General features: G+C 58.0%; 61 protein-coding genes (1 of these 61 cut by a window edge). 36 read left to right on the plus strand and 25 right to left on the minus strand.

Annotated elements, in window-relative coordinates:
* Positions 1 to 99: 99 nt before the first annotated feature.
* Positions 100 to 1,299: a cytochrome-c peroxidase gene (locus tag AC2FIM_RS12525; protein WP_334223310.1), complete on the minus strand. Its 1,200-nt coding sequence runs from the start codon at positions 1,297 to 1,299 to the stop codon at positions 100 to 102.
* 84 nt (positions 1,300 to 1,383) lie between these two features.
* Between AC2FIM_RS12525 and AC2FIM_RS12530 the strand changes: the two genes are divergently transcribed.
* Positions 1,384 to 1,854, plus strand: coding sequence for a tetratricopeptide repeat protein (locus AC2FIM_RS12530; RefSeq protein WP_496677873.1), 471 nt, complete (start codon positions 1,384 to 1,386; stop codon positions 1,852 to 1,854).
* A 31-nt stretch (positions 1,855 to 1,885) separates the two neighbouring features.
* Here the strand turns inward: AC2FIM_RS12530 and AC2FIM_RS12535 are convergent, their stop codons facing one another.
* From AC2FIM_RS12535 to AC2FIM_RS12560, 6 genes are read right to left on the minus strand one after another with little or no spacing between them, the layout of a single operon-like run.
* Positions 1,886 to 2,947, minus strand: coding sequence for a TRAP transporter substrate-binding protein (locus AC2FIM_RS12535; RefSeq protein WP_142637250.1), 1,062 nt, complete (start codon positions 2,945 to 2,947; stop codon positions 1,886 to 1,888).
* 24 nt (positions 2,948 to 2,971) lie between these two features.
* The gene (locus tag AC2FIM_RS12540; RefSeq protein WP_142637247.1) at positions 2,972 to 4,261 is read right to left on the minus strand and encodes a TRAP transporter large permease; all 1,290 of its coding nucleotides are present in this window, start codon (positions 4,259 to 4,261) and stop codon (positions 2,972 to 2,974) included.
* On the minus strand, positions 4,262 to 4,849 hold the full coding sequence (locus tag AC2FIM_RS12545) for a TRAP transporter small permease (RefSeq protein WP_142637246.1): 588 nt from the start codon (positions 4,847 to 4,849) through the stop codon (positions 4,262 to 4,264).
* 53 nt (positions 4,850 to 4,902) lie between these two features.
* Positions 4,903 to 5,418 carry a flavin reductase family protein gene (locus AC2FIM_RS12550; protein ID WP_185956692.1) on the minus strand — a complete coding sequence of 172 codons (516 nt, stop codon included), beginning with the start codon at positions 5,416 to 5,418 and terminating at the stop codon, positions 4,903 to 4,905.
* The gene (locus AC2FIM_RS12555) at positions 5,418 to 6,308 is read right to left on the minus strand and encodes an aldo/keto reductase (protein WP_496677867.1); all 891 of its coding nucleotides are present in this window, start codon (positions 6,306 to 6,308) and stop codon (positions 5,418 to 5,420) included. Before AC2FIM_RS12555 ends, AC2FIM_RS12550 begins: the two co-directional genes overlap by 1 nt.
* On the minus strand, positions 6,308 to 7,462 hold the full coding sequence (locus AC2FIM_RS12560; protein ID WP_271949539.1) for an LLM class flavin-dependent oxidoreductase: 1,155 nt from the start codon (positions 7,460 to 7,462) through the stop codon (positions 6,308 to 6,310). Before AC2FIM_RS12560 ends, AC2FIM_RS12555 begins: the two co-directional genes overlap by 1 nt.
* Positions 7,463 to 7,569: 107 nt before the next feature.
* Between AC2FIM_RS12560 and AC2FIM_RS12565 the strand changes: the two genes are divergently transcribed.
* From AC2FIM_RS12565 to AC2FIM_RS12585, 5 genes are all read left to right on the plus strand, one after another.
* Positions 7,570 to 8,280 (plus strand): GntR family transcriptional regulator, encoded by a 711-nt coding sequence (locus tag AC2FIM_RS12565; protein ID WP_142637238.1) that lies wholly within the window; start codon positions 7,570 to 7,572, stop codon positions 8,278 to 8,280.
* A gap of 12 nt (positions 8,281 to 8,292) precedes the next feature.
* Positions 8,293 to 9,387 carry a Gfo/Idh/MocA family protein gene (locus AC2FIM_RS12570; RefSeq protein WP_281973027.1) on the plus strand — a complete coding sequence of 365 codons (1,095 nt, stop codon included), beginning with the start codon at positions 8,293 to 8,295 and terminating at the stop codon, positions 9,385 to 9,387.
* 199 nt (positions 9,388 to 9,586) lie between these two features.
* The gene (locus tag AC2FIM_RS12575) at positions 9,587 to 10,768 is read left to right on the plus strand and encodes a phosphoserine transaminase (protein WP_496677865.1); all 1,182 of its coding nucleotides are present in this window, start codon (positions 9,587 to 9,589) and stop codon (positions 10,766 to 10,768) included.
* A 65-nt stretch (positions 10,769 to 10,833) separates the two neighbouring features.
* On the plus strand, positions 10,834 to 12,429 hold the full coding sequence (gene serA / locus AC2FIM_RS12580; RefSeq protein WP_271949545.1) for a phosphoglycerate dehydrogenase: 1,596 nt from the start codon (positions 10,834 to 10,836) through the stop codon (positions 12,427 to 12,429).
* A gap of 118 nt (positions 12,430 to 12,547) precedes the next feature.
* Positions 12,548 to 13,285 (plus strand): metallophosphoesterase family protein, encoded by a 738-nt coding sequence (locus AC2FIM_RS12585; RefSeq protein WP_142637230.1) that lies wholly within the window; start codon positions 12,548 to 12,550, stop codon positions 13,283 to 13,285.
* Here the strand turns inward: AC2FIM_RS12585 and AC2FIM_RS12590 are convergent.
* Positions 13,272 to 14,789 (minus strand): malonate--CoA ligase, encoded by a 1,518-nt coding sequence (locus tag AC2FIM_RS12590; RefSeq protein WP_496677863.1) that lies wholly within the window; start codon positions 14,787 to 14,789, stop codon positions 13,272 to 13,274. The genes AC2FIM_RS12585 and AC2FIM_RS12590 overlap by 14 nt on opposite strands.
* Positions 14,790 to 14,976: 187 nt before the next feature.
* Here AC2FIM_RS12590 and serB point away from each other — a divergent pair, with 187 nt between their 5' ends.
* From serB to AC2FIM_RS12610, 4 genes are read left to right on the plus strand one after another with little or no spacing between them, the layout of a single operon-like run.
* A complete protein-coding gene (gene serB, locus AC2FIM_RS12595) occupies positions 14,977 to 15,855 on the plus strand; it encodes a phosphoserine phosphatase SerB (protein ID WP_496677861.1) in 879 nt (292 codons plus the stop codon).
* Between the two features lie 45 nt (positions 15,856 to 15,900).
* Positions 15,901 to 16,230, plus strand: a complete 330-nt coding sequence (locus AC2FIM_RS12600; protein WP_282021995.1) for an ArsR/SmtB family transcription factor — start codon at positions 15,901 to 15,903, stop codon at positions 16,228 to 16,230.
* Complete coding sequence (locus tag AC2FIM_RS12605; RefSeq protein WP_496677860.1) at positions 16,218 to 16,646, plus strand: SRPBCC family protein; 429 nt, start codon at positions 16,218 to 16,220, stop codon at positions 16,644 to 16,646. Before AC2FIM_RS12600 ends, AC2FIM_RS12605 begins: the two co-directional genes overlap by 13 nt.
* A gap of 22 nt (positions 16,647 to 16,668) precedes the next feature.
* Positions 16,669 to 16,989, plus strand: coding sequence for a YciI family protein (locus AC2FIM_RS12610; RefSeq protein WP_496677859.1), 321 nt, complete (start codon positions 16,669 to 16,671; stop codon positions 16,987 to 16,989).
* Between the two features lie 5 nt (positions 16,990 to 16,994).
* Here the strand turns inward: AC2FIM_RS12610 and AC2FIM_RS12615 are convergent, their stop codons facing one another.
* A complete protein-coding gene (locus tag AC2FIM_RS12615) occupies positions 16,995 to 17,993 on the minus strand; it encodes an asparaginase (protein WP_496677858.1) in 999 nt (332 codons plus the stop codon).
* Positions 17,994 to 18,171: 178 nt separating this feature from the next.
* Here AC2FIM_RS12615 and AC2FIM_RS12620 point away from each other — a divergent pair, with 178 nt between their 5' ends.
* From AC2FIM_RS12620 to AC2FIM_RS12640, 5 genes are all read left to right on the plus strand, one after another.
* On the plus strand, positions 18,172 to 18,705 hold the full coding sequence (locus tag AC2FIM_RS12620) for an invasion associated locus B family protein (protein WP_142637215.1): 534 nt from the start codon (positions 18,172 to 18,174) through the stop codon (positions 18,703 to 18,705).
* A 175-nt stretch (positions 18,706 to 18,880) separates the two neighbouring features.
* Complete coding sequence (locus tag AC2FIM_RS12625; protein WP_185956689.1) at positions 18,881 to 19,048, plus strand: hypothetical protein; 168 nt, start codon at positions 18,881 to 18,883, stop codon at positions 19,046 to 19,048.
* A 143-nt stretch (positions 19,049 to 19,191) separates the two neighbouring features.
* Positions 19,192 to 19,569: a lysozyme inhibitor LprI family protein gene (locus AC2FIM_RS12630; RefSeq protein WP_271949559.1), complete on the plus strand. Its 378-nt coding sequence runs from the start codon at positions 19,192 to 19,194 to the stop codon at positions 19,567 to 19,569.
* Positions 19,570 to 19,647: 78 nt separating this feature from the next.
* Positions 19,648 to 20,838 carry a dual-specificity RNA methyltransferase RlmN gene (gene rlmN / locus AC2FIM_RS12635; protein WP_271949561.1) on the plus strand — a complete coding sequence of 397 codons (1,191 nt, stop codon included), beginning with the start codon at positions 19,648 to 19,650 and terminating at the stop codon, positions 20,836 to 20,838.
* Between the two features lie 269 nt (positions 20,839 to 21,107).
* Entirely contained in the window at positions 21,108 to 21,689 is a 582-nt protein-coding gene (locus AC2FIM_RS12640) for a cytochrome P460 family protein (protein WP_271949563.1), read from the plus strand.
* A gap of 7 nt (positions 21,690 to 21,696) precedes the next feature.
* Here AC2FIM_RS12640 and AC2FIM_RS12645 read toward each other — a convergent pair whose 3' ends face one another.
* Together AC2FIM_RS12645 and AC2FIM_RS12650 are read right to left on the minus strand one after the other, a co-directional pair.
* Positions 21,697 to 22,035 carry a hypothetical protein gene (locus AC2FIM_RS12645; protein ID WP_496677857.1) on the minus strand — a complete coding sequence of 113 codons (339 nt, stop codon included), beginning with the start codon at positions 22,033 to 22,035 and terminating at the stop codon, positions 21,697 to 21,699.
* Positions 22,032 to 22,952: a DnaJ C-terminal domain-containing protein gene (locus AC2FIM_RS12650; RefSeq protein WP_271949567.1), complete on the minus strand. Its 921-nt coding sequence runs from the start codon at positions 22,950 to 22,952 to the stop codon at positions 22,032 to 22,034. The genes AC2FIM_RS12645 and AC2FIM_RS12650 overlap by 4 nt, the downstream gene beginning before the upstream one ends.
* A gap of 160 nt (positions 22,953 to 23,112) precedes the next feature.
* Between AC2FIM_RS12650 and AC2FIM_RS12655 the strand changes: the two genes are divergently transcribed.
* Positions 23,113 to 23,496 (plus strand): hypothetical protein, encoded by a 384-nt coding sequence (locus tag AC2FIM_RS12655; RefSeq protein ID WP_271949569.1) that lies wholly within the window; start codon positions 23,113 to 23,115, stop codon positions 23,494 to 23,496.
* On the opposite strand, the gene AC2FIM_RS12660 is transcribed toward AC2FIM_RS12655, so the two are convergent.
* Together AC2FIM_RS12660 and AC2FIM_RS12665 are read right to left on the minus strand one after the other, a co-directional pair.
* Positions 23,497 to 24,594 (minus strand): cystathionine gamma-lyase, encoded by a 1,098-nt coding sequence (locus tag AC2FIM_RS12660; RefSeq protein ID WP_271949571.1) that lies wholly within the window; start codon positions 24,592 to 24,594, stop codon positions 23,497 to 23,499.
* A 3-nt stretch (positions 24,595 to 24,597) separates the two neighbouring features.
* Positions 24,598 to 25,440, minus strand: coding sequence for an LOG family protein (locus AC2FIM_RS12665; RefSeq protein ID WP_271949574.1), 843 nt, complete (start codon positions 25,438 to 25,440; stop codon positions 24,598 to 24,600).
* A gap of 79 nt (positions 25,441 to 25,519) precedes the next feature.
* On the opposite strand from AC2FIM_RS12665, the gene AC2FIM_RS12670 reads away from it, so the two are divergent.
* A complete protein-coding gene (locus AC2FIM_RS12670) occupies positions 25,520 to 26,437 on the plus strand; it encodes a serine/threonine dehydratase (protein ID WP_271949577.1) in 918 nt (305 codons plus the stop codon).
* Between the two features lie 108 nt (positions 26,438 to 26,545).
* Positions 26,546 to 27,373: a 2,3,4,5-tetrahydropyridine-2,6-dicarboxylate N-succinyltransferase gene (gene dapD, locus AC2FIM_RS12675; protein WP_271949578.1), complete on the plus strand. Its 828-nt coding sequence runs from the start codon at positions 26,546 to 26,548 to the stop codon at positions 27,371 to 27,373.
* 64 nt (positions 27,374 to 27,437) lie between these two features.
* On the opposite strand, the gene AC2FIM_RS12680 is transcribed toward dapD, so the two are convergent.
* Positions 27,438 to 27,773 carry a cupin domain-containing protein gene (locus AC2FIM_RS12680; protein WP_271949580.1) on the minus strand — a complete coding sequence of 112 codons (336 nt, stop codon included), beginning with the start codon at positions 27,771 to 27,773 and terminating at the stop codon, positions 27,438 to 27,440.
* A gap of 117 nt (positions 27,774 to 27,890) precedes the next feature.
* Here AC2FIM_RS12680 and AC2FIM_RS12685 point away from each other — a divergent pair, with 117 nt between their 5' ends.
* On the plus strand, positions 27,891 to 28,235 hold the full coding sequence (locus AC2FIM_RS12685; RefSeq protein WP_271949582.1) for a DUF8846 family protein: 345 nt from the start codon (positions 27,891 to 27,893) through the stop codon (positions 28,233 to 28,235).
* Here AC2FIM_RS12685 and AC2FIM_RS12690 read toward each other — a convergent pair.
* On the minus strand, positions 28,232 to 29,290 hold the full coding sequence (locus AC2FIM_RS12690; protein ID WP_142637194.1) for a transporter substrate-binding domain-containing protein: 1,059 nt from the start codon (positions 29,288 to 29,290) through the stop codon (positions 28,232 to 28,234). The genes AC2FIM_RS12685 and AC2FIM_RS12690 overlap by 4 nt on opposite strands.
* 208 nt (positions 29,291 to 29,498) lie before the next feature.
* Here AC2FIM_RS12690 and dapE point away from each other — a divergent pair, with 208 nt between their 5' ends.
* Genes dapE through rnr form a run of 3 tightly spaced genes read left to right on the plus strand, consistent with a single transcriptional unit; the run spans position 29,499 to position 33,526 of the window.
* Positions 29,499 to 30,638, plus strand: coding sequence for a succinyl-diaminopimelate desuccinylase (gene dapE, locus AC2FIM_RS12695; RefSeq protein WP_496708158.1), 1,140 nt, complete (start codon positions 29,499 to 29,501; stop codon positions 30,636 to 30,638).
* A gap of 3 nt (positions 30,639 to 30,641) precedes the next feature.
* On the plus strand, positions 30,642 to 31,217 hold the full coding sequence (locus tag AC2FIM_RS12700; RefSeq protein WP_271949587.1) for a TIGR04282 family arsenosugar biosynthesis glycosyltransferase: 576 nt from the start codon (positions 30,642 to 30,644) through the stop codon (positions 31,215 to 31,217).
* A 47-nt stretch (positions 31,218 to 31,264) separates the two neighbouring features.
* Positions 31,265 to 33,526, plus strand: a complete 2,262-nt coding sequence (rnr, locus tag AC2FIM_RS12705; RefSeq protein WP_496677855.1) for a ribonuclease R — start codon at positions 31,265 to 31,267, stop codon at positions 33,524 to 33,526.
* Between the two features lie 31 nt (positions 33,527 to 33,557).
* Here the strand turns inward: rnr and AC2FIM_RS12710 are convergent, their stop codons facing one another.
* Both AC2FIM_RS12710 and AC2FIM_RS12715 read right to left on the minus strand, forming a co-directional pair.
* The gene (locus AC2FIM_RS12710) at positions 33,558 to 33,956 is read right to left on the minus strand and encodes a DUF1801 domain-containing protein (RefSeq protein WP_281995448.1); all 399 of its coding nucleotides are present in this window, start codon (positions 33,954 to 33,956) and stop codon (positions 33,558 to 33,560) included.
* Positions 33,953 to 34,666 (minus strand): glutathione S-transferase family protein, encoded by a 714-nt coding sequence (locus AC2FIM_RS12715; RefSeq protein ID WP_345741810.1) that lies wholly within the window; start codon positions 34,664 to 34,666, stop codon positions 33,953 to 33,955. The genes AC2FIM_RS12710 and AC2FIM_RS12715 overlap by 4 nt, the downstream gene beginning before the upstream one ends.
* A gap of 67 nt (positions 34,667 to 34,733) precedes the next feature.
* Here AC2FIM_RS12715 and AC2FIM_RS12720 point away from each other — a divergent pair, with 67 nt between their 5' ends.
* Positions 34,734 to 35,447, plus strand: coding sequence for a helix-turn-helix transcriptional regulator (locus AC2FIM_RS12720; RefSeq protein ID WP_142637184.1), 714 nt, complete (start codon positions 34,734 to 34,736; stop codon positions 35,445 to 35,447).
* Between the two features lie 62 nt (positions 35,448 to 35,509).
* Positions 35,510 to 36,808, plus strand: coding sequence for a lytic murein transglycosylase (locus AC2FIM_RS12725; RefSeq protein ID WP_496677853.1), 1,299 nt, complete (start codon positions 35,510 to 35,512; stop codon positions 36,806 to 36,808).
* A 73-nt stretch (positions 36,809 to 36,881) separates the two neighbouring features.
* Here the strand turns inward: AC2FIM_RS12725 and AC2FIM_RS12730 are convergent, their stop codons facing one another.
* Together AC2FIM_RS12730 and AC2FIM_RS12735 are read right to left on the minus strand one after the other, a co-directional pair.
* On the minus strand, positions 36,882 to 38,279 hold the full coding sequence (locus AC2FIM_RS12730) for an aspartate aminotransferase family protein (RefSeq protein WP_281995446.1): 1,398 nt from the start codon (positions 38,277 to 38,279) through the stop codon (positions 36,882 to 36,884).
* Between the two features lie 75 nt (positions 38,280 to 38,354).
* Entirely contained in the window at positions 38,355 to 39,038 is a 684-nt protein-coding gene (locus AC2FIM_RS12735) for a GntR family transcriptional regulator (protein WP_496677851.1), read from the minus strand.
* Positions 39,039 to 39,179: 141 nt separating this feature from the next.
* On the opposite strand from AC2FIM_RS12735, the gene AC2FIM_RS12740 reads away from it, so the two are divergent.
* From AC2FIM_RS12740 to AC2FIM_RS12760, 5 genes are all read left to right on the plus strand, one after another.
* A complete protein-coding gene (locus tag AC2FIM_RS12740) occupies positions 39,180 to 40,265 on the plus strand; it encodes a polyamine ABC transporter substrate-binding protein (RefSeq protein WP_142637176.1) in 1,086 nt (361 codons plus the stop codon).
* Between the two features lie 69 nt (positions 40,266 to 40,334).
* Positions 40,335 to 41,462: an ABC transporter ATP-binding protein gene (locus AC2FIM_RS12745; protein ID WP_142637173.1), complete on the plus strand. Its 1,128-nt coding sequence runs from the start codon at positions 40,335 to 40,337 to the stop codon at positions 41,460 to 41,462.
* A complete protein-coding gene (locus tag AC2FIM_RS12750) occupies positions 41,462 to 42,352 on the plus strand; it encodes an ABC transporter permease subunit (protein ID WP_142637171.1) in 891 nt (296 codons plus the stop codon). The genes AC2FIM_RS12745 and AC2FIM_RS12750 overlap by 1 nt, the downstream gene beginning before the upstream one ends.
* On the plus strand, positions 42,349 to 43,167 hold the full coding sequence (locus AC2FIM_RS12755; protein ID WP_142637169.1) for an ABC transporter permease: 819 nt from the start codon (positions 42,349 to 42,351) through the stop codon (positions 43,165 to 43,167). Before AC2FIM_RS12750 ends, AC2FIM_RS12755 begins: the two co-directional genes overlap by 4 nt.
* Positions 43,164 to 44,465 (plus strand): NAD(P)/FAD-dependent oxidoreductase, encoded by a 1,302-nt coding sequence (locus tag AC2FIM_RS12760; protein WP_496708156.1) that lies wholly within the window; start codon positions 43,164 to 43,166, stop codon positions 44,463 to 44,465. Before AC2FIM_RS12755 ends, AC2FIM_RS12760 begins: the two co-directional genes overlap by 4 nt.
* Before the next feature lie 3 nt (positions 44,466 to 44,468).
* Here the strand turns inward: AC2FIM_RS12760 and AC2FIM_RS12765 are convergent, their stop codons facing one another.
* Genes AC2FIM_RS12765 through AC2FIM_RS12775 form a run of 3 tightly spaced genes read right to left on the minus strand, consistent with a single transcriptional unit; the run spans position 44,469 to position 47,272 of the window.
* Complete coding sequence (locus AC2FIM_RS12765; RefSeq protein ID WP_496677850.1) at positions 44,469 to 45,338, minus strand: phosphotransferase family protein; 870 nt, start codon at positions 45,336 to 45,338, stop codon at positions 44,469 to 44,471.
* Positions 45,339 to 45,392: 54 nt separating this feature from the next.
* Complete coding sequence (locus AC2FIM_RS12770) at positions 45,393 to 46,058, minus strand: flagellar hook capping FlgD N-terminal domain-containing protein (RefSeq protein ID WP_496677849.1); 666 nt, start codon at positions 46,056 to 46,058, stop codon at positions 45,393 to 45,395.
* A gap of 2 nt (positions 46,059 to 46,060) precedes the next feature.
* On the minus strand, positions 46,061 to 47,272 hold the full coding sequence (locus tag AC2FIM_RS12775) for a flagellar hook-length control protein FliK (protein ID WP_271949603.1): 1,212 nt from the start codon (positions 47,270 to 47,272) through the stop codon (positions 46,061 to 46,063).
* Between the two features lie 112 nt (positions 47,273 to 47,384).
* On the opposite strand from AC2FIM_RS12775, the gene AC2FIM_RS12780 reads away from it, so the two are divergent.
* The 6 genes from AC2FIM_RS12780 to AC2FIM_RS12805 all read left to right on the plus strand — a co-directional run bounded on the left by AC2FIM_RS12780 (position 47,385) and on the right by AC2FIM_RS12805 (position 51,107).
* Positions 47,385 to 47,657 carry a rod-binding protein gene (locus AC2FIM_RS12780; protein WP_142637161.1) on the plus strand — a complete coding sequence of 91 codons (273 nt, stop codon included), beginning with the start codon at positions 47,385 to 47,387 and terminating at the stop codon, positions 47,655 to 47,657.
* Entirely contained in the window at positions 47,650 to 48,009 is a 360-nt protein-coding gene (locus tag AC2FIM_RS12785) for a flagellar biosynthesis protein FlgN (RefSeq protein WP_271949607.1), read from the plus strand. Before AC2FIM_RS12780 ends, AC2FIM_RS12785 begins: the two co-directional genes overlap by 8 nt.
* 209 nt (positions 48,010 to 48,218) lie before the next feature.
* Positions 48,219 to 49,466: a flagellin N-terminal helical domain-containing protein gene (locus tag AC2FIM_RS12790; protein ID WP_271949609.1), complete on the plus strand. Its 1,248-nt coding sequence runs from the start codon at positions 48,219 to 48,221 to the stop codon at positions 49,464 to 49,466.
* 77 nt (positions 49,467 to 49,543) lie between these two features.
* Entirely contained in the window at positions 49,544 to 49,918 is a 375-nt protein-coding gene (flaF, locus tag AC2FIM_RS12795; protein WP_271949611.1) for a flagellar biosynthesis regulator FlaF, read from the plus strand.
* Positions 49,918 to 50,319: a flagellar biosynthesis repressor FlbT gene (flbT, locus tag AC2FIM_RS12800; protein ID WP_271949613.1), complete on the plus strand. Its 402-nt coding sequence runs from the start codon at positions 49,918 to 49,920 to the stop codon at positions 50,317 to 50,319. The genes flaF and flbT overlap by 1 nt, the downstream gene beginning before the upstream one ends.
* A complete protein-coding gene (locus AC2FIM_RS12805; protein WP_496708155.1) occupies positions 50,316 to 51,107 on the plus strand; it encodes a DUF1217 domain-containing protein in 792 nt (263 codons plus the stop codon). Before flbT ends, AC2FIM_RS12805 begins: the two co-directional genes overlap by 4 nt.
* 49 nt (positions 51,108 to 51,156) lie before the next feature.
* On the opposite strand, the gene AC2FIM_RS12810 is transcribed toward AC2FIM_RS12805, so the two are convergent.
* From AC2FIM_RS12810 to AC2FIM_RS12820, 3 genes are all read right to left on the minus strand, one after another.
* A complete protein-coding gene (locus AC2FIM_RS12810; RefSeq protein WP_496708154.1) occupies positions 51,157 to 52,728 on the minus strand; it encodes a DUF427 domain-containing protein in 1,572 nt (523 codons plus the stop codon).
* An 82-nt stretch (positions 52,729 to 52,810) separates the two neighbouring features.
* Entirely contained in the window at positions 52,811 to 53,512 is a 702-nt protein-coding gene (locus AC2FIM_RS12815; protein WP_142637147.1) for a winged helix-turn-helix domain-containing protein, read from the minus strand.
* Positions 53,484 to 53,771: a hypothetical protein gene (locus AC2FIM_RS12820; RefSeq protein ID WP_271949620.1), complete on the minus strand. Its 288-nt coding sequence runs from the start codon at positions 53,769 to 53,771 to the stop codon at positions 53,484 to 53,486. Before AC2FIM_RS12820 ends, AC2FIM_RS12815 begins: the two co-directional genes overlap by 29 nt.
* Before the next feature lie 175 nt (positions 53,772 to 53,946).
* Between AC2FIM_RS12820 and AC2FIM_RS12825 the strand changes: the two genes are divergently transcribed.
* A protein-coding gene (locus AC2FIM_RS12825) for a hypothetical protein (RefSeq protein WP_271949623.1) crosses the window boundary here: on the plus strand, positions 53,947 to 54,391 show its 5' portion. It continues 44 nt past the right edge of the window; the window shows 445 of its 489 coding nt (coding positions 1-445); the start codon lies at positions 53,947 to 53,949; its stop codon lies off the right edge, out of view.

Below are 54,391 nucleotides of genomic sequence, written 5' to 3' on the forward strand. Positions count from 1 at the left end.
AACCTCATCTGCACATGCCCACCAATGGACGCTTACGAAGAAGCCGCAGAGTAAACAGACGACAACCAGATCAGCCCCCGCTCTGGCCAGGGGCTGATCTTATGGGATGAAATTGTCAGGAATCCCAAATGGCGGCGTCTTGATGCTGGTCCCGGTCAGACCATGCAGGAATTCCACAAGACTGGTGATTTCTGCATCTGTCAGGTCAATCTCTGGGATGTCGATCCGGCTGCGTAGGCGCGCCATTTCGAACTGATCGCCCCATACCGCGAAATCAATCTGTTCCAGCCACGGAATTTCGGGCAGGGCGGCCATGTCACGGGTCCAACGCGACAGGCTGCGTTCAGGGTTGAGGTGATGGCGGATCACGCTGTCGAGATCGGGAAAGGCTCCGTTATGGCCGTATGGTGCGGTTAGAGCAACATTGCGCAGCATCGGCGTTCGAAAGCGGTAGGCATCCTCAAGCCGATCACTTTCGCCCATGCGGCCAACATCGCGGACATTGGGATCCCATTGCCGGGTGCGGCCCGGGCCAAAGGGCGGCAAGGCCAGCGCGTGGAACTTCTGATCCGACATTAGGGGCCCGGCGTGGCAGGTGGAACATTGCGCCTTGCCATAGAAAAGGGTCATTCCAGCCTTCTGAACCGGTGACAGCGCATCGGTGTTCCCTGCCAGATAATGATCAAAGGGGCTGTCGATACTGCGCCATTCGATAGCCATGAAGGCGGCCAGAGCATTGGCGATCTGGGTGATGGTTATGTCTTCGGATGTCTTGACTTCAGGAAAGGCTGCGATCATGGCCGGACCGTAGGCGGGGTCGGTGCGCACACGCTTGGCAAGAATCGGCCAGCCCTTGTCGATCCGGTCATGCACAGCGCCAGTCACCTGGTTTTCGGCAACATTCCCGGCCATCTCAAACTGCGAGGTCAGCGGGAACAGCGCCTGCGCGGCCAGCAGAGAATTCAATCCCGCGGGCAACCATTCCTGCGCCGGAGAGTTGAAGCCGTTGCCATAGACATCCGAGATACTCAGTCGTCCGTCATGGAAAACAGTATGGATGTCCTTTGCCCCGAGGTTCCAAAGGCCGGGCGAATTTCGGGGAATACGCTTGCGGATTTTGTCGGACCCAGTGCCCGGCGTGCGATCGGGGCCTAACCCCTGACCGCCTTCGCCGATGCCCAGTGACAGCCCATCGGATGTGCCGAAATCCGGGTGGTGGCAATGGGCGCAGGCGATGTTTTGATTGCCCGACAGGATCGGATCGTAAAACAGTTGATGACCAATCGCGGCCTGTTCCATATCAAAGGACAGGAAATCATCATCGGTCAGCGGGCGTGGCAGCTCTTGCGCTGCGGCCGCGCCGGCAAAAAGGAAAGCAATCCCATGCGCCAGATTATATTTGCCCTGTGTATGCTTGCGACCCCTGCGCTGGCCGAGCTGGAACAGGCGCGTGACATGATGGAGGCCGGCGCGTTCGAGGCCGCGCGCGAGGAACTGCTGCCCGCCGCCCGATCCGGCAATGCCGAGGCCGAGGAATTGATCGGCGTGATGTACGGGTTGGGTCTTGGGGTCGAGCAGGATTATGAACGTGCCTTTGAATGGTATCTGCGCGCATCGATGAAGGGGCATCCGGGCGCACAATCGGGGATCGGCTGGTATTACGAACTGGGTCTGGGCTTGCCTGCGCCGGATCTTGTGCGGGCTTACATGTGGTACACGCTCAGCGCCATTGGCGGCGATCCCGACGCGGCAATCAGCCTTGAGGAAGTGGTCAAGAAAATGTCGCCGGAGCAGATTGAAAGAGCCCATGTTCTGGTCAACGACTATAAAGGGTGGATGTACCCGTTTCGGTGAGGGTCGGGCCAAACGCCCGACCCTAAATGGCTTAGTTCAGGTCCGCGTCACGCGATGCGTTGACGTCTGCCTCGGCCGCTGCAACGGCTTCGGTGAGCGCGGTGAAGACCTCATCACCACGACCGACGTTGGTTTGGAACCACTCGTAGACCGGGGTTGCCGCCTCTTTGAACGCGGCTTTCTGCTCGGGGGTCGGCACGTACAGATCACCGCCACCGGCGACGAAATCCTCATAGGCCTGGATCGACTTGCGCTTGGGTGAGGCAAAGGTGGCCTGCTGCAGCGCATAGAACCCATCGACCACGACACGGCGCATGTCTTCGGGCATCTCCTGGAACTTGGCGTTATTCATCCACCACAGAGCGCCCATATAGGCATGGCCGTCCAGGGTGACATATTGCAGGCCTGCATCGGGGAATTTCATGCCCATGATGTCGGTGATGCCGTTCTTGGACCCTTCAACCACACCGGTTTGAAAGCTGGTGAACAGTTCCGGCCACGGGATCGGGGTGGGCGATGCACCCAAGGCTTTAACCAGCTCTTGTGGCAGGTCAGCGACCACGGTGCGGATTTTCAACCCTTCCATATCAGCTGGTTCAGCCACGCGACGCTGGGTGTTGGCAAAGTTGCGCCAGCCACCAGTGTTGCCGATGGTCATCAGACGGATCGCGCCGCCGGAATCCTCAAGCGCCATGTCGCGCATGGTGCGGGTGAAATCGCCGGATAGAACATGCTCGGCAATCCGGTCATCCGCCATAAGGTAGGGTAGGTCGAGGACCTGAACATAGGGAAAGATGCCTGACGCCCCGCCCGAGGTCGAGATATAGATGTCGATGGTTCCATCGGCCACACCCTGCAGGCATTCCGCGCCGTTCGAACACAGCTGCGTACCGATGAACAGCTCGACCTCGATCGCGCCGTTCGAAGCGGCTTCGACATAGTTCTTGAAAACGATTAGACCGTCATAATCCTCGTCATTTTCGTTCGAGTTGGCCGTGGCGCGCAGCGTATAATCCGCTGCCGTGGCCGCGATGGCTGATGCGGCGACCAGCGACGTGGCCACCGCTGCGGTTTTGATAAAGGTTCTGAGCATGCGTTTCCTCCCTGTGGAACTCAGTTAGTTGGCAAATCCCGTTATCCTCGGGATCGTCATGGATAATGCGGGGATGTAGGTGATCAGAAAGATCACGATGATTTCAACGGCCAGAAACGGCAGGATCGCCTTGGCAATGGTTTCAACCTTTTCGCGCGACACGGCGGCGGCCACGAACAGCACTAGCCCCATGGGGGGTGTGGCCAGACCAACGGTCAAGTTGACGCTCATGATGATGGCAAAGTGGATCGGGTCGACGCCGAGGCTGGTAAAGATCGGTCCCAGGATCGGCCCAAGAATGATGATCGCAGGCCCGGCATCCAAAAACATGCCGACAACGAACAAGAGCAGGTTGATCAGAAACAGCAGGATCAGCGGGTTTTCCGACAGGCTGAGGATCAGCGAGGCCAGCTGTTCTGGCGCATGGCTGAGGCTGACCACGGTTTTGAACGCCATGGCCGCCCCCACCAGCAGCAGAACGACGGCGGAGGTTAGGCCGGCATTGCTGAGGATCTCGGGCACTTCTTTGAGCGTCAGGGTGCGCAGGATGAAAAAGCCGATCAGAAAGGCATAGCCGACGGCCACCGCTGCGGCTTCGGTAGGTGTAAAGATACCGCCCAGAATACCACCCAGAATGATCACCGGAGTCAGCAGTGGAAAGAACGCCTTGAGGCTGGCCTGACCCCGTTCACCCCATGTGTATTTGCGGCTGGCAACGGGAAAATCATACTTGTCGGCCATGAATTTGATCATCAGCATCAGGCCAACGCCAACCATGACGCCCGGCACGATCCCAGCCAGAAACAGCGCCGCAACGCTTTCGCCCATCACATACGCGTAGATGATCATGATGCCCGAAGGGGGAATGATCGGACCGATCACCGAACTGGCCGCAGTGATCGCCGCAGCGAATTTGCGGGTATAGCCCTGCTTCTCCATCGCTGGGATCAGCATTGAACCCAGCGCTGATGTATCCGCCACGGCAGAGCCTGAAAGTCCCGCAAACAGGATCGAGCTGAGCACGTTCACATGCGCCAACCCGCCGCGAAAATGGCCCATCAAGGCTTGGCTGAATTCCACCAGACGGATGGTTATCCCGCCGCGGTTCATTAGCTCTCCGGCCAGCATGAAGAAAGGGATTGCCATCAGGGGAAAGCTGTCCATGCCGTTATAAACATTGCGGTACAGCAGGGTGATGTCATTGGATTGGCCATTTAGCCACAGCAGGATACCCGGGGCGGCCAAAAGGGCGAAAAAGACCGGCAGGCCGATCATCAGAAAGACAAGGAAAGTGGGCAGGAACCAAATCAACATCTATTCAGCCCCCACCGGTGCGTCGGCAATTTCAGGCAGCAGGTCTGCGCCCCCCAATAGCGAGACAATCGCGCGCAGGATCAGCTCGACATTTACTACGATCAGAAGGGCCACCCCTACCAGCAGCGAGGCCATCATCCAGCTGCGCGGGACGCGGTACCATTCGTCAAAGCCAAATGAGGTGGGAATATACAAAGCGGCGGTTGCGAATTTGCCCCCGAACCCGGTCACTTCGGACCAGCCGATCTTTACCGCCACCAGCAGCACCGCCAGTGACACGAACAGCAGCGCGAGCATCAGTACCTGTCCCAATACGCGCGGAAGCATCAGGGGCACCATGTCGATGGCCACGAACCCGCCGCGGCGAAATGCGGTCGGGGCCATCAGACCCGTCATCCAGAGCATGCAGAACCGGGCGGCCTCATCCGGCCAGGGCAGTGCGTTGCCCAGCACATATCGGAAGAATACCTGAATCAGGATTGCGGTCACCATGAATGCAATCGCAACGACGCCAACCGCGCGGCCCAATCGCAGCACGGTTTCGTTCACGAATGCAATCGGCGCCAGCATCGTTGCCAGTCCGCCCATGCGTTTCCTCCCTATGTCAGCCGCGGGTTGGTCCCGCAGTCGTCAGAGCGCGCTTAGGACTGCGCGAATTGTCCGAGTTTTCCGGCATAAAAGGTCAGCGCGTCTCCATCGCTAATGCTGGCCTTCAGGACTTTGCCCACGACGATCACATGATCGCCTGCGTCGTGATAAGCGTGTTGTTCACATTCAAACCGTGCCAGACAATCCGGCAGCAGAGGGGTACCATTCGAGCAATGCCCATGGGCGATGTCTCGCAGCGCAAAGGCGTTTTTCGAGCAGCCGAAACACAGCTCGGCCTGTTCAGAGGACAATACATGAACGCTGAAATGGCGCGCCTTGTGGAAATAGGGGAAGCGGCGCGAGTTGCGGTCGCCGGCCCACATGATCAGGGGCGGGTCCAGCGATAGGGACGAAAAACTGTTGGCGGTGATGCAGACCGGGCCGTCCGTGCTGTTGCAGGTGACGATGGTAACTCCGGTGGCAAAGCGGCCAAACGCATCGCGCAGGGTTCGGGTGTCATCCTTGTGTGGGATGAAAGTATGGTTCATGTCCTGTGACATTGCATTCATCATGGTACCTCATGGCCCAGTGCCGCCTCATAAAGGCGGTACCAACTCTCGCGATCCAGATTGACTTTCAAGGCGTCCGAAATCTGTTTGATCCGGCCCAGATTGTTGGTGCCTAGCACCGGCAGGATGCCTGCAGGATGTGCCAGAAGGAAGGCCACGGCCACTGCGGCCCGGTCCACTCCGAATTCGGCGGCGATCTCATCCGCGACCACGCCGACCGGAGGGTTCCCGGCCATCAGCAGTCCGCCGCCCAGCGGCGACCACGCCATCACCGGCTGCCCATGCTGTTGATGAAACGCTAGGTCGCCATTGGTGAAGGGGCGGATTTCGCCCAGCGAGATCTCGACCTGGTTGGTGACCAGTTGGGTCTTCATCGCTGATTGCAGAAGCGTCCAGTCCCACGGGCGGAAATTCGATACGCCAACCGCGCCCACTTTGCCGCTGGCCACGACCTCGTCCAGCGCTGCGCCGGTCTCATGGTGGTCCATGAAGGGATCAGGGCGGTGGATCAGGAGCAGGTCGACATGGTCGATTGCCATCTCGGTCAGCGAGGTTTCAACCGATTTCAGGATATGCGCGCGCGATGTGTCATAATATTTGACCATGGCGTCTGCGTAACGGCCCATCGGCGCAACGATGTCGCATTTGGTGACGATCTCCATCCGCGCGCGCAGCGCCGGGTTGGCGCGCAGGGCATTGCCCAAAACCGCCTCGGCCGCGTAACCGCCATAGATATCGGCCTGATCGAATGTGGTGATGCCCTGATCCAGGCAGGCTTGTATCTTGGCTTCGACATGATCCGCCGAGGTGTCACTGTCATCACCCAAGCGCCACATGCCGTATACCAGGCGGCTCATTTCCAGCGTGTCTGAAAGCTTTACACGTTGCATTAGCGGCGAACTCCGTTGCCCAGCGGGGTGGCTGGGATGGTTTTGGGCACGCGTCCGTATTCCTCGGGAAGCGAGCAGGTTTTCAGGTTGGGCATCACGCGGGCACCGAAATGGCGGGCCTCGTCCAGATGTGGATAGCCCGAGAAGATGAAGGCGCGGATGCCCATCTTTTGATAGTTTTCAATCTTGGTCATGACCTGATCGGTGGAGCCCACAAGCGCTGCGCCGCAGCCAGACCGCGCCCGGCCCACGCCTGTCCAGAGACCAGGTTCGACATAGCCGTATTCATCCGCCAGATCGCGGTTTTTGGCCTGATGCGCCACACCCAGCGAGGTGGAATCCAGCGCCCGTTCGCGGATGGCGCGACCGTATTCGTCGTCCAGCTTGGATACGATGTAATCAGCGTATTCCTGCGCTTCGGTCTCGGTATCGCGAACGATCATGTGAACGCGCAAGCCGTAATCCAGAGTCCGGTTGTAATTCTCGGCTACCGCATGAACCGCCTGCATCCGCCCGGCCAGTTGATCCTCGGTTTCTGGCCACATCAGGTAGACATCGCAATGCTCTCCGCACAGTTCGAGCGCAGATGGGGAATAGCCGCCGAAATACAACAGTGGTCCGCCGGTCTGATAGGGTTTGGCTGGATCGGTGGTCAGGCCCGAGAAATTATAGACCTCGCCCGCATGGTTGATCTCATCCCGCGTCCAAGCCTGTTTCAGGATTTCGACGACTTCGCGCGAGCGTTGATAACGGAACGCGCTGTCTGCCTTTTCACCAGGGAAATCGGACGAGATGATGTTGACCGTCAAACGCCCCCGCAACATGTGATCCAGCGTCGCGATGGTGCGGGCCAGCATGATGGGCTGCATTTCACCGCAACGCACCGCGGCCAGCAGGTTGATCTTGTCGGTGATCGGTGCGCATCCAGCAACAAAGCTGAGCGTGTCCTGACCGACCTGATAGGATGACGGGCACAGGATGTTGCGAAACCCCTGTGCCTCGGCCTCTTTCACGATGGCGGAACAATGGTCCCAGCTGGACCGCAGATCGCCATCGGGCATCCCCAGAAACTGATAGTCATCCGAACACAGAGCCGAAAACCACGAGACCTCGGCCGCATTCAGATCGGGGGAGGTGATTGGGACGATCGTCATCTGAGTCGGTCTCCGCAATGGATTTGCTTTTTCTCTTGCGTAGCAATCACATTGATGTAGATCAATAGTGTATCAATTTTTCCTGTGACCAATCGAAGCGCCCCGACGTGCCCCCCACAAGCCGAAACCCCAATGCCCTTCCGATATATGTTCAGATTGCAGAACTGCTGATCCGCGATATTGCGGCCGGCCGTCTGATTGACGGTGAGCGTCTACCGCCGGAACGGGACATGGCGGCGGACCTGAATGTCTCGGTCGGAACCCTGCGAAAATCGCTGTCCGAGCTTGAGAAAAAAGGGATGTTGGAACGCATTCAGGGCTCGGGCAATTACATCCGTGAGACCGGAACGCAGAACAGCGTCTATGCGATGTTCCGGCTTGAGCTGCCCGAAGGGGGCGGTTTGCCAAGCGCGGATATCCTGTCGGTCGATCATCTGGAAAAGCCTGCCAATCTGCCCGGGTTCGGAGCCGCGGCCACGGGGTCGCGCGTGCGCCGGATGCGCTATTTGAATGACACAATCATCGCGGTCGAAGAGATATGGCTCGACGAATCAGTGGGTTTGATCGACGGCAACCTGCTGTCTGACTCGCTGTATCGCTATTATCAGCAGCAGTTGGGGTTCTGGATCACGCGGGCCGTAGACAGGGTTTCAATCGCCGCGCTGCCCGATTGGACACCGACGGGCTTTACCAAGCCCTTCGGGCAGACGGTCGGGTATATCGAGCGGTTCAGCTGGTCAGAACAGGTCGAACCCGTCGAATTCTCTAAAACTTGGTTCGATCCGGATCGGGCCACCTATGTTCAACGCTTGAAGTAAAAGGAAACGCGCATGACCCGGACCATCAATTACGGGCTGATCGGATGCGGCATGATGGGGCAGGAGCACCTGCATAATATCGCTCTGCTGGATGGCACGCGCGTGGCGGCAATCTATGAGCCCGACCCGCAGATGGCCCACGCCGCGCAAGAGATCGCGCCCGAGGCTGTGATGGTGGGGTCGGTGGCTGACCTTCTGGCGGTCGAGGATCTGGATTGCCTAGTCATCGCCAGCCCGAACCACCTGCATGTGGATCAGATCTGCGACATCGCGGCGATGCGCCCACTGCCCCTGTTGGTGGAAAAGCCGCTTTTTACCGATCCGCAGGATGCGGCGCGGCTGGAAACGGTGCAGCGTGACTATCCCCATCCAATCTGGGTGGCGATGGAATATCGCTATATGCCTCCGATTGCCGCTTTGATCAAAGGGCTCCAATCCACCGGCGGGGTGCAGATGCTGACGATCCGAGAACATCGATTTCCCTTTCTGGAAAAGGTCGGCAACTGGAACCGGTTCAACCGCAATACCGGCGGCACATTTGTCGAGAAATGCTGCCATTTCTTCGACCTGATGCGGCTGATCCTTGGGTCCGATCCGGTGCGGATCACCGCCAGCGGTGGGCAGGCGGTAAACCATCTGGACGAAAGCTATGATGGGGAAACGCCGGATATTCTGGATCACGGTTATGTTCTGGTTGATTTCGCCAACGGCACGCGGGCGATGCTGGAACTGTGCATGTTCGCCGAAGGATCGCGGTACCAAGAGGAAATCTCGGCCACAGGACAACTGGCCAAGATCGAGGCGCTGGTGCCGGGGCCGGGGCGCTTTTGGCCCGATCATCTGGGTGAGCCGCCGGTGCCGCAGGTGATTGTCAGCCCGCGTAATCCGAAGGGGCCGGTGTCACAGGACATCCCCGTTGACCCGCGCTTGCTGGCCGCCGGGGATCACAATGGCTCGACCTATTACCAGCATCAGGGGTTCCTTGCGCTTGTCCGCGGCGAAAGGGCCGCGCCGGATGTGACGCTGCAGGATGGTCTGTGGGCCGTTCGTATGGGGTTGGCGGCACAACAGGCGCTGGCAACGGGTGAAGCCGTTCGGTTGACCTGATAGGCAACAAGGACGATGCGCTGAGCCGGTGACGAAATTGCGCCTATCGGAAACGCGCTCCCCCAACTTGCGCATAAAAACCTGTCGTTTTTGATTTCTAATGGGTCTTTTTCGCTTGTTGATGCTGCATCTGCACCCTAGCTCTGTCCGTGGGACACCCCTCCCCAACGAGGGGCGTGTATCTGGAAGGGTAATACACATGACTATCGAACAACCGGCATCGAATGACGCCGTGCGCAAACCTGAAACGCGGCCGGCAAATCCGCGCTTTTCCTCGGGGCCCTGCGCCAAACCCCCCACATTTGACCTGACCAAACTGGCTGACGCAGCGCTTGGCCGTTCGCATCGCGCTGCTGTTGGCAAGGACAAGCTGAAGGCGGCCATCGAAGGTACGCGTGAAGTGTTGGGCATTCCAGCAGATTACAAGATCGGCATCGTTCCCGCGTCTGACACCGGCGCGGTTGAGATGGCGCTGTGGTCGCTGTTGGGTGAGCGCAAGGTCGAGATGCTGGCCTGGGAAAGTTTTGGCGCGGGATGGATCACGGATGTGGTCAAGCAGCTAAAAATCGACGCCGAAGTGAAAACAGCCGATTATGGGCAGATCATCGATCTGGCCTCGGTCGACTTCTCCCATGACGTGGTCTTTACATGGAACGGCACGACTTCGGGCGTGCGGGTGCCAAACGGTGACTGGATTGCGGATGACCGTCAGGGTTTGACGATCTGCGATGCGACTTCGGCGGCCTTCGCGATGGACCTGCCGTGGGACAAGTTGGATGTGACCACGTTTAGCTGGCAGAAAGTTCTGGGCGGAGAGGCGGCGCATGGGATGCTGATACTTTCCCCGCGCGCTGTGGAGCGGCTTGAAAGCTATACCCCCGCATGGCCATTGCCCAAGATTTTCCGCCTGACCAAGGGCGGTAAGCTGATCGATGGTATCTTTACTGGCGCCACGATCAACACCCCGTCGATGCTGGCGGTTGAGGACTATCTGTTTGCATTGGACTGGGCGCGCTCGGTTGGTGGTCTGCAGGGATTGATTGGCCGGGCCGATGCCAATGCCGGTGCGGTGCATGCGTTCTGCGAGCAGAATGACTGGATCGCCAACCTGGCTGACGACCCGGCGACGCAGTCGAATACGTCTGTCTGTCTGAAATTCACCGATGCGCGCATTCGGGACGGCGCAGCCTTCGCCAAGGCCGTTGCAAAGCGGTTGGAGGCCGAGAATATCGCGTTGGATATCGGGGCTTATCGCGACGCACCTGCGGGTCTGCGTATCTGGTGCGGCGGCACGGTCGAAACTTCGGATATCGAAGCGATGTTGCCCTGGCTAGCCTGGGCCTTCGAGGCTGAGCTCGCAGCACAAACTGAAGCCGCCTGATCTTTCCCAATCTTCACCGGGCCGCCTCAGGCCCGGACATCTCATTACATTCAAGGACCACAGACATGGCTCCCAAAGTACTCGTTTCTGACAAACTCAGTGAAACCGCTGTTCAGATTTTCCGCGACCGCGGCATCGACGTGGATTTCATGCCCGATCTGGGCAAGGACAAAGATAAACTGGCCGAAGTGATTGGCCAATATGACGGCCTTGCCATCCGCTCGGCCACCAAGGTCACGCCGACTTTGCTGGAACATGCGGACAAGCTGAAAGTCATAGGTCGCGCCGGCATCGGCACCGACAATGTCGACAAGGATGCCGCCAGCAAGAAGGGCGTCATCGTGATGAACACGCCCTTTGGCAACATGATCACCACAGCCGAGCACGCGATTGCGATGATGTTCGCCGTGGCGCGGCAGATCCCCGAGGCCAGTACTTCGACCCATGCGGGCAAATGGGAAAAGTCTAAGTTCATGGGGATCGAGCTGACCAACAAAACCTTGGGCGTCATTGGTGCGGGCAATATTGGCGGGATCGTCTGCGAACGCGCCCTGGGCCTGAAAATGAAGGTTGTCGCCTATGATCCCTATCTGGGCGAAGAGAAAGCCGCCAAGATGGGTGTTGAAAAGGTTGAACTGGATGAGCTGCTGTCGCGTGCCGATTTCATCACCTTGCATGTGCCGCTGACCGATCAGACTCGCAACATCCTCAGCCGCGAAAATCTGGCCAAGACCAAGCCTGGCGTGCGCATCGTCAACTGTGCCCGCGGCGGTCTGGTCGATGAAGAGGCGCTGGCCGAAGCATTGCAATCCGGTCACGTGGCGGGTGCCGCCTTTGACGTGTTCAGCGAAGAGCCCGCGAAGGACAATGCGCTGTTCAACCTGCCCAACGTCGTCTGCACGCCGCATCTGGGGGCCGCAACGACCGAGGCGCAGGAAAACGTGGCGCTGCAGGTGGCCGAGCAAATCTCGAACTACCTGCTGACCGGCGCGGTTGAGAACGCGCTGAACATGCCGTCCGTCACCGCCGAAGAAGCCAAGGTCATGGGGCCGTGGATCAAACTGGCCGGACATCTGGGCAGCTTCATCGGTCAAATGACGGATGAGCCGATCAAGGCGATCAACATTCTCTATGACGGTGTCGCGGCTGAGATGAACCTTGCGGCTCTGAACTGTTCGACCGTGGCCGGGATCATGAAAAAGTTCAACCCCGAGGTTAACATGGTCTCTGCCCCTGTGGTGGCCAAAGAGCGTGGCATCAAGATCTCGACCACCAATCAGGATAAATCGGGTGCCTTCGAGGGGTACATCAAGGTTACTGTCGTGACCGAAAAGCGCGAGCGTTCCATCGGTGGCACGGTGTTCAGCGACGGCAAACCCCGCTTCATCCAGATCAAAGGCATCAATATCGACGCCGAGGTCGGCGCGCATATGCTGTACACCACCAACGAGGATGTTCCGGGTATCATCGGTGCGTTGGGCCAGACCATGGGTGAAAGCGATGTGAACATCGCCAACTTTACCCTTGGCCGGTCCGAAGCGGGCGGCGAAGCGATTGCGCTGCTGTATGTCGACGAACCGGTGCCAGCCGAAGCGCGGGCAAAGCTGGCCGAAACCGGCCTGTTCACGCAAATCAAACCGCTGGAGTTCGACGTTGCCTGAGGCGGTGTTGAATATCTGAGACACTTCATACCCGCGTCTTCCAAGGCGTGGGTATTTTCTTTTCCCGGCCGCCAAGACGCGTCACAAGCAGGGTGTTCCTGTTGATTTAGGGTTTTCCATGTCCTCGCCAATTTATGCAATCGGTGACATCCACGGCCAGCTCGGCATGCTGCAGGTTGCGCTGTCGCGGATCGAGGCCGATGGCGGGCCAGATGCAAAGATTGTGTTTCTGGGTGACTATGTCGATCGAGGCCCGGACAGTCGTGGTGTTCTGAACCTGCTGATCGAAAGCCAACAGACGGGGCGGAACTGGGTCATGGTCAAGGGTAACCACGACCGCATGATGACTCGCTTCGTGCAAGAGCGCGAGATTGCAGATAAGCAACTGCCCGTCACGCTGAACTGGCTGAACCCACGGCTGGGTGGTCGGGATACGCTGGCCTCCTATGGGGTTGAAGTCACGGACAATGACCGCATCTATCAGGTCCATGAACGGGCCTGTGCCGCCGTACCGCCAGCACATCTGGATTTTATCAACGCTTTGCCAGTTTACCATCAGGAGGATGAACTGCTGTTCGTCCACGCTGGCATCAGGCCCGGTCTTCCACTGTCGCAGCAATCCGAAGATGACCTGGTTTGGATACGGCAGGAATTTTTGGTTGAATCTGGCCCGCACCCCTGGCTGATCGTGCATGGTCACACCCCTGTGGATACGGCGGAACATTGCGGCAATCGGATCAATTTGGATGCGGGCGCGGGCTATGGTCATCCGTTGGCCACTGCCGTGTTCGAGGGCCGTGATTGCTGGTTGCTGACCGCACAGGGGCGCGCGCCGCTGAGACCTAGTCTTCGGTAAACAGGTCTTTGTAAGCTTCGCGTAGCGCGTTTTTTTGCACTTTGCCCATCGTATTGCGCGGCAATTCGTTCAGCACGATCAGCTTGCGGGGATGTTTGAATCGCGCCAGTTGGGTCTGCGCGCTTGCCATGATGGCCTCGAGGTCGGGCGACTTGTTTGGTTCGGCTACCAACAGGCCCAACACGGTTTCGCCGAAATCCGGATGGGGCACGCCGATAACTGCGCTTTCCAGAACACCGAGCTGGTCGTCCAGCACCAGTTCGACCTCTTTGGGATAGATGTTGTACCCGCCCGAGATGATCAGGTCCTTGCCGCGTCCGACGATATGGACATAGCCGTCCGCGTCCACACGTCCAAGGTCGCCGGTGATAAAGAACCCGTCCTCGCGCAACTCTGCTGCGGTCTTCTCGGGCATTTCCCAATAGCCCTGAAAGACGTTGGGGCCACGCACCTCGATCATGCCGATTTCGCCCTGTGGCAAGGTTTCACCCGTCTCAGAGTCGGTCACTTTGAGCTCAACGCCCGGCAAGGGGAACCCCACGGATCCGGCGCGGCGTTCACCGTCATAGGGGTTCGAGGTGTTCATGTTGGTCTCGGTCATACCGTAGCGTTCAAGAATGCGGTGCCCGGTGCGGGCCTCAAACTGCTGATGCGTTTCGGCCAGCATTGGGGCCGAGCCCGAGATGAACAGCCGCATATGACGTGCCAGATCGCCGGTGAACCGGTCGTCATCCAACAGACGGGTGTAGAAGGTCGGAACCCCCATCATCGCGGTTGCATCAGGCAAATGCCGCAGTACCTCATCCAGATCGAATTTCGGCAGAAAGATCATCGACCCGCCCGAAGCCAGTACCACGTTGGTTGCCACGAACAGCCCATGAGTGTGAAAGATTGGCAGAGCATGCAGCAACACGTCATCGTCGGTAAACCGCCATTCCCGTACCAATGTTTCGGCATTCGACAGCAGATTGGCCTGTGACAGCATCGCGCCCTTGGATCGGCCGGTCGTGCCGGACGTGTACAGGAAGGCGGCCAGATCATCCTCGGTGCGGTTGACCGGCTCGAAAGCAGGCAGCATACCCAGAGCACGCCGCATCAGGCTGCCGGATCCATCAGCGTTTAGCGTTTCAAGCCGCGCCTTCTGGGCGGCGGCGACGGGTGCCAGACCAGCCTTATTCACATCATCGCAGACCACCAGCGCAGCGCCGCTGTTTTCGATGAAATAGCTCAGTTCGCTGACCGTATAGGCAGTGTTGAGTGGCAGAAAAACCAGACCGGTCTGCACACAAGCAGCAAACAGCGCAAGCGCTTCGGGCGACTTTTCCACCTGAACCGCAACGCGTTGTCCGGGTTCGAGCTCAAAGCCGATTAGGGTATTGGCCAACCGAGATGCCATGTCCAAGAAATCAGAATGGGTCAGCACCTGACCGTTGGGCAGATGCAGGAAAGGCGTCTCTTTGCCCGCGTGAATGCTAAACAAGCGATCGTAAAGCGGGTTGCCCATTTACCGAGTTCCTTTCTGTCCAGTCCTGGCGAATCTGTCTTGGAATGGCGTGCTGGTAAAGCCCTGAATGGCGCAATCGGTCGCCGTTCTGTCCGCATGATGTGCCAGAGGTTGCTGCGGACAAACTGTCTTCTGGCGATCGGGGGCTATCTGCGTTAATCGCAGGTGAATTCGCCGGAGATAGACTATGTATGTTGCCACCCTGTTGACCAATCCCGAAACGCGCGCGCTGGATTTGGCGCTGGTCGAGTCGCTGCGGAATGCCTGGGGCGGGGCCGAGATCATCTGGCTCAGCCCGGATGAGGCGGCAGAGTTCGCGCTGCAGGACCTTCCGGGCAACCAGTGGGATGTCTGGGGTGATTTGCAGAAGCTTGGCGTTGACCTGATCGTGCAGCCTGCCGAGGGGCGGCGCAAAAAGATGCTGTTGGCGGATATGGATAGCACCATGATCCAGCAGGAATGCATCGACGAATTGGCGGATGAGGCCGGTGTCGGCGACCGCGTCAAGGACATTACGGCCCGCGCAATGAATGGCGAATTGGATTTCGAAGGCGCGCTGACCGAACGGGTCGGGTTGCTGAAAGGGTTGGATGAGGCTGTGATCGGCAAGGTTCTGGCCGAACGCATCACCCTGATGCCCGGCGGCAAGGTGCTGGTCGCGACGATGCGCGCCAATGGCGGCTATGCGGCGCTGGTCTCAGGCGGGTTCACGGCGTTTACTGCCAAGGTGGGCAGTGAATTGGGGTTTGACGAAAACCGTGCCAACACTCTGCTGGCCGAAAACGGCAAGCTGACCGGCGATGTGCAGCGACCGATTTTGGGACGACAGGCCAAAGTCGACGCGCTGGAACAGATTACCAAGCGTCTGGGCCTGTCCGAAAACAATGTGATCGCTGTGGGTGACGGGGCAAATGATCTGGGTATGTTGGGCCGGGCCGGAACCGGGGTTGCGCTGCATGCAAAGCCTTCGGTCGCGGAACAATGCGAAGTGCGCGTCAACCATGGCGATTTGACCGCGCTTTTGTATCTGCAGGGCTATGCGCGGCAGGAATTTGCCCAAGCCTGAAAGCCGGGGCTTCCCTTTATTTAACAAAAATGTTAAACAGCGGTCATGAGTACGCTTCTGACCACATTCTCCGCCTTGTCCGACGCCACGCGGTTTTCCATCGTTGAACAGTTGATGCAGGACGGAGAGCAGCCCGCGGGCGACCTAATCGAAGGGCGCGGTATGTCAGGTGCTGCGGTCTCGCGTCACCTGAAGGTTTTGCGTGAGGCCGGGCTGGTTCGGCAACGGGTGCAGGGCACCCAGCGGATGTATTCGATCCGCCCCGAAGGTCTGTACGCGATCGCGGAGTGGACCATTTCGAAACGACAATTCTGGGAAAGCAGTCTGGATCGTCTGGGCGATGCTATTGAAAGGGATACCTCATGGCCGATCTAAAGCTGGAACGCACGTATCCGATACCGCCAGAGGATCTGTTTGCGTGGATCAGTGTCGCAGAACGGCTGTTGCAGTGGTGGGGTCCCGAAGGGGTGCACGTGCCCGAACATACTCTCGATTTTTCGCGCGTTGGTCCGTGGTATTCGGTCATGGAGAATGGCGAGGGCCAGCGCTTTAAGGTCTCGGGCCATGTGACCCATGTCGATCCGCCCAATTCGGTTGGCTTCACCTGGGGCTGGCATGACGATCAGGATCAGCGTGGGGCCGAGAGCCATGTAACGCTGCGGATCGAAGCCGCAGGCGATGGCGCGCGGCTGGTCGTCGATCACCGCGACCTGGGCGATGACGAGATCGCCGCAAATCACGAGAAAGGCTGGACCTCGACGCTGAACAAGCTGGCCGGTCTGGTGCAATAAGCTTTCATCTGGGAGGAAAGAAATGCCACAGTTTCTGTTTGTCTATCACGGCGGGACCACGCCATCGGACCCGGCCGAAGTCGAAGCAACCATGGCCGCCTGGGGCGCATGGTTTCAGAATATGGGCCCGGCGCTGGAAATACCCGGCAACCCGGTGGGCCAGTCCTATACCGTCAGCTCGGGCGGTGTGGTCGATAATGGCGGCGCAAACCCGGTCTCCGGCTTTACGGTGATCAAAGCCGACAGCATCGACGCCGCCAACGAGATGGCCAAGGGATGCCCTATGGTCGTGAACGGGTCAGGCTCGGTCGAGGTGGCCGAGATTCACGAGATTGAGATGTAGCCGCCCTAGCCGGGGAATCCCGGCGCGGGTCGGATCACGCCACATTCCAGCCCGCGACGGCTGTATTGCGTGGCGTTCATAAAGGTGCGGGTGGCCGGGTGATCGGCCTCCAGTACGCCGAGGCTGACCAGAATGGCAGCAATGGCGCATTCGCTGGCACGGGTGGCGCCATCGGTAATCTTGAGCGCGACGCCCATGCGTTTTTCAGGGATGATGGCGATGAATACGGCCTCGGCCCCAGTCTTGATCGCGGCGCGCCCGTTCATGGCGCGCATCAGCTCGGTACAGGCGCGCGTCTCTCCGGCCACCAGCTCGGGATGTTTGATCATCGCCGCGGTCAGGTGTTGTGCCGCATCGCTGGCCCGGTCCGACCGGTCCGCCGCCGAGGCAAACCACGCCATCGACCGTGCCATCCCCACCAGCGAGGTGGCAAAGTTCGGGGCGGAACAGCCATCGATGCCATAGCCGGGGCTGGTTTCGCCGGTGGTTTCTTCCAGCGCGGACAAACAGGCCTGTTGAACCGGGTGGTCGATTTCAAGATATTCCGGCCCGGCACCCATATGCTGTGCTACCGTCAAAAACCCGCTATGTTTGCCCGAGCAGTTGTTGTGGATCTGACAGGGCGTGTCGTCGGCAAGTATCAGCCCGTCGCGCGCCGCCATATCCTGAGGCTCTTGCGGCCCACAGCGCAAATCGGTTTCAGCCAGGCCCAGATGGTCCAGCCAGGACGTTACCCTGTCTGTGTGAATATGCGCGCCGTTATGCGAGGCACAGGCCAACGCCAGATGCTCGCTGTTCAGCCCGTATTTCGCGGCCGCCCCAGATGTAATCAACGGCAGGGCCTGTATCATCTTGGCCGAAGACCGGGGGTAGATTATCGCCTCCGGGTCGCCCCAGCTGCGCACGATTTGCCCCGTGTCATCACAGATAACCGCATGTCCCAGATGCAGACTTTCCAGTAAAGGCCCCCGCCATAGTTCGGTCATTGCTACAGGCTGCGTCATCGGGACCCTCCTAAACATGCGCAAAAAACTGCCAACCGCCCTTTCGCCTATGGCGAAACTTGCGATAGTGTGTGTATGTCGGCAATCACCGGAAGACGCAACTTACAGACGAACCGTCAGGGTTCGCGAGCCATTCCGGTGGGTATGAGGTATTAGGTCGAGCTAGGAGGCTGGACAGATGGGATCAAAGCTCGTCCGCGTAATCGCGGGCCTGTGCGTGGCAGGGATGACAACGGCTGCAACCGCTCAGCAGGCAGACAGCACCAATAGAGTATCCGTAAACACCGACTGGAGTGTGTTTGTGGAAGAGGACCCAACCGAATGCTGGAGCGTTGCAACGCCGGATGAAACCGTCAACACGCGCGGCGGGCGCGTTGTTTCGGTGAGGCGCAGCGACATCCTGCTGTTTGTCGTGTTCAGACCTGATCCCGATGTGAAGGGGCGCGTCTCATTCACCGGGGGCTATCCGTTTGCTGCGGGATCGACCGTATCTGTATCCATCGACGGAAACAGCTTCGAATTCAGCACCGAAGGCGAATGGGCCTGGCCCGCGTCAGAGGGTGATGACCAAAAAGTAATCGCTGCCATGAAAAGCGGTACCGAAGCAGTGCTGACCGCCCGGTCCGAGCGCGGCACTCAGACCAAAGATACTTTCTCATTGCTGGGCTTCACAGCCGCTTTAGACGACGCCGAGAAACGCTGTACCAACTGAGCGCGCCAGCGCTCGGGCAGTGGCCCGGCTTGCAAAGTGGTGCCAGTTTCGCAGGATAGGACCGCCCTCCTTCATAGCTTAACTTAACGTCATCTATAAATTTGATCTGCGTCAATGCTCCGCGCTCTGAAATACTGAACTAATCGGTTCAAGCAGAGAGAAAAGGAGAGCATCGATGCAGAAGAAAGTTTTGGGCCTGTTTGTGCTGACCGCCGTCGTATTGCTGAGCGCTTGTGATAAATCCGCTGAGACATACCCGGTTTCGGGAGAGCAATGTGGGCCAAACGATCCGGTCAAAACGCTGGACGCCGAGGATTGCTTTATTCCACCAGCAGGTGCGTGATCCAATACGGCTGGCCTGGAAACGTCCGGGCGGCATAAGAGTTCGAATGACCGCGGGGTTGATCCCCCGCGGTTTTTTGTAACCTCTGGCGTCGCTATGCTAAGCTGAGCGCGTTAGTTTAACGACCCTTCGAGGAGTATGTCATGCGTTTGGTGATACTGGCTGTTTTAACCCCCACGTTGGCTGTGGCGGATCCTGCAATGGAATGCACGAACGCAAGTTCACAAGTCGAAATCGGATCTTGCGTTGCCAGTATGGAAGCGGGGGTTGAGGCCGCGCTGACCGATAGTTTTGGCTTTGCCATGGATGCAGCCAACGCGTTGGACGAGGTGACCGGACGGACAAGCGCGGCGCCTGCGATGGAGGCGGCGCAAAGCGCGTGGGTCGGGTATCGTGATGCGCAGTGCGAGGCGGTCGGCGCGTCTTTTGGTGGTGGGTCGGGAACCGGCATTGGTATCACCTCTTGTCGGATTGAATTGGGGCGCCTGCGGATTGACGAATTGCTGCGTTTTGTAAATTAGGCGCGACGAATTCTTTTGATCTTTGCGCGCAGTCCTATATAGAGGCGCATTCCAAGCCAGAATCTTCGAGACCCACCTATGTCGCCCAAAGCGCCGATCACTCAAGACGTCATGACCATCCCCCGCAAATTGCCGGAGGGGAAGGTGAACCTTGTCGGGTTGACCCGGGATCGCCTGCGCGAGACCCTGATCGAACACGGCACGCCTGAAAAACAGGCCAAGATGCGCACGGGCCAGATCTGGCAGTGGATTTACCAATGGGGTGTGCGCGACTTTGCCGAGATGACCAATCTGGCCAAAGCCTATCGCACCCAGCTGGCCGAGCATTTCGTGATCGAAATCCCCGAGGTTGTGACCCGACAGGTGTCCGAGGATGGCACACGCAAGTATCTGGTCCGTATTGCTGGCGGCCATGAGGTCGAGGTGGTCTATATTCCCGAGGACGATCGCGGCACGCTGTGTATCTCGTCTCAGGTCGGTTGCACGCTGACTTGTTCCTTCTGCCATACAGGCACGCAGAAACTGGTGCGCAACCTGACGGCGGCGGAAATTGTCGGTCAGGTGATGATGGCGCGGGATGATCTTGACGAGTGGCCGGTACCGGGTGCGCCCAAGGACGAAACCCGCCTGCTGTCGAACATCGTTCTGATGGGTATGGGCGAGCCTCTTTACAATTTTGAGAACGTCCGCGACGCGATGAAAATCGCGATGGACCCCGAAGGTATCTCGCTGTCTCGCCGCCGGATTACCCTGTCGACATCGGGCGTGGTGCCCGAGATTGCGCGTACCGCGAAGGAAATCGGCTGCCTGCTGGCAATTTCGTTCCACGCGACGACCAATGAAGTCCGCGATGTGCTGGTGCCGATCAACAAACGCTGGAATATCGAAGAGTTGCTGCAGGCTTTGGCCAGCTATCCCAAGGTTTCCAATTCGGAACGGATTACGTTTGAATACGTGATGCTTGATGGTGTGAATGACAGCGATGAGGATGCGCATCGTCTGATCGAACATATCAAGCGCCACAAAATCCCGGCCAAGATCAATCTGATCCCGTTCAACGAATGGCCCGGCGCGCCGTATAAGCGCAGCTCAAACAATCGTATTCGGGCTTTTGCCAATATCATCTATCAGGCCGGGTATGCCTCGCCCATCCGCAAGACGCGGGGCGAGGACATTATGGCGGCCTGCGGTCAGCTGAAATCGGCCACCGAACGCGCCCGTAAATCGCGCAAGCAGATTGAGGCCGAGGCCGGTCTCGACCGCGGATAAGCGGCTGAATAGAAGGGCGTCGCAAAATTAATTTTTGGGGCGCTGTCTATCGAATGCAAAATTTGATATGTTTCATTGGCTAGGTGTGGATGCACCAGGCTCACTTGCGCACAATAGGGTGAGTTCGGTGGCTGGCATGTGGCAAATTCGTTCACGGCGGCTACCTTGTATTTCAGCTCCGTGTGCCGATTGCGGCATAACAGGTTACGAGTTGGGTTATCTCGATGATGTTTCGATTGAAAATTCCGTACTTTAATTTTGTTTTAGTTTTGGCTTGTGCGGCCGTCGCCGTAACTGATGCTGTTGCGCAGTCAAATGATGAGGATGCTCATCTGGCTATCGAAAATCCGGCTGATCTGACCAAGGACGACGCGCGTGAAATTTATGACTCGTTGCAGCGCCGGATGGCACGCGGCTATGCCGCAGCGCAGTTGGATCTGCTTCTGAATTACCAAAACTGGCCGCTGTACAACGATGCGCCCTATATATCTGAAACCCATGGTCGGCGATTTGTGAACAGCTATGCAAACCGGATGGCGTATAATTATGCAACCCTGACGGAAGGCGAAAAGCTTCCGGTGGGGTCTGTGCTGGCCAAGGACAGCGTGACCGTTACGGATGAGGGGAAAAGCCATCCCGGCGCGATGTTCGTCATGCAGAAACTGGCCGAGGGCGCCAACCCTGCTACGGCTGATTGGCGTTATATCATGGTCATGCCGGATGGGTCATTGTTTGGGGACACGATGGGGGATCGCGCCAACGCAGTTGCGTATTGCCACGATTGCCACGAGGCGGTTGCCGACCGAGATTACACATTCTTCGTTCCCGAAGAATATCTGGTCGACAATTAGGCCTCTCTCACCCAAATCTCGCGGTGCCGATCACTTTGATCAGTTGCTGACGAACCGGATCTGGCTGCGCTGCGACGGCGTTCAGGACCTCTCGAAGTTCTGCGCGCAACCCATGCAACTGGTCGATCAGGGAAATCATCATCGACACTGCGTCTGCCTCCATTTCGTATTGGTCGTGCAACTCGCAGGCCAACTCCAGCCGGGCAACGTCGAGGCTGTGATAGACCAATCCGCGATCTGTTTGTTCGGGGATCACGATTTCGGCGGCCAGATATTCTGTCAATCGGGTCGAAGTCAGCCGGGCTACGGCGGTGATCAGTTCCTCTTCGGTCAGGGTGCGGGTCATGACGGCATTCCTTTGCGTGGGTCATAGCGGTGGGTTTCTCGCCATGAATCCATAAATTGCCTCAACTCATCATCGATTTGATCGGGCATTGAAATGGTCAGCTCGATCAACTGGTCGCCCCGTTCGGCCGAGCCGCGCTTCTTCACGCCCTTACCCCGCAAGCGCAGGGTTCTGCCGCTGCTGGTTCCCGCCGGGACGGTCACGTTTACACCCCCATCGATCGTGGGCGCCGCCACTTTGCCGCCCAGCACCGCCTCATCAATCGTGATGGGCAGCGTGATGTGAATGTCATTTCCCTGACGGTCGAATACCGGATGATCCGCGACTGATACTGTCACCAGCGCATCGCCGCGCGGCCCCTCACCATAGCCAGCGGCACCCTTGCCCCGCAGGCGAATGGTCTGACCGCTTGTGATCCCTGCGGGTATCTTGACCTCGATCCGGTCCCCATCCGGCAGGGTCAGTTTCTGGCTGGCGCCGAATACCGCATCCAGAAAGCTGATCTGAAGCGTGAAGTTCAGATTGTGGCCGGGCGCGTGAAACTCGCGGCCGCCTTGCCCACCAAATCCGCCGCGACCCCGCATGAATTCAGCAAAAATGTCCGACATGTCGTCCGGGTCCGTCGCCTGCCCGCGATAGGGGTTGCCGGCGGCTTCGGCGTAATCGCGATAGTATTGCTGTTGCGGGCGTTCCTGTCCCGAGGCATCAATCTCACCATTGTCATAGCGTTTGCGCGTCTCAGGATCTTTCAACAGATCATAGGCCGCGGCGGCGGCCTTGAACTTGGCTTCGGCCTCGGCGTCCCCGGGTTTCAAGTCCGGGTGGCATTCCTTGGCAATGCGCCGATACGCTTTTTTGATTTCAGCGTCGCTGGCATCTTTGGCCACGCCAAGTGCGGCATAGGGATCGTCGCTCATCTCACCTCTCATGAATGGGGGAAGGGCTGATCATGATGAAGGTATTTTATCACGTGATTTCAACAGGTCAAAAAGAACCGGTGGCTAAATTGGTTCGCAAGTTTCGTAATCTCTGATACTATCAGGCTGTTTCATATTATCCATTGACGGAGATTAGCCGATGACGCGCAGACTTAAATCGGTTCTGGCCTTGCTGGCGGGCAATGCCATTGGGTTAATGTTGGCCGCTTTGCTACTGACCGGTTTTGCAATCAAGCCGATTTCATTCATCGTTGTGGTGATCGTATTCACGCTGGTGCAGGTGGTGGCCGAGCCGCTGATCCTGAAGTTGGGTGAGAAAAGGGCGCCTTCGTTGAAAGGCGGGATCGCGTTGATCGTGACCTTTGTCGGCCTGCTTGTGACCGATCTGGTGACCAATGGGCTGACGGTTGGCGGAATTTCCAACCTGCTGGCTGCGACACTGCTGGTCTGGGTGGGCGCGCTGATCGCCAGCGTCGTGCTGCCGATCTACGTGTTCACCGAGCTGCGCACGCCCAAAAAGTAATTACAGTGCGTTCAGGCTGGCATCGATTGCCTGCCAAAGCTCAACCACCGGCTCGCATCCCACGGACAGACGGACAAAAGCGGGGTCAACGTCGTCGCCCCAACGGGCGCGGCGCTCGGCCGAGCTATGGACGCCGCCAAAAGACGTCGCAGGGCGCAGCATTGGACAGGTGTTGATGAAGGTTTCGGCCTTGGCCTGGGTTTCCAACGTGATCGAAAGAAGGAATCCGAACCGCGTGGTCTGAGCCTGTGCCAAGGTGTAGGATGGGTCACCTGGCAGGCCGGGATAGCGGATGTCTTTCACAGACGGATGCGCCGCCAACCGTTCTGCCAACACCTGGGCCGAGCTGCACATCCGGTCGAACCGAACATCCAGTGTTTCCAGCCCACGATGCAGCAACCAAGCCTCGTGCGGACCGGGGATCGCGCCAGAGACACGCCGCCATTCCTCGACCCGCTCCATGACATCTGTATTGCGGCTGGCCACATGGCCCATCAGCAGATCGGAATGCCCACCCATGGCCTTGGTGTCCGAGGACACCACGATATCTACGCCCATATCCAAAGGAAGCTGGCCCAGTGGTGTCATGGTTGTGTTGTCAGCAATGGTGATCCCACCAGCTGCGCGCACGGACGACGCGATGGCTGGCAGGTCCATCATATCCAGGCCAGGGTTCGAGGGGCTTTCGACAAAGACCACATCGAACCCGTCGAACCCGCCTTCGGAAAAGGCGGTTGTCGGGCGTTCTGTCACGATGACACCTAGCCCAGACAGAAACCGGTCTGCCAGCACGCGGGTGACGTAATAACCATCCGACGGGATCAGGATGCGCGACCCGGCTTTGACCGTGGCAAACAACGCGGCCGAGATCGCCGCCATGCCCGACGGGAAAGCCAGGCAGGGGGCGTCTTCAAGATGGGCGAGAACCTGTTCCAGATGTTCCCAGGTTGGGTTGTTGACGCGACCGTAGAAATCATGCCCGTCCGGTGCGCCGGGCAAGTGGAACATACTGCTTTGGGTCAGGGGCAGGGCCACGGGTTCGCCCTTGGTCAGTGCGTTGCCCCGCAGATGCAGCATCTCGCCGGTCTTGCGCCCCATCGTTTAGCGCCCCGGTATTTCGTCACGGGGCGGGGTGGGTTCCCATTTATCGATTATGTCGACCGCCTCTTGCGCGGTATCGACGAACCGGAACAGGTCCAGATCCTCGTCCGAGATGGTGCCGGCGTCGGCCAGCGCCTCCCAGTTGATGACCTTTTCCCAGAACGCGCGACCGAATAGCAGGAAGGGCACACGCTCCATACGGCCGGTTTGAATCAGGGTCAGGGACTCGAACAGCTCATCCATGGTGCCAAAGCCGCCGGGGAAGATGGTGATGGCGCGGGCGCGCATCAGGAAATGCATCTTGCGGATGGCGAAATAGTGGAAGTTAAAGCTGAGCTCGGGCGTAACGTACAGGTTCGGTGCCTGTTCATGCGGCAGCACAATGTTGAGACCGATGGAACAGCCGTTCGCATCCTGTGCGCCGCGGTTGCCAGCCTCCATCACGCCGGGGCCACCGCCGGTGACGATTACATTCTCGCGCCCGCCGGTTTCGTTCGATTTCTCGGTCATCAACCGGGCAAACTCGCGCGCTTCGTCGTAATATTCCGACAGCCCGGCCAGCGTTTCCGTCCGCGCGGTGTGTTTCTGTGACGGCTCAGGGATACGCGCGCCGCCGAACATGACGATGGTCGAGGTGATCTCACGCTCGGTCATGATCATCTCGGGCTTGAGCAGTTCCAGCTGCAGGCGCACCGGGCGCAGCTCATCCCGGCACAGGAAATCCTCATCGGCAAAGGCAAGGCGATAGGCGGGTGAGCGGGTTTGCGGGGTGTCGGGTACCTCGCTTGCGGTCGAACGGTCGGTCTGCGCGTCGCGAAACGGGCTGAGGCGGTCTTCTCTCATGGGGTAACGATCCCTGCTTGCGTGTTTTCCAAACAGCTATAGGGTTCGGGCGCAGAGTGCCAGTCACGGAAAGATGAGAATGAATTGGAAGAGCGAAATACTGGCGGCGCAACACCGCATAAGTGGCTATGCGCAGGTGACGCCAGTGGTGGAAAGCCGTGCCCTGGGGCTGGATTTTCCGGTGGAAATGAAGCTGGAGCATATGCAGCACACCGGCAGTTTCAAAGCGCGCGGGGCGTTTAACACTCTGATCAGTTCGGATGTGCCCGAGGCTGGTGTTGTGGCCGCATCGGGCGGCAATCATGGCGCAGCCGCAGCCTATGCGGCACAGGCGCTAGGCTATCCGGCCAAGATTTTTGTCCCGGAACTGGCAGGGCCGTCCAAGATTGCGCTGATTGAACAGGCAGGCGCAGATCTGAGCGTGGTGCCGGGAGAATATGCCAACGCTCTTGCTGCGGCGCAGGCGTATGAGGATGCGTCGGGCGCGATGCAGATTCACGCCTATGACGCCCCCGCTACGGTCGCCGGGCAGGGAACCTGCTTTGCCGAATGGGAGGCACAGGGCCTGAAAGCGGATACCGTATTGATCGCGGTGGGCGGTGGCGGTCTGATCGCCGGGGCGCTGGCCTGGCTGCAAGGCACGCGCAAGGTCGTGGCGGTTGAGCCGGAAACCTCCTGCGCGCTGAATGCAGCCCTGCAGGCGGGAGAACCGGTGGATGTGTCCGTCTCGGGCATTGCGGCAAATGCGCTGGGCGCGCGGCGGATCGGCTCAATTTGTTTCGATCTGGCACAGGGCGTGCAATCGGTTCTGGTCAGTGATCAGGCCATTTCTCAAGCGCAGCAGGCCTTGTGGCGGGCGCATCGCGTTCTGGTGGAACCAGCGGGCGCAACAGCCTTGGCTGCGCTGCTATCGGGGGCTTACACGCCAGAGCCGGGCGAACGGGTGGCGGTGCTGATCTGTGGTGGAAACATCTCACCGGACCCTCTGAACGGCTGAAACCGCAACAAACAGCCGCAAAGCGCGCGCTCAGCGTCGCATTGCAGCCAGTCCGTCGCTTGCGTATAGGCAACACAAGCGTGAACAGAATCTGCAGGGAGCCGCCAAATGTCCAACGCGCAACTGGAAGCCGCCATCGAAGCCGCCTGGGAGGCGCGAGATGCCATCACCCCCGCCACCACCGGCGAGACACGCGAAGCGATCGAAGATACGCTGAATGCGCTGGACAGCGGGTCGCTGCGGGTCGCGGAAAAGCAAGACAGCGGCGACTGGCATGTGAACCAGTGGGCGAAAAAAGCGGTTCTGCTGGGCTTTCGCATCAAGGATATGGAAATCCAGACCGGCGGCGCTCAGGACGGCGGCTGGTGGGACAAGGTGGACAGCAAGTTCGCGGGTTGGGGTGAAAACCAATGGCGGGCCGCTGGCTTTCGCGCGGTGCCGAATTGCGTCGTTCGCAAATCCGCCTTTATTGCGCCCGGCGTGGTTCTGATGCCGTCATTTGTGAACCTGGGTGCCTATGTGGACGAGGGCACAATGGTTGATACTTGGGCCACCGTCGGTTCATGCGCGCAGATCGGCAAGAACGTCCATCTGTCGGGCGGTGTTGGGATCGGCGGCGTTCTGGAACCGATGCAGGCGGGTCCGACCATCATCGAAGACAACTGCTTTATCGGCGCGCGGTCCGAAGTGGTCGAGGGCTGCATCGTGCGCGAAGGCTCGGTTCTGGGCATGGGCGTGTTCATCGGCAAATCGACCAAGATCGTCGACCGCGAAACCGGTGAGGTCACCTATGGTGAGGTTCCGCCCTATTCGGTGGTTGTTGCGGGCTCGATGCCGTCCAAGAACAACATCAACCTCTATTGCGCTGTGATCGTGAAGCGGGTGGATGAAAAGACCCGCTCGAAAACCGGGATCAACGAATTGCTACGCGACTAAACTGGGCGCGGATCAAACAAGTGGGCTGCAGCGCGATCCGCTGCGGCCCTTTTTTTGTTATCGCTTACCCTTTGACCGGATAGCGGTCCGGTTCTTCGAACACATCAATGACGCGCGACCCGGCTTTGATCTTGCCGCCATGCTCCACTCCTGCGGGGATCGAATAGCTGTCACCGGGGCCATATCTCTTGGTTTCATCGCCAATGGTCAGCTCAATCTCACCTTCGACCACAGTTCCCCATTGTGCCAGATGGGAATGAAGGGGCAGTTCGAAATCCTGAAGAAAGGTAAAAAACGCCACCAGCCCCGCGTCTGATCTGATCACGGCCGTTTGCACCACATCTTCGGGGAAGGGCACGTCGAGGCTTGGGAATCCTGTGATGAAATCCGGATAAGTCATGGCAACGTCCTTTTGTGATCGGTGTCAGGTTACTGCGGGCACTATGGCGGCACAGGCGATCCACTGCAATTCCCCGGCTGCTTGACCGCAGGCAGGTGCGCGGCTATGGCCCCTTGCATGGAAAAGCAAAAGAAACCTTCGCGTCAGCAGGTCTATACCCTGCTTGTGCAGATCGGTCGCAAGGATGGCGATGGCCTGCCCGACGGCGCAACCGGGGCGGCATTGATATGTTTTGCCAGCGGCGTCGACGAGGCCGAGGCCGTGCGCGAAACGGTGGCGATCCTGAAACAGGCAGATACCGCGCCTTTGGATGTCACAGGCTATGGCACTTTGGCTGAACGTGAAGCGCAAGGTCACGAGATCGACCCGGATGAACGGGCCCTGATGCAGCGCGCGCTGGATGAAAATGCAGTGATCGTGGCGCAGATGACCCCGTTTTTCGGGGATGAAGAGACGGCTTAGTTCCGCGCCCCAAACCACTTGCGATAAATCTCGTCATAGGTGCCGTCTTCGCGCAGCGCCAGCAGCGCCTGGTTGACGTCTTCGACCAGGGGGGACCCGGTGGGGAAGGCAATGCCGTAATTCTCGCGCAGGAATATACCGCCTGTCATCGAGGCAATCCGGCGGCCTTCATGGGCGGCGAAATAGGACAGGATCGGCGCGTCGAACACGATGGCGTCCAGTTCCTCGTTGCGAAAAGCTTCAAGCATGGGGTCGAGCCCATCATAGTTGGTAAACTCGATCTCGCGGCGGTTCAGAAAGTTAGCAGCGGTTGAATTCGAGATTGTTCCGACCTCTTTGCCGTAAAGGTCATTTATCGAATTCACGCTGCCACTGATTGCATCCACTGTCATGACCGAGGTGATCCGCGCAGTGAAGACCGAGACGATAAACAGCGAAGATACAACCAGCACTACACCCAGAATTCGACCAAATGGCGTGCGCGGCATTCGTTCCTCAAACCCGCCATTGACCACCAGGTTCAAGGCCCACCAGAATGAGGGGAACCAGGCCTCGTCAAGCTTGCGGTCGAAATAGGGCTGCGAGCGGCGCTCGAACACCCACATCAGCATGCCGCCGCCAAGAAGGATGGCAAAGGCGAGCCCGATAGCAATGAACAATTCGCGCGACAGTAACGCATGTAGCAGTGACGGGCGGCGCACCGCGTCCGATGGCACCATGATCTGCAAACCAGCCTCGAAAATCGGCTGGCTGAAGTCCATCTGCGTTTCTCGCGAGGCAGTGATCGAGATATTGGCGATGGCCAGATCTGCGGATCTGTTCTGCACTGCGCCCAGCATGTCGCCAAAGGCGTCGGAACGTTGGATGGAATAGTCCCAATTCAAGGATTCAGCCAACGCCTCAAGCAGGTCCATCGAGAATCCGGTTTGGGCTCCATCTTCGACAAAAGAAAACGGAGGCCGTGTCACGGTCGAAACCGTCAGCGTCTGGGCCTGGCTTTGCTGGCCGAGAACGGCGAAAGTCAGGCAGATCAATGCGAAAAGAGCACGTGTCATCGTAAAATCACCTGTTTCGCGGCCCTCTAGCGCATATTCGAACCGGCAGACAAGGCAATCGCAGCGTAAGGCCCCATGTTTTCCGGGGGTGTCAGTTCGATACAAGGTGGAAAAAGCCCGCGGTTTCTGGCCTGTTGGGGTTGGCAATCGGGCCAATTCGTTGAATCTGTGCGCGAACCTGAAAGAAATTTTATGGAAAGGGCCCACCATGACAGATCCGATTGCGTTGACGGCCGACCTGATCCGTTGCCCATCGGTCACACCTGAAGAAGGCGGTGCCCTTGTCCTGCTGCAGGATGTCCTGTCACAGGCGGGGTTTGATTGTACCCGTGTTGATCGCGCCGGCATCAGCAATCTGTTTGCGCGATGGGGTGCAAAAGGTCACGCCCGAAGCTTTGGTTTCAACGGTCACACCGATGTTGTTCCGGTGGGCGACGAGGCCGCTTGGACCACACCGCCTTTCGGGGCAGAAATCCGGGAAGGGTTCATGTATGGACGCGGGGCCACTGACATGAAATCGGGTGTGGCGGCCTTTGCAGCGGCGGCAGTGGATTTTGTACGCGACACGCCGCCCGACGGGGCGATCATCCTGACGATCACGGGTGACGAAGAGGCTGATGCGCTGCATGGCACCACCGCCCTGCTTGACCATATGGATCAATGCGGCGAGCGGATGAGCGTCTGCCTGGTCGGTGAACCCACCTGCCCGAACAGGATGGGTGAAATGATGAAGATCGGCCGTCGCGGCTCGATGACAGCCTGGTTTACCGTAACAGGTGTGCAGGGCCATTCGGCCTATCCACACCGGGCAAAGAACCCACTGCCCGCCATGGCCCGGCTGATGGACAGGCTGGCCAGTCACGAGTTGGACCGGGGATCTGATCATTTTGAAGCCTCGACACTGGCGGTTGTGGCGATCGACACGGGTAATTCCGCCACAAATGTCATCCCGGCACAGTGCAGCGGGACTGTGAACATCCGGTTCAACGATCTGCATTCCGGCGCCAGCCTCAGCGATTGGCTGCAAGCGCAGGCGCGCGATGTAGCCGCCGCGTTTGGCGTTGATGTTGATGTGCGTATCAAGATATCGGGCGAAAGCTTTCTGACCCCTCCTGGCCCTCTGTCGGAATTGGTGGCCAAATCGGTTGCGGCTGAAACCGGGGTCACGCCCGAGATGTCGACATCCGGGGGTACTTCGGACGCGCGTTTCGTCAAGGATCATTGTCCGGTTGTCGAATTTGGTTTGGTCGGCAAAACCATGCATCAGGTGGATGAATGCGTTGAGGTGGCGCAGATTGAACAGCTCAAGGCGGTCTATACCCGTATCCTGGCCGACTATTTTTCCTGATTCATGCAGCGCACCCTGGTGATCATGGTGAAAGAACCGCGCCCGGGCCGTGTCAAGACCCGGTTGGGGCGCGATATCGGTATGGTCGGTGCGGCGTGGTGGTTTCGGCATCAGACCCGCTCTTTGATCCGGCGCCTGCGCGATCCGCGCTGGCAGATCGTGCTGGCGGTCTCGCCGGACCGCGAAGGGCTGACCAGCCGCATCTGGCCCGCTGATCTGCCACGTGCGCCACAGGGGCGTGGGGATCTAGGCGATCGTATGGGGCGGATGCTGCGGGAAATGCCAACAGGGCCAGTCTGTCTGATCGGTGCGGATATCCCAGGGGTTACACGGGGGCATATCGCGCGCGCGTTCCGGGCATTGGGGCGCAACCAGATGGTGTTTGGTCCGGCCCCGGATGGCGGATATTGGCTGGTCGGGGCGCAACGCATTGGTGCCCTGCCACACAGCCTGTTTCAAAACGTGCGCTGGTCGACGGAACATGCGCTGGCCGACACGCTGGCCTCGATCCCCGGATGCCGGGTGGAGATGCTGGATCAGCTGCGCGATGTCGACACGGTTGCTGATCTGCAAGCCTGACCCTTTTTGGTCATGACGCCGCCGCATCTCCGTGATAGGCCGAAATCATGACTCGCATCCCTACCAAGCAAGAGGTCCTCGATTGGATCTCGGCGAACCCCACCCTGACCTCGAAACGCGACATTGCTAAAGCCTTTGGCATCAAGGGCGCGGATCGGATCGACCTGAAACGGATCCTCAAGGAACTTGAGGCCGAAGGGCATCTTGAAAAGCGCAATCGCAGCTATCGTGACCCGGATCGTCTGCCGCCTGTCAGCGTGTTGCAGGTGAAGGCGCCGAATGCCGATGGTGATCTGTTCGCGCGCCCGCTGGAATGGCATGGCGAAGGGGTCGAGCCGGTTGTTCTGATGATCACCCGCGCAAGTGACCCGGCGCTGGGTGAAGGCGACCGCATTCTGGCCCGCCTGACCGTGGTGCATGAGGAAGACCATAATTACGAGGCCCGCCTGATTCGCCGGATCGGAACCAACCCGCGCAAGATCGTCGGTATCTTCCGCAAAGGGACCGAGGGCGGACGGATCGTGCCCATCGACAAGGCCGGACAGAACGAGTGGCTGGTCAATGAAGGTGCCGTACTGGGTGCAAAAGACGGTGAGTTGGTCGAGGCCGAACAGGCCGGACCCAAGACCCGCATGGGCCTGCCACGTGCCCGCATTGTCGAACGGCTGGGCGACCCGTCGGCCCCCAAGGCCGTGTCGCTGATCGCCATTCATCAGCATGGCATTCCCGATGACTTCCCCGACACAGTGATTGCAGAGGCCGACAAGGCCAAACCCGCTGGCCTGAAAGGGCGCGAAGATCTTCGGGATATTCCGCTGCTGACCATCGACCCCTCAGACGCGCGGGATCATGATGATGCCTGTTTCGCTCATGCTGACGATGATCCTAAGAACCCCGGGGGGCATGTTGTTTGGGTCGCCATTGCTGATGTCGCCGCCTATGTGCAGCCCGGTACGGCGCTGGATCGCGAGGCGCGCAAGCGGGGCAACTCCAGCTACTTCCCCGACCGCGTGGTGCCGATGCTGCCGGATCGGCTGTCCGGTGATTTGTGTTCGTTGCACGAAGGCGTCCCGCGCGCGTGTATCGCCGTGCGGATGCAGGTCGACGCCGAGGGCAACAAGATCGGCCACCGGTTCGTGCGGGGGCTTATGCGCTCCGCCGCCTCGCTGCATTATACCGAGGTGCAGGAGGCCATCGATGGCGCCCCCAATGACCGCACCGGGCCGCTGTTAGAGACCGTACTGAAGCCGCTCTATGCTGCTTATGCTGCACTGAAAAAGGCGCGGGGTGTGCGGCAACCGCTGGAACTGGACCTGCCGGAACGCAAGATTATCCTGAGCGATACGGGCGACGTTCAAAGCGTGGCTTTCCGCGACCGTCTGGACGCGCATAAGCTGATCGAAGAGTTCATGATCCTCGCCAATGTCGCTGCGGCTGAAACCCTGATCGCCAAGCGCCGCCCGCTGCTGTTCCGTGTCCACGAAGAACCAGCACCCGAGAAGCTGGAAAGCCTGCGGGAAACGGCTCAGGCGGCGGGGTTGAATTTGGCCAAGGGGCAGGTGTTGCAGACCCGCCACCTGAACGCACTGCTGAATGCGGCTGCGGGCACCGAGGATGCAGAGTTGATCAACCTGACCACCCTGCGGTCGATGGCGCAGGCCTATTACAACGCTGAGAATTTCGGCCATTTCGGGCTGGCGCTGCGGAATTATGCACATTTCACCTCGCCCATCCGGCGCTATGCCGACCTGATCGTGCACCGCGCGCTGATCTCGGCCCATGGCTGGGGTGCCGATGGCCTGACCGAGGATGAGATCGCCCGGCTGGACGAAACTGCCACTCATATCTCGGATACCGAACGCCGCTCGATGATGGCGGAACGAGATACGACCGACCGGTATCTGGCGGCTTATCTGAGCGAGCGTGTTGGGACTGAGTTCTCGGGTCGGATCAGTGGTATCGCCCGGTTTGGGGCTTTCGTGAAAATGGACGAGACCGGCGCGGACGGTCTGGTACCGGTGCGATCCTTGGGGCGCGAGTTCTTCCATTTCGACCGGGAGGCCGGAACCCTGATGGGGTCGGACACCGGGCTGATCATAGCCATCGGCCAACGCGTCACCGTGCGTCTGACCGAGGCGACACCTGTGACGGGTGGGCTGGAGTTGGAGCTGTTGTCGATCGACGATCAGGCTCTGCCGACGGGGCGCGGAGGAGCATCCAAGCGCCCAACGCGACGCAAGGCGGTCGGCACCAAGCGCAAGAAGGACAAGATCAAACGCAAGGTGGAACGCAAACGCCGTCAGAAGTGAGTTCGCATCTCGGGAACAAGGCGCATGTAAGTCAGCCTTTTGCGGGAAGGTGATAGGTCAACGCGCGGGCTATCAGCCAGCCATGGCGGGTGGCGTCGATCTGATCCGGATCATCAAACAGAACAGCCCGGTTGCCGTCTATCCGATCTTCGCCCGGAAAGGCCGAGGTGAAATCGCCCATCAACCGGCTTTGGCAATGCACGAACAGGGCAAAGCGGGCCGCTTTGTGCCCGCCCAATCGGATCGTGGATCCCTTGGGCGCCAGATAGGCGGGCTGCCCCCAGCGCAATGCCTCTTGCAACGGCTGCGCGCGGGGCAACGAAGTGGCGGTTTCCAGGATCAACTGACGCAGCGCAAGCGCCCCGGCACGTGTGCCTTCGGGCAGGGCATGATAGGCCGCTGCCACTGCGGGATCGTCAAATTGTGTCATGACAGCGGTATCGCCTGCTCCATCCGGTCTATGTAGTCGCTCAACAGCTTATCCTGTTTGATCCGCTGGGTCAGCGGTGTATTGGCCGGCGTCGCGCGCATCGCGGCAAGCATGGGGGCCACGCTCATATCCACTGAGGTCGGGGTTTCTCCCATCAAATAGGTCGACTGCCATAGATAGGCCGAGATCGCCTCAAGATCGCGTTCCAGCCTGTCCTGACGTTCCGCATCTGAGAATCGAGAGACGCCCTGAAACCCCAATCCTTTAACAACGTTCTTGCGGATAGAATTGGCAACCGGTTTGCGGATCAGGGCGGGGATGCCAGTGAAAAAGGTCTTATACAGAATCGGCCAGACTTCGTCATTGGCCCAGCGGTCTTGGACGATCTGAAAATACAGATGCTCTTCGGCCAGGCGGATCAAGGCGCGCGATTGGGCCTTTTGCAGATCGCTCAGCCCGTGATCAAAATCACTGCCTTGCGCCTCAAGCCAGTCGCGGATCAGGTCGCTGTCGGGGATCAGACGCTGCGGCGTGCGCAGAACCGGCAGCTTCTGATGCGGCATCTTGCGCGGATCAAGGAGGTCAGATCGCTGCCAGCGTTGGCCCGATGTTTGCAGCATTAGTGCCGTCTTCACGCAAAACGGGCTGGCGCTGAACAGGCCAAAGGCAGAGGGGTAGGTCAAAAGGGTCAGCATCTTGGGCTCCATCATGGGTATAGGTGATGGGTATGCCGAGCTAATGACAATTTCTGTCATTAGAGATAAAGTAACCTGCATTATGACCCGCACCGCCCGTTTGTTCCAATTAATGCAATCCTTGCGCTCTGGCCCGTCGCCAAGAACGTCGATTGAGCTGGCTCAGGATCTAGGCGTTTCGCCGCGCACGATTCACCGAGACATCGATTCATTGCGCAGCCTCGGCGCCGTGATCGACGGAGAGGCGGGGTTCGGGTTCACCCTGATCGAGGACGCCACCCTGCCACCGCTTGGCTTCACCGATGATGAGCTTGAGGCCCTGGTGCTTGGCCTGCGCGAGGTACAATCCATTGGTGATCCCGGCCTCTCAGAGGCTGCCAGCGAAGTTCTGCGCAAGCTGCAGGGTCGTTTGCCACCGCGCCAGTCTCAGCGCCTCAGCCATGCGGTGCTGACCGCCACACGGTTTGACCGGCCGGCGAAACCAACGGTGGATGTCGCTGAACTGCGGCGGGCCACCTGGGACGAACAGACGATCGAATTTTCCTATTGGGATGCCAAAGGCGACGAGACCCGTCGCAGTGTAAACCCGCTGAGCATTGTGTACATGGATCGCGCCAGCGTGCTGATCAGCTGGTGCCTGTTGCGGCAGGATTTCCGCGTGTTTCGGTTGGATCGCATGCAAGAGATGCAGACGACCGGGGCCTCGTTCCGGCCCAACCGGGTCCCTCTGCTGCGCGAAGCTCTGAACCGGCTGCGATCCGAGCGAAAGGCGAGAGACCGCGACTCGGAAAGCTGAGCGCTTTGAGATTCGCCATTTTTGCGCTATCCTGTGGTTGAGCAGTTATCAGGAAATTCGGAATGCGTAGATGCGTAAGCGGCGTTATGACCGCAGCATTATGGGCATCCATCGTACAGGCGGAGTCCATCAAAAGCCCGGAAGGGCCACAGCCGATACAATTGGCGTCGGCTGATCTTACAGTCTCAATCCGACCGGTCGTCCGACCATCGGAGGAAATGTATCGCGTGTCAGAGGAAAGAAGCGCCCGGTTTCAGGCGTGGCTTGGTGATTTTCGGGCGAGGGCACAGGCGCAGGGCATCCTGCCCGGGACTTTGGACCGCGCGCTTGCGGGGCTGGCCTATGACAAGGACATCATCAAGCGCGATCGTAATCAGGCTGAGTTTACCAAGCCCATCTGGGACTATCTGGATGCGGCCGTTTCTGATCGGCGCGTCGCGGACGGTCGCGCGGGGTTGGAACGCCATGCCGCGGTGCTGACCCGGATTGAGGCGCAGTATGGCGTCGAAAAAGAGGTCGTGGCCGCGATTTGGGGGCTTGAGACATCTTTCGGCACATTTCGGGGGTCGGATCAGACGATCCGTTCGCTTGCGACGCTGGCCTTTGATGCCCGACGGGCTGAGTTCTTTGAAACGCAACTGATTGCCGCCTTGCGGATCATTCAGGCAGGCGATGTCAGTCCCGCAACGATGGTCGGAAGTTGGGCCGGAGCAATGGGGCATACGCAGTTCATGCCGACCTCGTTTTTGGATCACGCCGTGGATTTCGACGGTGATGGGCGGCGGGATATATGGGCGGATGACCCGACCGACGCGCTGGCCTCGACAGCGGCCTATCTGGCGCGTCATGGGTGGACCAAGGGACAGCCATGGGGTGTTGAAGTGCGCCTGCCCGCCGGGTTCGATTTTGCGGCCGCGAGACGCGATTACACGCTGCTGCCGTCAGACTGGGCGGCGCTGGGCGTGGTTGCGTGGGATGGACAGCCGCTTACGGATCATGGTCAGGCAGCGATCTTGTTGCCAGCGGGTGGTGAAGGCGTTGCATTGATGGTCTTCGAAAATTTCCGCGTGATCGAGCAATACAACGGTGCAGATGCCTATGTGATCGGCATTGGACATTTGTCCGACCGTCTGGCGGGCCGCGCGGCGTTTCAGGCCGAGTGGCCTCGGGGTGATCGGGCGTTGAGCTTTGCTGAGAAGAAGGAATTGCAGCTCCGGCTGACCGAAGCCGGGTTCGATACACAGGGGATCGACGGGCGCACCGGCCCGAACACCACCGAGGCGGTTCGGGCCTATCAACTGGCACAGGGGCTTTTGCCGGACGGCTATGCGTCCGCGCCGCTGTTAGAGCGGTTGAGGTAGGGGAGGGGGCTCTGCCCCCGTCGCCTGACGGCGCCTCCCCCGAGGTATTTTCAGCCAGATGAAGCTGCGCGGGTCAGGAGGCCGCTTTCATCAGGCCCTGTGCGATGATCTCGGCCTGTGCCTCGTCCAGAGATTTGTGGATGCGTACGAGCATCTCATCAATTTCCGCGGGTGTCAGAACCAGCGGAGGAGAGATGATCATCCGATCGCCCACATGGCGCATGATCAGGTTATTCGCAAAGCAGCGGTCGCGGCAGATATAGCCGACTGTACCCGGATCGGAGGCGAATTTGGCGCGGCTGGCCTTGTCCGGGGTCAACGCAATCGAGGCCATCATGCCGACGATCTTGGCCTCGCCCACAAGCGGGTGATCGGCCAGCGCCTCCCATTTTTCCTTCAGATACGGCGCGGCCACATCGCGGACATGCTCGACGATCTTTTCTTCTTCGAGGATGCGCAGGTTTTCCAGTGCCACGGCGGCGGCGACCGGATGGCCGGAATAGGTGTAGCCGTGATTGAACTCGGTGCCACCAATGACCTCGGCGATTTCATCGCTTACGATGGATCCGCCAATCGGCGCATAGCCCGAGCTGAGGCCTTTGGCGATGGTCATGATATCGGGGCGAATGCCGACGGTTTGTGACCCGAACCAATTGCCGGTGCGGCCAAAGCCGCAGATGACCTCATCCGCGATCAACAGGATATCGTATTTGTCACAGATGCGCTGAATTTCAGGCCAGTAGGTATCCGGTGCAACGATCACGCCACCTGCGCCCTGTACGGGTTCGGCGATAAAGGCTGCGACGCGGTTTTCGCCAAGTTCCTCAATCGCCTCTTCCAACTCACGCGCGCGGGCCAGGCCGAATTCTTCGGGTGACATGCTGCCACCTTCGGCCCACCAGTTTGGCTGGTTGATATGGTGGATATTCGGGATCGGGATTCCACCCTGCGCGTGCATCCCTGCCATGCCGCCCAACGACGCCGAGCCGACCGAAGAGCCATGATAGGCGTTATGGCGGCTGATGATGATGTTCTTGTCGGGCTGGCCTTTTTCGGCCCAATAGGTCCGAACCAGACGGATGTTTGTGTCATTCGCCTCAGACCCGCCGGCTGCAAAGAACACATGGTTCAGATCGCCTGGCGCAAGTTCCGCGATCTTCGCGGCCAGCGCGATGGCAGGGACGTGGGTCGTTTTGAAAAAGGTATTGTAATACGGCAGTTCGCGCATCTGGCGGGCTGCGACCTCGGCCAGTTCATCGCGACCATAGCCGATATTGACACACCACAGGCCCGCCATTGCATCGAGTATTTCTTCACCCTCGCTGTCCGTAAGGTAGACGCCCTTCGCACGGGTGATCACACGCGCGCCTTCTTTCCCTAGGGCGCCATTGGCCGAAAAAGGGTGCATGTGGTGGGCGGCGTCCAAGGCCTGCAACTGGGCCGTGGGCAAATGGTTTGTGATGGTCGACATCGGAAAATCTCCTGCAAGAGCGATTGGCAGCTACAATATGATCAAATTTTTTCCTGTCAATCGAATCGGACAGATCTAAGCGTTGACTAAGGCGTCTGCCATCAGCTCCATGCCCTGTTCGATATCTTGTGCGGTTGCTTTTGCTGCCATATCCGCGTCCTGATTGCGCAACGCCGAAATGATATCCTTGTGGCGGTCCGGCAGGCTCTGAGTGCCGAATCTACCACATACAACGCGCAAAGACGGCCCGAATCTAAGCCACAGGCGCTCGGCCAGATCATTGAGAATCGGGGCATTTGCATGGCCGTAAAGCGTTTCGTGAAACCGGTGGTTGAGGCGCAGATAGCCGCTGACGTCTCCATCGCTGATAGTGCGATCCAGACGTTGGTCGATCTGCTCAAGATGATCAATGTCCTGAGGTGTCACATTCGCAGTTGCACGCCTCGAAAGCTCTGATTCTATTTTGATTCTTGAATAAATCATCTGTTCGACATCGCCGTCGGTCAGAAGAGGAACACTCACTCGGCGGTTGCCCTGAAACACCAGAGCACCATCGGATATCAGGCGCCTGATCGCCTCCCGCACAGGGGTCATTCCAACACCCAGCGAATCAGTGAGACCCTGGATCGTGACGGGTTGCCCCGGCACCAATTCGCCGTACATGATTTGTGATCTGAGGGTATTATAGACCTGTTCATGCGCAGGTCGTTTTTCACGCGCACCGTCAGTGCTGAATGCCTTATTTTTGATCAAATCCAAGTGGTTTGCCCTGTTTCCCGCTATGTTGACTTGTCAGGTTTCTGACCTCGTGAAACCATACGACGGATCGTGCGAAAACGCAAAACTTGATCAAATCCAAAAAAACGGGAAAATAGCGCGTACACTTGCAGGGAGAATAATATGACAATCAAAACGCTGACCATGACAGCGGTCATCGCATTGGGGACTTCGGCGGCCTTCGCTGAAGAGGTGCGTGTTTACAACTGGTCCGACTATATCGACGAAGAGCTTCTGACAAAGTTCGAGGAAGATACCGGTCTGACTCTGATTTATGATGTTTTTGACAGCAACGAGGTATTGGAGACCAAGATGCTGGCCGGTGGATCAGGCTATGACGTGGTGGTGCCTTCGGGTACTTTCCTTCAGCGTCAGATCCAGGCTGGAGCCTTTCAGGCGCTTGACGCTGCACAGTTGTCGAATTCAGGCAATCTGTGGGATGTGATTCAGGAACGTACTGCCGGGTATGATCCGGACAACGCCTATTCTATCAACTACATGTGGGGCACAACCGGGCTTGGTGTAAATGTTGGAAAAGTGCAGGAAGCGTTGGGCGAGGATGTTGCGCTGAACAGCATGGATCTGGTTCTGAAACCCGAGAATATGGAGAAACTTGCATCCTGCGGCGTACATTTCCTGGATGCTCCGGCAGAAATCATTCCGATGGTTCTGCAATATTTGGGTGAAGACCCGGACAGCCATGACAAAGATGTTATTGGCAAGGCCGAGGCGGTTTTGACCAGCGTTCGACCGCACATTCAGAAGTTCCACAGCTCGGAATATATCAACGCATTGGCCAATGGCGACATCTGTGTCGCCGTGGGGTGGTCGGGTGATATCCTGCAGGCCCGCGATCGTGCGGCCGAAGCCGATAATGGTGTTGAAATTGAGTATCATCCCTTTGCTGAAGGGTCGTTGATGTGGTTCGACCAGATGGCGATTCCGGCTGATGCTCCGAACCCGGAGGGTGCGCATAAATTCCTGAATTTCATTCTGGATGCCAACAATATGGCTGCGGCCTCGAACTATGTTTACTACGCCAATGGCAACAAGGCTTCGCAAGAATTTCTTGAGGAAGACGTGATCGGTGATCCGGCCATCTATCCGGATGATGCGACCATGCAAAACCTCTATATCACGACGCCTTACCCGTCGAAGATACAGCGGGTCGTGACCCGTTTGTGGACCAAGATCAAATCGGGCACCTGATCCGGCTTGTTTCAGCAGGGCGGACCAACCGCCCTGCCATTCTTTTCAGATTGCCGAACGGGGGCCGTTTTGAACTCTACTGTTTTTGTGCCGTGGGAAGACCCACAGGCGAAACCTCTGATCCAGTTCCAGAATGTCACCAAACGGTTTGGTGAGTTCACGGCCATCGACAATCTGTCCTTGGATATATTTGAGAAAGAATTCTTTGCTCTGCTAGGGCCCTCGGGCTGCGGCAAGACCACGATGATGCGAATGTTGGCCGGGTTTGAAAAACCGACCGAAGGGCATATTCTGCTGGGCGGGCAGGATATAGATCCCATTCCGCCGAACAAACGGGCTGTGAACATGATGTTCCAATCCTACGCGCTGTTTCCGCATCTATCTATCTGGGAAAACATCGCCTTTGGTCTGCGTCGGGACAATATGCCAAAGCATGATCTTATGGATCGTGTCGAAGAGATGTTGCGCCTGACCCGGCTTGAACAATTCGCCCGTCGCAAACCGCACCAGATCTCGGGTGGTCAGCGTCAGCGCGTGGCGCTTGCGCGATCCCTGGCCAAAGCGCCAAAGCTGCTGTTGCTGGACGAACCTTTGGGGGCGCTGGATAAGAAACTGCGACAGGATACGCAATTCGAGTTGATGGATATTCAGGAAAAGACCGGCACCACCTTTGTGATCGTGACCCATGATCAGGAAGAGGCGATGACCGTGGCCAGCCGGGTTGCGGTAATGGATCAGGGTAATCTGATACAAGTGGCGACACCCGACCGGATTTATGAGAATCCCAGTTCGGTCTATGTGGCCGATTTCATTGGCGATGTGAACATCATCCAGGGCAGGGCCACGGCAAGCGCTGATGAGACCTATCAGATTGACTGGGCTGAAGGTCAGGCACCTTTGACTGCGTCCTCGACCACAGAGTTTTCGAACGGCCAGCTATGTCATCTGGCGATCCGCCCCGAGAAGGTGACGATCTCGGTTGATCGTCCTGCGGATGCAATCAACGCAGTGCAGGGCAAGGTGCTTGACATTGCCTATCTGGGCAATCTGTCCACTTATCACGTCGAACTGAATAACGGCACGATTATCAAGGCGCAGACGGCAAATACCCGTCGCATTTCGCGTCGTTCCTTTACATGGGAAGACCCGGTCTGGCTGTCCTGGACAGCCACCGCCGCGGTTCTGTTGGCGGATTGATGCGCCGCGCCCTTCTGATCGCCGTCCCGTATGTCTGGCTTTTGGCGCTGTTTCTGGTGCCATTTTTCATCGTTCTGAAAATCTCGCTTTCGGACACGGAGCTGGCCATCCCGCCTTACACGCCGACACTGGATCTATCTCAGGGCTGGGCCGGGCTCAGGGATTTCTTCAGCCAGCTGGATTTTGAGAATTTCGTCTGGCTAACCGAAGATGACCTGTATTGGAAAGCTTACCTGTCCAGTGTCAAAATCGCGTTGATTTCAACCATACTGACTTTGCTGGTGGGGTATCCTATCGCGTATGGCATGGCCCGCGCACCGGCTGAGTGGCGCCCGACGTTGATGATGTTGGTAATTCTGCCGTTCTGGACGTCGTTCCTGATCCGGGTCTATGCTTGGATGGGTATTCTCAGCAACGAAGGTTACCTGAACCAACTGCTGCTGTGGACGGGCATCATCTCGACCCCGCTGACCATTCTGAACACCAACACAGCTGTCTATATCGGTATCGTCTATACCTATCTGCCCTTCATGATTCTGCCGATCTATTCCGCGCTTGAACGAATGGACGAGTCGCTGATCGAGGCCGCAGAGGATTTGGGCTGTTCGCGTATTCAGGCCTTCTGGCTGATAACGATCCCCTTGTCACGCCCGGGTATCATCGCGGGTTGTTTCCTGGTGATGATTCCGGTGATCGGCGAATTTGTGATCCCATCATTGCTCGGAGGATCCGGGACATTGATGATCGGCAAAGTGTTGTGGGAGGAGTTCTTCTCGAACCGCGACTGGCCGGTGGCCGGTGCCGTGGCAGTTGTGCTGTTGCTGATCCTTGTGATTCCCATCGTGCTGTTCCAGCGCAACCAGCAGAAACAGACGGAGGCTGAGCAATGAACAGGTTAAGCTGGTTCAACGTCGTCTCGTTGACGCTTGGTTTCGCGTTTCTCTATATCCCGATGCTCATTTTGATCATCTTCTCTTTTAACGAAAGCAAACTGGTCACGGTTTGGGCTGGATTTTCGACCAAATGGTATGGTGAGTTGGTCCAGAACGAAGCGTTTCTTGATGCTGCCTGGGTCACCTTGCGGGTTGCAGTATTCTCGTCGACCCTGGCTACCATTCTGGGTACGGCGGCGGCTTATGTGCTGGTACGCGGTGGGCGGTTCTTTGGCCGGACTCTGTTTTCGGGCATGATCTATGCGCCTCTTGTGATGCCCGAAGTGATCACTGGCCTGTCGCTTTTGCTGCTGTTCATCGGAATTGGACTGGACCGGGGTATTTTGACCATCGTGCTGGCACATACGACCTTTTCAATGTGCTTCGTGTCGGTTGTTGTATCCTCACGTCTGGTCACGTTTGATCAGTCTCTGGAAGAGGCAGCGTTGGATCTTGGGTGCTCACCCGCACAAGCCTTCCGTCTTGTCACCCTGCCGATCATCGCCCCGGCGGTGATTTCAGGCTGGTTATTGGCTTTTACGCTGTCGCTGGATGATCTGGTGATCGCATCATTCACATCGGGCCCGTCAGCCACGACTCTGCCGATCAAGATTTTCTCAGCTGTGCGGCTGGGCGTCAGCCCTGAAATCAATGCGCTATCCACGATCATGATTGCGGTCGTGACGGTCGGTGTCATAGCAGCATCTTTGGTCACCAAGCGCGCGATGGTCCGGCAAAAACAGGATGAGATGGCGGCAGTGCGTGCGGAATGAAACGTCTGTTCCCTGAGTATACCTATGGATCTGGACCGCGATCAGGGTGCTGGTGGGATGAAACTATCGCAGCACCAGACTGGCCGGTGTTGCAGGATGATCTGAGCGTGGATGTCGCCATCATCGGCGGCGGGTTCACAGGTGTTACAGCCGCGCTTTTCCTGGGGCAGGCAGGCCTATCCGTCGCAGTTCTCGAGGCGGAGACGCCGGGGTGGGGTGCCTCGGGTCGCAATGGTGGGTTTTGCTGCCGAGGTGGGTCAAAGCTGAGCGATCGTGGCATGGCTCGGCGATATGGGGTCGAGGGGGCCGAAAGCTTTGCCCGGGCCAAAGTGGATGCGGTCAATCTTGTCGCCGACCTGCTTGAGGCGCATCAGATCGAAGCGGACGTTCATTCCAAGGGCGAGACCGCCCTGGCCCACACCGCCCGCGCCATGGAGAAATTGCGACGCTCTGCGGATGACGGGGGCTGCTTGCATGAGGCAGCCGACCTGCCCGGGCTCGGGTTGGGTGGGGATTTTTTCGGGGGCTATAGCGTGCCGGTCGGATTTGGTCTGAACCCCCGGAAATACCTGTTCGGCATTGCAAATGCGGCCGCTTCCGCTGGGGCCCGATTTTTTCAGAAAACCATGGCCAGAGACATTACCAAAACCAGCGCGAGCTTTGATGTTCGAACCGGGTCAGGGCGGATCAAAGCGTCGAATGTACTGATCTGCACCAACGGATATTCCAGTGAAAACATGCCTGAATGGCTGTCTGGGCGCTATATGCCAGCGCAATCAACCGTTCTGGTGACCCGCCCATTGACCGAGGCTGAGGTGTCGGCGCAGGGCTGGACCTCGGATCAGATGTCTTACGATACACGAAATCTTCTGCACTATTTTCGTCTTATGCCGGATCGGCGGTTTCTGTTTGGGATGCGCGGTGGCCTGCGCTCATCACCTAAGGCCGAGGCTGCGATCCGGCAAAAGGTGCAGCGTGATTTCAAGGCCATGTTTCCGGCATGGGCCGATGTGGACGTGACCAATATGTGGTCAGGGATGGTGTGCCTTACCCAGGATCTGACGCCGTTCGCAGGGCCCGTTCCGGGTCAGAATGGGATGTTTGCCGGGCTGGCCTATCATGGAAACGGTGTCGCGATGGGTACCTATTGTGGGCGGGCGCTTAGTCGCATGGTGCTTGGACAGGATGCGGAATTGCCTGAGCCAATGGCCCGACCCCCGCGGCGTTTTCCACTTGGGTCCTGGCGGCGGGCGCTGATGCCGCCAGCCTATGCGTTAATGGCACTGGCCGACCTCTGACATTCACAAAGCGGCCAGTTCCAGCTCGAGCCCTTGTTCATAATCTGGTGCCCCATGTTCTGCGCGCCATAGGCAGTAGGCCGCCATCCTCCACCCGTACCAGCGGCGTAAAGACCGGTAGCGGTTTACGGTTTCCTGCCGGTCATACGCCGAAAGAAAGGACTTTTGCTCGTCAACGGTCAAAACCGCACCTCTGTAAAGATATTGCATGGCGGGTGACAGGAACAGCGCAAGGTCCTCGCAAGGATCACCAACGGCTGGGCATTGCCAGTCAATCAGCGTCAGACCAGAGGATGCGACGAGGATGTTTCCCGCCACCGGGTCGCCGTGAATCAGGCAAGTATGATCCGACCGCAAAATATGATGCTGTGGTTGCATCTTTTCCAGCTGAGCCCGTCGATCCGATGTGCACATCGCCAGAATGCTTTGACTATGTTCGGCCAGATCTGCGCTACCGTTTTTACCGGTGGGTGCGTTCTCTATGTTTAGGTTGAGCGAATGCAGGCGGTGCAGCAACCGGGCCACTGGGGCCGGGTCAGACCGCCAGGGGGTGCCCTGTGCGTGGTCGTAGAACACCCAATATCCGTTGTCATGTTGTCCCGTTGCCCGCAATCGCGGCACAACCCCAGAAGAAGCCAGTGCCCGCAGACAGGCGGCTTCCAATGCGGGATCGTTGCGAAACAATGGGTTTTCCAGGTCCGAGCGGTACAGTTTCAATACCTGATCACTGTCGTCGCCCAGCACCTTCCACACCCGGTTTGTCCTGCCACCATACAGAGTTTCGAACTGTGCCCCAGCGCTGGCAAATCCGAGCCTGACAAGTTGAGCAACAAGGTCGCGCGGTGGGGACGGTATTTGAGGCAGGGAGATCACCAATCAGTCAACGAGTCGGGCATTGCCTTGGTTTCGCCTGTCGTTAACCGTAGATCAAGCTCCTGTTCGCACCGCAGTGACTATTCCTGCTGGCACCACCTCTCCGCCAGCGAGCGTCAGCAACACTGCATCAGTGCCGACCTGCGCCTCGAGCACCTGATTATACGCTGAGGCGATGCGTTCAGACAGCAGCTCATCGCCGTCATAACTTTCCATCGTTGCGGTATAATTTCCTGCCGGTAACGGGGCGGCATCGTCATCGGTTCCGGCCCAGACAAACTCGGATTCCGTCGTAGAAACAGCGATGCGTTCAACGACCTCGTCCGAGTCGTTGCGGATCACCATAAAGGCGCTGTCCGCCCCGGGGTCGGCCTGCGCATACAGCGTTTCTGGTGAACCGTCGAAATGAAAGGCAGAGGCGGTTCGCACATCCATCCCGACCCAGCTGGCAAGCTCTTCAAGGTTTACACTGCCAAGCGAATAGGCAAGCGCTGAGAGCAGATCGTTGGTCTGAACTTGCTGCTCGACCATCGAGAACTGAGCCAGTTGCGAGGCGTATTCTGATGAATCCAGCGGCTCCAGCGGGTCTTGGTTGCGGGCCTGGGCGGTCAGCATCAGAAGGAAGGTTTCAAAATCCGAGGCCAGGCCGGATGTTCCAGATTGCGCCGAAGATTGGGTCTGTGTGGCGGTAGCGCCTGTATTCTGTGTGGGCGTGATCATGCTCAAAGCCTCATATCAACGCGGCCACTATGGCCGATCCGGGTTAAGACCGGCTCGCTTGCCTGATCCATTTCGGTCTGGGTTGTATTCAGACCGGACTCCGCGTGTCTATCCGCGCTTTCGGACTGGCCGTCTGACGAACCACCCAGATTGAAAGACAGATCGCCAAGCCCGAGGTTTTTGAACTCAGCCTCAAGAACCGAAAGATGTCGCCTCATCATTTCCAGAGTTTCCGGCCGCTCGGCTGCGATCGTCATCTGCAACCCGTCATCCCGGCCATTCATGACGATTGAGATCTTGCCCAGCTCTTCCGGATTCAAGGTCAGTTCAATCGTGCCGGATTGTGGTCTTGCATGTATCGCAGCGGCCATCTGCCCCGCGATTGCCCGCGCCGTTTCTGCCCGTGCTGAGGTTAAAAAGTGCTGATGGCTTGCTGACGTATCTCGTGCCGTTGAAAATGGCTGGCTTTCGCGCGCGGGCAGAATCCCCTCGGCATCCGGGTCTGATACCAAATCAACGTCCTGCACCTTGGCAGACGCCATCAGTTGTATTTGAACAAATGTCGGAACGGATTGCGTTGTCGGCGGTGAACCGGTGGCTTTGGGAGCCCGAGCCGCATCGGGTGTATCTCGCGAAACCAGCTTTGGTTCTGGCACTTCGGGTTTTTCGGACGCAGAATCCGAGGGTATCGACGCCTTGGTCCGATAGCCCTTTGCAATAGCGGTTTGCGTCAGATTGTGTTCCGGGTTTTGCTGAGCGGTTTTCGCCTGCAACAAAGCCGGAACCTCAGATCGGGCGCGTTGCGCCGCGTTTCCAAGCGCATCACCCCGAGGATCGGGGGTCGCATTGTTTGGCGCTGCGAGTATTACGGCCTTGTCAGGTTCGGGCAGCGATGCCGGCGTTTCCTCAGGTGCCATCTCTTCGTCCTGCGCCGGCGCGCGGGTGGGCGGGTCAGTTACAGGTTTTCCCGACAGGCTGGTCGCAAGATCAACAGAGTCTTCTTCGACCACATCCTCTTCAACCTGCACCTCGGCATTAATGGTCAGTTCGGGCACGTCCTCATTCAAGCTGTCACCTTCGGAACGCTGCAATTCCTGCTCCATTACCTCAGCAAAGGTGTCAGCCCCTTCCGAGATTGGGTGTCCCTTGGCGGCAGTTTCAGATTTTGCGGCGCTGGCGGTCGAGGATGTGGACAATATAAGAGGGTTGGGCATTTTGCTCCGGCTCCGGTTTGCGTAACCAGGAATTTGCCCGCAGGAAGTTACGTTTATTTTAACCGCTTTCATATTTGATCCAGAAAGTTCGATGCAATTTTCGGAGAAAGCGATGAAGCTATCTGGTATTCCAGCGGCGCCGCAGCCCTTGTCTGTTGAGCAAAAGCTGAAAGATGCTGCGGTAGAGCTTGAGGCGGCGTTCCTGTCTGAAATGCTTAAGTCCGCAGGTCTGGGCGAATCCCGAGATTCGTTCGGCGGCGGTGCGGGTGAAGACCAGTTTTCATCGTTTCTTGTTCAGCAGCAGGCACTGCAGCTTGCCAGGTCCGGCGGTGTTGGCCTGTCCGAAATCCTGTTTCAGTCCATGATGGAGAATACCAATGCCTAACAAGTCTGAACATGACCTGATCAAATCTCTTGAAGAAGTTCTGGACCTTGAACGCAACGCCTTGGTGACCGGGGATCTGGATCGGTTGAATCACATGGTCCCGGAAAAGGAAAAGCTGATCGGTGCGATCAATGATCTTGAGGTGATTGATAGTGATGAACTGATCGGGGTTCAAAAGAAAGTCGACCGGAATCAGGCTCTGCTGAACAATGCGGCCGAAGGGATTCGGGCGGTTGCCGGGCGCATGGCTGAACTGCGCCGAGTGCGTCAGGAATTCAGTACTTATGGAGCGGATGGGCAACGCAGCGATTTTACCGTTCGCAGTCACGCAAAGCTGGAAAAGCGGGCCTAGCGCGAGGATTGAATCAAATCCGAGCTTTCTGATTTTCGAGTCTTAGCACTCCGTTAGGAGATCGGCGTCAAAGGTGATCCTGCATCTGGAAACTCAGATGGCGCGAAAAGCCCGACGGCGGGTCGCAGTGATCAGAAAGACGTCAAAGCCCGTACATGTTGCGGGGTAAGCAAGGGCGCAAAAGGCCCGAACGGAAAAGGAAGAAAGCTATGTCCAGCATTCTGACAAACAACGGCGCAATGGTTGCGCTGCAAACCCTGAAATCGGTCAACAGGAACCTGGCGCAGACCCAGAACGCGATTTCGACCGGTAAAGACGTCGCCACAGCCAAGGACAATTCAGCCGTCTGGGCGATTTCCAAAGTCATGGAGTCGGACGTTAAGGGGTTCAACGCCATCAAAGACAGTTTGGCACTGGGTGAATCGACCGTTGCGGTGGCCCGGAACGCGTCCGAGACAGTCACTGACCTGCTGTCCCAGATGAAAGAGAAGATCGTTGCGGCACAGGAAGACAATGTTGACCGCGGCAAAATCAATGACGACGTGACTGCTCTTAAAGATCAGATCGCATCGGTGGTTGGAGCGGCGCAGTTTAACGGGCTTAACCTGGTTGACGGGTCGGCGGGTACAGCCTCGATCCTGTCGTCTCTGGATCGTGACTCCAGTGGCAACGTAACCGCATCTTCGATTTCGGTGGCCTCGCAGAACCTGTCCACAGGTGGGTATGCCAGCAAAGGTGTTCTGGCCGGCTCGGACAACGTCACAACCGACAATGACGCCGCGGGCTTCACGATGGACAAAGCTGGTGGAACCGGCGACATCGTGGTGGACAGTTCAACGGACAACTTTGCTGCTGGTGACAAGATCTCGATCACTATTGGTGACAAGGTTGCGTCCTACACGGTGCAAGCTGCTGATCTGGACCCATCTGGAACATATGACGCCGCTTATACGGATGCCATTGTTGCCGTTGGCCTGAAAAATCAGATCGATTCCCTGGGGATCACGGGTGTCGCAATCGACTATGACTCGGCCAACCCGGGCACTTTGACATTTGTAACCGGTGCTGCGACGGCTGGTGCCGACGCTGATCGGGACGTTACTGTCTCGGCGCAGTTCACCAATGCCAATGCAGGTGGCCTGGGGGCGTTGGCTTCGATTGATGTTTCGACAGATGCTGGTGCTCAGGCGGCGCTGGGTACTATCGAGACCTTGATCGACACGTCCATTGATGCATCTGCGGCGTTTGGTTCGTCTCAGGGCCGGATCGAAACGCAGAAAGAATTCATCTCGAATCTTTCTGACTCGTTCAAGTCCGGTATCGGAGCGCTGGTTGACGCTGATATGGAAGAAACCTCGGCCCGTCTGCAGGCCCTGCAGGTACAGCAGCAACTGGCAACGCAGTCGTTGTCGATTGCCAACCAGGCGCCGCAGTCGATCCTGTCTCTGTTCCGCTAAGTTCAGGACCCTGGCCGGGGCGTGGAGACGCGCCCCGGCTTTGACCGCCGTAAGACGGCCTTTTGGAAGGATTTCAAGTGACACCGCAAACTCTTGCACAACGCGCCTATGCGCAGACCGCTGCTCCGACGCGCACACCGCGTGATACGGAATATGAGGCGATTTCCAAGATCACGCATCGGTTGAAGGCTGCGGCCGCGCGGCACAAAACCGACTTTGGAGCGTTTGTTCAGGCTTTGCATGAAAACCGGAGGCTTTGGTCTGTGTTGGCAAACGGGGTTGCCGATTCCGATAACGCCTTGCCGAATGACCTTCGCGCCCGGATTTTCTATCTAGCTGAGTTCACCGAACAGCACAGCAGCCAGATACTCAGCAATAAGGCTTCGGTAGAGCCCCTTCTGGAAATAAACATGGCCGTTCTCAAAGGCCTTCGGCAAATGGGTGCGAATTGATGGCGGGTTTGGTATTGAAGCTAGCACCAAAAGAACGCGTGCTGATTAATGGTGTAGTTGTGGAAAACGGCGATCGTAGAAGTCGGTTTTCAATCATGACACCACAGGCAAATGTCCTGCGTTTGCGCGATGCGATACATCCTGATGAGGTGAACACACCCGTTCGCAGAGTGTGCTATGCGACGCAACTGGTTCTGTCTGGAGACATGGAAGCTGAAAGCGCCCGCCAACAACTGCTGCGTCGGGTGGAAGAGTTGAGCCAAGTGTTTACGGATGCGGACAGCCGCAGAGTTTTGGCCGAGGCAACCGAAGCTTTGTTGGCCGAGCAATATTACAAATGCCTCAAATCCCTGCGTGCTTTGCTACCGCGAGAAGAGCGCCTCATGGCTTACCAGCAATGACCTTTCAGCCGGTCATACCCTCAGGTGGCATTGTTGGCTGGCGGTTCATTCAGCGCACCTACGAAGGCCAGTTGAACAGCTTTTCCTCTTCGACGGTCAATGAGCGTGAGGCGACGTATTTCCGGGAAAACATCGGCAAGGTTCAGACGGCTGAAGATCTGGTTTCTGACCGCCGGCTGCTACAGGTTGCCTTGGGCGCATTTGGTCTGGAGGGCGACATCGACAACCGCTATTTCATCCAGAAAATCCTGTCAGATGGAACGAGCGCAGATGATGCTTTGTCCAATCGCCTATCTGACAAAAGATACCGTGAATTCTCTGAGGCATTTGGACTGGGCCCTGGCGAAATTCGAAGAACCATTCTTTCGACATTTATGGAGGATATTGCCCGGGACAACGTGACCTCGCGCTTTGAGGTCGCCGTGGGTGAACAGGACGAGTCAATGCGCATATCTCTCTATGCACAACATGCGCTGGCTGAGTTGGCATCGCAAGACAGCAGTGGTGACACGAAATGGTTCGACTTGATGGGTCTACCGCCGTTGCGAAAGATGATGGAGACGGCGCTTGGGTTGCCCTCAAGCTTTGGTCAGTTGGACATCGACAAGCAGCTTGAGGTGTTCAAGGATAGGTTGTCGAACCTGACTGGATCTGACGATTTAGCGCAGTTCGCGGATGAAGAGGCGATCGGGGATTTGACCGACAGATACCTTGCGCGCAGTCAGATCGCGCAGCTTCAAAGCACAATTTCCCCGGCCCAAACCGCGTTGCTTCTGCTGGGCGGATAGTGCTGTCCCTATCGCAAGATGCGTGAGTATCAAACGCAACTTCGCGCGACTAGCCGTTCAGAATCGCGTCCGCCGAGGTTTTGAGCGCGTATGAGCACACGGGTTGTGACACGTTGTGCAGCTTGACCTCTCCAAGTGGCAAAGCGTCTGTACAGGCCGGCACGATGTCTTTGGTAACAACGATCCTGTGATTCACGATCTTGCTGTATTCCCCAAGCCGTGCGGCGACGTTTGCCGCTTGTCCGATGACGGTGAAGTCTAACCGTTCGCGCGACCCGATATTGCCGTAAGTTACGCGCCCATAAGCGACACCAATCGAACAGTCGCAATGCATGTCCGACCCGGACTTGCGCAGCTCTCCTAACCTTTCAACGATTCCAACTGCTGATCGCTGCGCGTTTTCGCGGGCTAAGGCAGAATCTTCGCCTGCCGGGAATACAGCAAGAACAGCGTCCCCGATGAATTTCAGAACTTCACCACCGTTTTCGTCGACGATGTCCGAGACCGTTTCAAAGAAGTCATTCAGCAGGTTGATATAGGCGGCGCGGCCCAGCTTTTCTTCCAACAGGGTAGAATTGCGCAAGTCGCAGAACATGATGGCTGCATCAATCTCATCCCCGTCGCCACGACGGATTTCTCCGCCCAGGACACGCGCGCCGGTCCGCTTTCCGACATAGGTTTCCAGCAATACCTGGGCGTTTTCGCGCTGCATGAAGACTTCGTAGAACCGGGCAATCACCGAGGAGCATTCGAACACCAGCCCAAGATTGGCCGTTGTGAACCCGTCGGGGTGATCGCAAGTCAGCGTCAAGACATTGGTGCGCCCGTCGGAAAATGGCAGGGGCATCGCGACATAGTCGGTCGCCCCTTTGGCGCGCAGGTCTTCCATGATTGGAAAGCTGTGCTGAGGGTTCTCGTCATTCAGCCTTTGGCGCACGCCGCCCATACCGTTGGACACGTGGCGCAGAGGGCTGTTGATATAGGCGGGGTGGTCGTGGATTTCATAGGTGGGCACATTGGTCGAAATCTCGGCCTCACCCTTTTCCCAAATATAGTGTTTGCCCGCGATCAACGGATGTAGGGACCAGGCAAGGATACTGAGGCGCTGAATGGCAATTCCATGTTCCAGCATCTTCTCGGCCAGCGCTTTGGTGAATGCTTCGGGCGTGCTGAGATCACTGGCCCCCCGCATCAGCCAATCAATCAGCGGCCCGCTGATATTGCCGTCTTCCGGGTTGCGCAGGTTGTTTTCACCCAGCTCAATCCGCGTATATGCGGTGGGCATAAAGCCGATATGGCCCTGGATCGCGGCGCTTTCGGGCAGGGCGTTCTCGTAGGCCCAGACGGAGTTGGCCAATCGTTGACCCGCCAGAACGACATCGTGGTAAGTGGCGGTGCCCTTGAACGGGCAGAATGTCTGAAGTTCGGTCTCATCGCTGAGATCGACATGTACATCCTGACGGGGGATGTAGATCATCGGCGGCAACCGAGTTTCGTACATTACCTTGGCATCAAAGCTTTCAGCCAGAAGGATCTCATCCCGGTAGATTGCGATACGGCCGACAAGTGGTTCGACCGAGATCCCATAGCCTTTGATATTTGGAGTCACGTGAACGTTCATAATCATCCTCCCTGGCACGGGTCTTTATAGGATGGGCGTTTGATCCGTGTTTTCCAAGGGGCAGAGCAGGATTTTCCCAATATCAAATCATCTGAATGACGTCTTTTTCAATCGACAACATATAGCCTTTTTTAGCGATGTTCTTGACCAGCAACTCGCTGACCATCTGATTGCCCAAAGCATCGCGCAGGCGCTTGATCCGCGTCGCGCCAGCAGCCTCGTCACAATCAGCGGTGCTTTTGCCGGAAATCATCGCCTCGATCTGAATGCCGGATAGTACCTCGTCATCCAACCGGGATTCGGCAAGAACTGACAGGGTTTCCATCGCCGACGCAGTCAGTTTGAAATCCATGTTATTGAGATAGACGGTATTCTCTTCCCGGCTGATCAAAAGTGAAGTGACCTGAATCCCAGTGCGCTCAATCTGTGCCATGCGTCGGTTCAACAGCACCAGCATGACCAGAAACACCAGCGCAGCAATCAGCATTGCAGTGGCGAAAACCAGCAAAACAAAGATAACCATGCGGTAACTGGACAATGTATCGGCAAAGGCAGTGCCGGACTGGGCCAGAATCTCGAGTAGGCGAATCTCGGTCTGCGAGGTCAGATCACTCTCGACGAACAGACGTTCGACGCGGGCATTGAACGCGTTTGCATCTGGCAATGTCCAGAACAGAAAGGCGGCAGAGGCCACAAGTATGACAACGATTACCGTGATGCCCGCGCCAACCAACCTGACGCCCGAGCGCCGTGCCTCAGTAACGGAGATAGAATTTTCCGGCATTGGCCTTCCTTTTATCCAACCCTTCCGGTCCAAAAACGGACATGACGTTCAGCAGGGTCCAGCCCGAGCTGCGCAGCCGTTGCGCGACCTCTTTTTTGGCTTTTCCTTTGCCGCAGGACGAAACCTGCATGACGCCATAATGCAGGCGCAACGGATTGTCCTGCTTGGCCTTGTAATCGGCATAGCAGTCCGCTGCTGACGCCATGGAACCAAGCGATATCAGGGCCCCGATGGCCAGAGAAGAGAGGATCTGTTTCATAGGCCGCATCCTGCGCATGGCTTTGGTTGATATTCAATAACGCAAAGGGGTTTCGCGGTCTGATATCGGATAACAAAACGGCGTTATTGCTTGTCTGAAGGGGACATCCCCAATGTCGGGTCATCGAATTTACGGACTGTCATCACGTCCACCGAGTACCCGAAAGGACAGCACCATGCATAAGAAATTCATCGCTCTGATCATTGCCTCTGCAGTCGCAATTACCGGCGTTTCTGCATCCCAGGCCCGTGCCGCTGATGCAGAAGATATTCTTGGCGGGCTGGCGGCGATTGCCTTGATTGGCGCTGCCATCCATCATTTTGACAAGCAAGGCGACAGCAAAAAGGTTACCCGCAACTACAACCACGTGTATCAGCCCCCCAAACAGCACATCCAGAGGACCCCCAGGCATCGGCCGAACCATATCCGTCCCTTGCCCGAGCGCGTTGCGCGCTATAGTCTGCCGCAACGGTGCCTGGAAACCTTCAAGGGCTATGGCAAAAAGCGCCCGCTTCTGGGGACGCGCTGCCTGGATAAGCACTACAAATACGCCAATAGCCTGCCCAAAAAGTGCAAGGTCGGTTTCTGGAATGGCAATAAGGTCAAGCGGGCCTATGAAC

The sequence above is a fragment of the Ruegeria sp. CDSC052 genome (assembly GCF_059610685.1).

Bases quoted from the DNA above. Each gene is read 5' to 3' on its own strand.
- AC2FIM_RS12630 (WP_271949559.1), top strand. From the start codon at position 19,192: ATGCGTTTGGTGATACTGGCTGTTTTAACCCCCACGTTGGCTGTGGCG.
- AC2FIM_RS12610 (WP_496677859.1), top strand. From the start codon at position 16,669: ATGCCACAGTTTCTGTTTGTCTATCACGGCGGGACCACGCCATCGGAC.
- serB (WP_496677861.1), top strand. From the start codon at position 14,977: ATGTATGTTGCCACCCTGTTGACCAATCCCGAAACGCGCGCGCTGGAT.
- AC2FIM_RS12670 (WP_271949577.1), top strand. From the start codon at position 25,520: ATGAATTGGAAGAGCGAAATACTGGCGGCGCAACACCGCATAAGTGGC.
- AC2FIM_RS12700 (WP_271949587.1), top strand. From the start codon at position 30,642: ATGCAGCGCACCCTGGTGATCATGGTGAAAGAACCGCGCCCGGGCCGT.
- AC2FIM_RS12625 (WP_185956689.1), top strand. From the start codon at position 18,881: ATGCAGAAGAAAGTTTTGGGCCTGTTTGTGCTGACCGCCGTCGTATTG.
- AC2FIM_RS12590 (WP_496677863.1), bottom strand. From the start codon at position 14,789: ATGGGCAACCCGCTTTACGATCGCTTGTTTAGCATTCACGCGGGCAAA.
- AC2FIM_RS12620 (WP_142637215.1), top strand. From the start codon at position 18,172: ATGGGATCAAAGCTCGTCCGCGTAATCGCGGGCCTGTGCGTGGCAGGG.
- AC2FIM_RS12655 (WP_271949569.1), top strand. From the start codon at position 23,113: ATGACGCGCAGACTTAAATCGGTTCTGGCCTTGCTGGCGGGCAATGCC.
- AC2FIM_RS12600 (WP_282021995.1), top strand. From the start codon at position 15,901: ATGAGTACGCTTCTGACCACATTCTCCGCCTTGTCCGACGCCACGCGG.
- AC2FIM_RS12775 (WP_271949603.1), bottom strand. From the start codon at position 47,272: ATGCCCAACCCTCTTATATTGTCCACATCCTCGACCGCCAGCGCCGCA.
- AC2FIM_RS12650 (WP_271949567.1), bottom strand. From the start codon at position 22,952: ATGAGCGACGATCCCTATGCCGCACTTGGCGTGGCCAAAGATGCCAGC.
- AC2FIM_RS12645 (WP_496677857.1), bottom strand. From the start codon at position 22,035: ATGACCCGCACCCTGACCGAAGAGGAACTGATCACCGCCGTAGCCCGG.
- AC2FIM_RS12725 (WP_496677853.1), top strand. From the start codon at position 35,510: ATGCGTAGATGCGTAAGCGGCGTTATGACCGCAGCATTATGGGCATCC.
- AC2FIM_RS12540 (WP_142637247.1), bottom strand. From the start codon at position 4,261: ATGTTGATTTGGTTCCTGCCCACTTTCCTTGTCTTTCTGATGATCGGC.
- dapE (WP_496708158.1), top strand. From the start codon at position 29,499: ATGACAGATCCGATTGCGTTGACGGCCGACCTGATCCGTTGCCCATCG.
- rlmN (WP_271949561.1), top strand. From the start codon at position 19,648: ATGTCGCCCAAAGCGCCGATCACTCAAGACGTCATGACCATCCCCCGC.
- AC2FIM_RS12750 (WP_142637171.1), top strand. From the start codon at position 41,462: ATGCGCCGCGCCCTTCTGATCGCCGTCCCGTATGTCTGGCTTTTGGCG.
- AC2FIM_RS12525 (WP_334223310.1), bottom strand. From the start codon at position 1,299: ATGGAACAGGCCGCGATTGGTCATCAACTGTTTTACGATCCGATCCTG.
- AC2FIM_RS12715 (WP_345741810.1), bottom strand. From the start codon at position 34,666: ATGATGGAGCCCAAGATGCTGACCCTTTTGACCTACCCCTCTGCCTTT.
- AC2FIM_RS12535 (WP_142637250.1), bottom strand. From the start codon at position 2,947: ATGCTCAGAACCTTTATCAAAACCGCAGCGGTGGCCACGTCGCTGGTC.
- flbT (WP_271949613.1), top strand. From the start codon at position 49,918: ATGGCGGGTTTGGTATTGAAGCTAGCACCAAAAGAACGCGTGCTGATT.
- AC2FIM_RS12570 (WP_281973027.1), top strand. From the start codon at position 8,293: ATGACCCGGACCATCAATTACGGGCTGATCGGATGCGGCATGATGGGG.
- dapD (WP_271949578.1), top strand. From the start codon at position 26,546: ATGTCCAACGCGCAACTGGAAGCCGCCATCGAAGCCGCCTGGGAGGCG.
- AC2FIM_RS12790 (WP_271949609.1), top strand. From the start codon at position 48,219: ATGTCCAGCATTCTGACAAACAACGGCGCAATGGTTGCGCTGCAAACC.
- serA (WP_271949545.1), top strand. From the start codon at position 10,834: ATGGCTCCCAAAGTACTCGTTTCTGACAAACTCAGTGAAACCGCTGTT.
- AC2FIM_RS12550 (WP_185956692.1), bottom strand. From the start codon at position 5,418: ATGAATGCAATGTCACAGGACATGAACCATACTTTCATCCCACACAAG.
- AC2FIM_RS12690 (WP_142637194.1), bottom strand. From the start codon at position 29,290: ATGACACGTGCTCTTTTCGCATTGATCTGCCTGACTTTCGCCGTTCTC.
- AC2FIM_RS12530 (WP_496677873.1), top strand. From the start codon at position 1,384: ATGCGCCAGATTATATTTGCCCTGTGTATGCTTGCGACCCCTGCGCTG.
- AC2FIM_RS12760 (WP_496708156.1), top strand. From the start codon at position 43,164: ATGAAACGTCTGTTCCCTGAGTATACCTATGGATCTGGACCGCGATCA.
- AC2FIM_RS12585 (WP_142637230.1), top strand. From the start codon at position 12,548: ATGTCCTCGCCAATTTATGCAATCGGTGACATCCACGGCCAGCTCGGC.
- AC2FIM_RS12575 (WP_496677865.1), top strand. From the start codon at position 9,587: ATGACTATCGAACAACCGGCATCGAATGACGCCGTGCGCAAACCTGAA.
- AC2FIM_RS12820 (WP_271949620.1), bottom strand. From the start codon at position 53,771: ATGAAACAGATCCTCTCTTCTCTGGCCATCGGGGCCCTGATATCGCTT.
- AC2FIM_RS12555 (WP_496677867.1), bottom strand. From the start codon at position 6,308: ATGCAACGTGTAAAGCTTTCAGACACGCTGGAAATGAGCCGCCTGGTA.
- AC2FIM_RS12560 (WP_271949539.1), bottom strand. From the start codon at position 7,462: ATGACGATCGTCCCAATCACCTCCCCCGATCTGAATGCGGCCGAGGTC.
- AC2FIM_RS12605 (WP_496677860.1), top strand. From the start codon at position 16,218: ATGGCCGATCTAAAGCTGGAACGCACGTATCCGATACCGCCAGAGGAT.
- AC2FIM_RS12755 (WP_142637169.1), top strand. From the start codon at position 42,349: ATGAACAGGTTAAGCTGGTTCAACGTCGTCTCGTTGACGCTTGGTTTC.
- AC2FIM_RS12770 (WP_496677849.1), bottom strand. From the start codon at position 46,058: ATGATCACGCCCACACAGAATACAGGCGCTACCGCCACACAGACCCAA.
- AC2FIM_RS12660 (WP_271949571.1), bottom strand. From the start codon at position 24,594: ATGGGGCGCAAGACCGGCGAGATGCTGCATCTGCGGGGCAACGCACTG.
- AC2FIM_RS12680 (WP_271949580.1), bottom strand. From the start codon at position 27,773: ATGACTTATCCGGATTTCATCACAGGATTCCCAAGCCTCGACGTGCCC.
- AC2FIM_RS12780 (WP_142637161.1), top strand. From the start codon at position 47,385: ATGAAGCTATCTGGTATTCCAGCGGCGCCGCAGCCCTTGTCTGTTGAG.
- AC2FIM_RS12810 (WP_496708154.1), bottom strand. From the start codon at position 52,728: ATGAACGTTCACGTGACTCCAAATATCAAAGGCTATGGGATCTCGGTC.
- AC2FIM_RS12685 (WP_271949582.1), top strand. From the start codon at position 27,891: ATGGAAAAGCAAAAGAAACCTTCGCGTCAGCAGGTCTATACCCTGCTT.
- AC2FIM_RS12545 (WP_142637246.1), bottom strand. From the start codon at position 4,849: ATGGGCGGACTGGCAACGATGCTGGCGCCGATTGCATTCGTGAACGAA.
- AC2FIM_RS12815 (WP_142637147.1), bottom strand. From the start codon at position 53,512: ATGCCGGAAAATTCTATCTCCGTTACTGAGGCACGGCGCTCGGGCGTC.
- AC2FIM_RS12710 (WP_281995448.1), bottom strand. From the start codon at position 33,956: ATGACACAATTTGACGATCCCGCAGTGGCAGCGGCCTATCATGCCCTG.
- rnr (WP_496677855.1), top strand. From the start codon at position 31,265: ATGACTCGCATCCCTACCAAGCAAGAGGTCCTCGATTGGATCTCGGCG.
- AC2FIM_RS12740 (WP_142637176.1), top strand. From the start codon at position 39,180: ATGACAATCAAAACGCTGACCATGACAGCGGTCATCGCATTGGGGACT.
- AC2FIM_RS12720 (WP_142637184.1), top strand. From the start codon at position 34,734: ATGACCCGCACCGCCCGTTTGTTCCAATTAATGCAATCCTTGCGCTCT.
- AC2FIM_RS12665 (WP_271949574.1), bottom strand. From the start codon at position 25,440: ATGAGAGAAGACCGCCTCAGCCCGTTTCGCGACGCGCAGACCGACCGT.
- AC2FIM_RS12805 (WP_496708155.1), top strand. From the start codon at position 50,316: ATGACCTTTCAGCCGGTCATACCCTCAGGTGGCATTGTTGGCTGGCGG.
- AC2FIM_RS12785 (WP_271949607.1), top strand. From the start codon at position 47,650: ATGCCTAACAAGTCTGAACATGACCTGATCAAATCTCTTGAAGAAGTT.
- AC2FIM_RS12615 (WP_496677858.1), bottom strand. From the start codon at position 17,993: ATGACGCAGCCTGTAGCAATGACCGAACTATGGCGGGGGCCTTTACTG.
- AC2FIM_RS12730 (WP_281995446.1), bottom strand. From the start codon at position 38,279: ATGTCGACCATCACAAACCATTTGCCCACGGCCCAGTTGCAGGCCTTG.